Genomic DNA, 57,671 nt, shown 5'->3' with positions numbered 1-57,671 from the left:
TAATTTTTCAGCATATTCTTCTATTAATCCTGGATCAATTTGTTGCAGTTCTTTAGCCAGTTCACCAAACGTTCGATTACAGCTTCTCGCAAAACTATCCATAAAGTTTAACATGCCGTAATCATACTTTAGTTCTGGCTGCCCATTAATCTTTTTACTGCAGTCAAAAAGCCGGGTTGGATTGTCGAGGTTTTGATCAATGGCCGCTGCCGCTACGACTGTTTTAAAAACAGAACCCATTATTTCCTGTTTCAACATCCTATTTGTGATTCCACTGCCGCTATACGGATCAGATTTATTCATTTTAGGACGAGAAACCATCGCTAATACACTATTATCCTCGATATCAATCAGAACAAGTCCACCCTTTTGGATATTATGCTTGTCCACTAGTTCTTCAGCCATTTGCTGGAGTGTTCGATCTAAAGTAGTTCTAACATTCACTGGATAAAAAGGATTTGCAGGATCCACATACTTCACGTTAATACCAAATAAAGGGGCACCACCGCCGTCAACATGATAAACAAGTTTCGATTTACCCTCTGGCAGCAAAAATTCGTCAAAGCTCTGCTCTAAACCAGACACACCAATTAATGTCTTTTCGGAAAGTTCCTTATCAGGATAACGTTTTTTTAACACTTCTCTATTCTCTCCGGTTAATCCAATTAATTGCTCTGCTGGATAGGTGGATCGCTCATATTTTTTCTCAATAGCAAAGACACCCGGTATCTCTAATTGATTAATTCGCTCCATCTGGGACGCTGATAGCTCAATTGGCTGCGGATCACCATAAGCAAAGGGCTTTTTGGCCTGACTGAGTGCATTCACAAGCTTACCCTTTTGAATGCCAGATATAGCTGAGACGGCATCTATATCCCATTCTGTATTTTTTAAGAAAGGGAACAAAACAAGAACCGAGACCTTTTTATGAGTAAGTAAATTTCCCTCTCGATCTAGGAAGTTCCCTCTGCCATTATCGATTACTAATTCTTGCGTTCTCTGTTTGACACTATCCTCTAACAAATTAATATTATGCTTTGAGAAACTCTCTGTATCAATGAGCTGTAATACCGCCAAACGGGCTAATAATAACAATAAGCCAATCAAGCAAATGATTTGTAATCCCTTCGTTCGCTTACGCCACATAAAAAACACCTCGTCAAAAGTTTTGACGAGGTTGCACTATTTCAAACATTTAAGCGATTATTTAATTGTAACTATACGTACACTCATTTCGCCGCCAGGAGTTTGAACAGAAACTTCCTCGCCGACTTTTTTACCAAGTAAGCTTTTTGCAATAGGTGAATCATTTGAAATTTTACCTTCAAAAGGATCAGCCTCAGCACTGCCAACGATTGTATAAGTTTCTTCTTCACCATTAGGAAGCTCGACAAATGTTACTGATCTGCCTAATGCAACAGAATCGCTCTTAGTTTCGCCTTCTTCAATAATCTTTGCATTACGAATCATATTTTCAAGAGTCGTGATTCGACCCTCAACAAATGCTTGTTCTTCCTTTGCAGAATCATACTCAGAGTTCTCCGATAAGTCTCCGAAGCTTCGGGCAATTTTAATTCTTTCAACCACTTCTTTCCGTTTAACGGACTTTAAGTGATCAAGTTCTTGTTCAAGTTTTTCTTTGCCCGCTTGAGTCATTGGAAATATTTTTTCTACCGCCAAAATTCTCACTCCTTCTAGTCTCACAATCCCCCATAGATTGTGTATTTCAATTATGTAGGTGTATGTGTGCAGCACACACATAATGCATAGGTGCGCGTCCTTCTTTAAGGGCGCGCAGCTAAGATATTTATCCCGCATTAACGGGTTGTAACACCCCTCCACTTAAAGATATGAGTGAAAACGAGAGGGGATAACTGCCCGTAAAAGCCCGACAAGTTCAACTAACCATCAGTAGGGGATGAAGAAAACCCCCACTGATGGAAGCCTCACTTTATCCAATATGGATATATTTTAACTTTTCTCTGCTATTGTTTCATAAAAATGATTTTTGTTCAAGAATTGTTTGAATTTTTGTGACCATTAAATCAATCGCGACATGATTTTGACCACCCTCTGGGATGATTACATCAGCATAGCGCTTTGTTGGTTCAATAAATTGGTTATGCATGGGGCGAACAACATTAACATATTGATCAATGACAGAATCCAATGTACGTCCGCGTTCTTTAATATCACGAGATAATCTTCTGATAATCCTTAAATCAGCATCTGTGTCTACATAAAGCTTGATGTCCATTAAGTTCCGCAAACGCTCATCCTCAAGTACAAGTATGCCTTCTAGGATGATGACATTTTTAGGATCGACCGAAATAATTTCTTTAGAGCGTGTATGCAGTGAATAATCATAAACTGGTTTTTCAATCGGTTCATAACGCAATAGCTTTTCGAGATGGTCAATTAAAAGGTCATTGTCAAAAGCTAGCGGGTGGTCATAATTCGTTTTTAATCGTTCCTCAAATGGTACATCACTTTGGTCCTTATAGTAGTAATCCTGTTCAAGCATTAAGATAGAATGTCCCTTAAAGCTATCATAAATGGCTTTTGTAACACTGGTTTTTCCGGAGCCGGAGCCGCCGGTTACACCAATAACAACCGGTTTGCGCATCTTTCTAGTTCCCCTTTCGCATCATGTTGTTAGAGTAAACCGGTTTGTCCAATTTAAATTGTACAATTTGAAGCGGATGTCTGGCTGCATCCAGTTCGTTACCTTTTTCATCCCAAATTTTATCAATCACATGAGTAAAGTTTTGAATTTCCGGGCCAAAAAACTCAACTTCTTCACCCGGTTTAAAGTGGTTTCGCTGCTGAAGTGTAACCATTTGTGTTTCTTCGTTATAATCCAACACAAGACCGACAAATTCAAACTTTGTCTTCTTGCTATGATTACCAAACATTTGCTCTTTATACCCAGGAACTCCTTCAAAAAACGCTGGAGCCGTTTCCCGGTTCGCACATTTATCAAGTTCCTCCAACCACTCACGCCTAATCACAAAGTTTTCAGGGTCTGCACAGTAAGCATCAATCACTTTGCGGTAAACACTGACGACGGTTGCAACGTAGTGAATAGACTTCATCCGTCCCTCAATTTTCAGACTGTCAATGCCCAGCTCAATCATTTGAGGAATCGCCTGAATTAAGTTCAGATCCTTTGGGCTCATTGCAAAAGACGCATCCTCTTCTGTAAAGAGCGGTACCTCTGATCCGCTGCCCTCTAATTGGTATAAATCATAATCCCAGCGGCATGATTGACAGCATCCCCCTCGGTTTGAATCTCTTGCTGTCATGTGATTACTTAATGTACAGCGTCCAGAGTATGCAATACACATGGCACCATGGATAAAGGTTTCGATCTCAATATCAACCTTTTCCTTCATTTCCCTAATCTCTTCAGCACTTGTTTCGCGGGCTAAAACTACGCGCTCTAACCCTTCCTCTTTCCAAAATTGAACTGCCTTCCAGTTGGAAAGAGATTGTTGTGTACTTAAATGTACTTCAATTTCTGGCGCAACACGGCGGCAGGTATCAATAATCAACGGATCAGCGACGATAATTCCCGCCACACCAGCTTCTTTTAAACCTAGTAAATAGTCTTCAAGGCCATCGATATTTTCATTGTGAGCATAAATGTTTGTGGTTACGTAGATTTTTGCTCCGAATTTTTTGGCAAAATCTACGCCTTCCTTCATTTCTTCAAATGTGAAATTATCAGCGTTAGAACGCAGTCCATATTCTTGACCGCCGATAAATACCGCATCTGCACCGTATTGAACCGCAATTTTTAATTTTTCAAGGTTTCCTGCTGGTGCAAGAAGTTCTGGTTTTTTTACAATCACTCGCTTGCCATCAATCATCTCTGAAATCTTATCTATCACTGTATTCACGTCGTCTACCTCCTTTTGTTAAGATTATGCTATTAATAAACGGTTTCCTTAAAGAAGAATCCTGTATCCAATTTGCGGTTAGGAGGTTGAATCTCTTCGACAGCTTCTAGGAGCTTAGCTTTTTTATCATCGTAAAGGTCTGGATCTTCGTAATATAAATCGATTGCCTCACGATAAAGTTTTGTCACAGCAATGATATATTCAGACGTTTTTAGAATCCCCTCGATTTTAAAAGAATCTACACCTGCTTCAAGCATCTCTTGTAATTCATCAATAATACAAATATCATTCGGACTCATAATGTGAGTACCATTTTCATCTTCAAAAATCGGGTATTTATTTTCACGTTCCTTGTCGTGCAGGAACATGTTTTTCTGTTGTTTGCGGTTCTCTATTTCTAAGGCCTTACCTTGATACTCGTAATAGTTTCCTAATAACGAGCGTTTTGATTGGAACATGCAGCTCATACCGTGGACCTGTACTTCAATCTCAACATCTGCATTTTCTCTTGTTTCGACAATTGCATCCATGTTGATTTCACGAGCGAGAACAGCTCTTTTCGAGCCTTTCCTCCCCCAATAGTTACACGTATACCAATTGGTACCTGTTGTTTCCGTACTCCAGTGCAGTTTCATACTCGGTGCAGCTTCGCGAGCCGCCATAAGGACAGCTGGGTCACCAAATATAACGGCATCTGCCTTGGCATTACTTAGAAATGCTATATAGTCAGTAAGCTCGTCCACTTTTTCATTATGAAAAACCGCATTCATCGCAACATATACTTTTTTCCCTTGGGAATGGGCTAGTTCAATAGCCTCAGCTACCTGTTCGCGGTTAAATTCACCCGCTAACCGTAATCCGTATCGCTGTTCTCCAACAATAAATGCGTCTGCTCCAGCAGCTGCGAGCGGCAGGATATCCGTAAGGGATAAAGGGGTTACCAATAATTCTGTTTTTCTCACCTTATTCACCTCTTTTTCTTTTACTAATTGCTACTCCGTCTCCTACTGGAATTATAACGGTGTGATAATCTGGATGACTCATCAACCAGTGATTAAATTCATCTATTTTCTTAACCAGATTACGGATTCTCTTTGATTCAATTTCTGATTCCGCAACAAGTCCTTTAAACAGGACATTGTCGGTAATAATAATTCCATCCTTGTTCAGATATTTTGAATAAAGCTCAAAAAACCTTTTATATTGACCCTTTGCCGCATCGACAAAAATGGCATCAAAAGGAGCTTGTTCCCCTACCTGCTCTTCCACTTCAAGAGCATCCCCCTTGACCAAGAAGATTTGTTCTTGATGGTTAGAACGCTGGATGAACTCCGTAGCTAATTGAATACGCTCCACGTCTCTCTCAATGGTTACAATAGCTGCCTTTGGAAGAGCTTCTGCCATTCTTAAAGCAGAATAACCAATCGCTGTTCCTACTTCAAGAATTTTTTTTGAATCATGAATCCTTAGAATTTGGAGCATCGTTTCTATACCAGCCAATTCCATTATCGGAACTTGATTTTCAACAGCAAACTTCTCCATCTCCATAAACAAAGGGTTACGCTCTGGAAAAAGACCATCTATATATGAATGCAATTTATCGTTTAACAAGCAGAATCCACCTCAATCTCTATACCACTAAAATACCCTTTAGGCATGAAAAAATAGCGTTCACAGAAAATGACACATCCCCCGAAGTTAAATTAACAGGATGGGCTTGAGAACGGGAACTGTCTCAGGAGTCGTTACTGTGAGTTACGCTATACAGGGCTTATTAGTTCAACTAACCATCAGTGGGTTTTTTTTCATCCCCCCTGATGGTTAGTTGAACTTATCGGGCTTTTACGGGGAGTTATCCCCACCTAGGATTTCTGGTTTTCACTAATAACCCTAAGGTGGGGGTCTTACTGCCCGTTAATGCAGGATAAAACACTTGAACTATTTTAGCATAAAAAAAAGGGAAAGAAAACATTTCCCCTTCATCAACCATTAATTTTTATTGGTAATATGTTCAGCCTTTTTCCTGTTATGTTCATCAAGCGTCAGACTAAAAAGAACATCTCCCTCTCCAGTTGCAAGGAAGTATAGAAAATTAGTCTCGTCTGGCTGTAAGGCTGCTTCAATTGATTCTTTACCTGCATTGGCAATTGGCCCCGGTGGCAGGTCTTTATATTTATAGGTATTGTATGGGGAATCCACTTCCAAATCCTCGTACAATACCCTTTCTTTATGCTTTCCTTGAGCATATAAAACGGTAGGGTCGGTTTGCAATGGCATGCCTTGTTCGATCCGATTATAAAATACACTCGAAATTTTCTTACGATCAGCCAATTTTGTTGCCTCTTCTTCAATTAGCGAGGACATGGTTAATAGCTGGTGGATGGATAGCTGCTTCTCCTGGCTTTCTACTGAATAGGCTGCTACCACCTTCTGTGTTTGCTTAAGCATCGTCACAACCATTTCTTCCACTGTTGGGTCAAGCTTATAAAACGGATACGTTGCTGGGTAGAGGTAGCCCTCTAACGGATACATGATATGAGGATTTAAAATATCATTCGTAAGCAGGTCAGGAAACTTCGCCATCATATTTTGAATAAAGGTTTTATCGTTCAACTGATTAAACACTTCTTCTTCAGATTTATTAATGGCTTTTGCCATGATGGCTGAGATTTCGCTTAATTGTTTCCCCTCAGGAATGGTTAGATTAAAGGCTGCTTCTTGAAGCACTTTACCTGTTTTTAATCGGTTGATGATTTCTGGGATGTCCATCGAAGGACTTAATTCATATTCACCAGCCATAAATCCTGACTCATTTTTCAACTTAACGTAATATTTAAAAACCTTAGCATTTTTTATAATTCCATTTGCCTGTAATCTCTCTGAAATTCCCGTAACCGATGAACCAATTGGAATTTCGACTTTTTTCTTTACCTTACTATTTTCATCAATAGGTTCAATCGCCGATTTAATATAAAGATATCCGCCGCCGCCGATAAACACGAGTAAAAAAACAGTTAAAATCGAAATGATTAGTACGATTCTGCGGACAATTCTCGCTTCGCTCTGCTGTTCAAGCATTTTCTGACGGATGGTCTCTTTTTTCGAGTTTTTCTCATCTGTTGCCATTCTTCTGCCCCTTCCTAAAGCTAAGAAACAATATCTTTTAAACTTTTCTTTTATACATCTAAAAAAAGCATATCGATATTATTTCAGCATATGTTGCGAAAAATGTCAATTTAATGCGAAAAATGGAGGTTTTTGGACTGAAAATAAACAAATATACAAAAAAACGACCCTTATAGGGCCGTTTTTTTAAGGTCGAAATTATTCTTCGTCTTCTTCTTCTTCGTAGAAAGTGTTAAGCATTTCTTCAATCATATCCCATTCTTCTTCAGTTTCAATTGGGATTAGCTCACCATCTCCACCTTCTTCGGTCGGGTTAAAGGCATAGGCATGAATTTCAGGACCTTCCTCATCATCTTCAAATTCTCCGACAGGCTGGAATAATACATAAGATTTTCCAAAATCCTCTGATTCAAATGTAAACAGCACCTCACATAATTGCTCATTGCCTTTTTCGTCTATGATTGTAATTTGGTTTTCTCCGTGTTCCATTTCTTCACCTCATTAATTTTTGCTATCAAGATAGCCCTGTAAGATCATCATAGCTGCCATTTTATCGATGACTTTCTTGCGCTTTTTCCGGCTGACATCAGCTTCTAGCAGGACACGCTCAGCCGCCATTGTTGTGAGACGCTCGTCCCACAAAACGGTTGGAACTGCAAATTGACTTTCAATCTCCTCGGCAAATTGCTTACTAGCTTCACCGCGGGGGCCAATTGTTCCATTCATATTTTTTGGCAGACCGATGACAACTTTACTTATACCATACTCTTTTATTATTTGACCAATTTCCTCAAATCCAAACTTATTTTTTTCTTCGTCGATTTTGAGGGTTTTGAGGCCCTGTGCAGTCCAGCCAAGCTCATCGCTTATGGCAATCCCTACTGTCTTAGAGCCTACATCTAATCCCATAATCCGCATTCTTTAACCCTCACGTTGTTGTTTTAAGTAGGATTTTACTAATTCTTCAATAATTTCGTCCCGTTCAAGCTTCCGAATAATGTTTCGAGCATCTCGATGACGTGGTATATAGGCAGGGTCTCCCGATAATAGATAACCAACAATTTGATTAATAGGATTATATCCCTTATCCTGTAGTGCCTCGTATACCTGGAATAGTACATCGTTCACATCATGCTCGATAGGATCTTCAGGAAAGTTGAATCTCATTGTTTTGTCAAATGAGCTCATTTCAAACACCTCGCATTTTTAGTAGAGGAGATAATTGTAATTACTAGTATTTACCTTCTACTTATTTTACACTAGTTTGTCTCATTATCAAATTGATTTTATCCATTCGTCAACGAATTGCAGGGCTGAATCAAGTTTTTCCGGGTCTTTACCCCCAGCCTGGGCCATATCTGGTCGACCGCCGCCGCCCCCGCCACATCGGGTGGCAACTTCTTTAATTAACTTACCAGCATGGTAGCCCTTATCAATTAAATCTTTTGTAACAGCAGAAATCAAGTTTACTTTCCCGTCATTTGCGCTGCCGAGCAAGATAACAGCTGATCCAAGCTTTTGCTTCAGGTCATCTGCCATATTTCGTAGATTATTCATATCGGCTGCCTGTACTCTAGCGGCTAAGACGGTTACCCCGTCAATTTCCTTTGCTTTTGAGACAAGATTTCCGGCTTCGATATTTCCTAGCTTGCTAGCAAGAGATTCGTTTTCACGTTGAAGCTGTCTCATTTCAGTCATCAATACTTCAATACGGTTAACAATCTCTTTCGGATTCGTTTTAAGCTTGTCAGCAGCTTCCTTTAATAAGCCCACCTGGTCGTTTAACAGCTGATAAGCAGATTCACCGGTAACCGCCTCAATCCTTCTTGTTCCAGCGCCAATTCCACTCTCTGAAACAATTTTGAACAATCCAATCACAGAGGTATTCGGAACATGGCAGCCACCGCAAAGCTCAAGACTATAATCTCCAACTTTAACAACGCGGACAATATCACCGTATTTTTCTCCGAAAAGAGCCATTGCCCCCATTTCCTTTGCTTCAGCAATAGGCTTTAAGCTAATATCTACTTCGATATTTCTCCAGATTTTTTCGTTAACGATTTTTTCAATTTCCTCTAATTCTTCCGGTTTCACTTGACCAAAATGCGAGAAGTCAAAACGAAGTCTGTCAGGTTCAACAAGTGATCCAGCTTGATTGACATGCGGACCTAAAATATCCTTTAAGGCTTGATGCAATAAATGGGTAGCTGTGTGATTTTTAATGATTTGCACACGATTTTCCTGGTTTACCTTCGCCTTCACCTTTGCATTTGTTGTTAACGTACCTGTTTGGACAACTGCCTTATGAAGGTTCTGTCCGTTTGGAGCTTTTTGAACATCCTTAATGAGGACGGTTACTCCGTCAGCCTCTAATAAACCCCGGTCAGCAATTTGACCGCCGCTCTCCGCATAGAAAGGTGTTTCATCAAGAATTAATTGAACCTCTTCCCCAGCAGCAGCGTCGTCAATTAATTCACCATGTTTAACGATACTAACAACTGTTGACTCTGACTGAAGCTGATTATATCCGACAAATTCACTTGAAACTTTAAGGTCACCAAGTACTCCACCTTGAACCTGCATCGAATCAACATCCTGGCGAGCAGCACGTGCACGTTCACGCTGCAAGTCCATTTCTGCTTCGAAGCCATCATGGTCAACCGTCATGCCTTCTTCTTCCGCATACTCTTCGGTCAATTCAACCGGAAATCCATAAGTGTCGTAAAGACGGAACACATCTGCTCCTGAAATAACTGAGCTGTTCTTTTCCTTTTCCTTTTTAATCACACTTCCAAGAATAGCAAGACCTTCATGAAGAGTTTCATGGAAGCGTTCTTCCTCATTCTTCATTACTTTTTGAATAAAAGCGGTTTTATCCTTTACCTCTGGATAGAAGTCAGCCATAATCTCACCGACAACGGGTACAAGCTCAAACATAAATGGACGATGTATGTTAATTTGTTTTGCATAGCGGACAGCGCGGCGCAAAAGACGGCGAAGAACATATCCACGCCCTTCATTAGAAGGTAATGCACCATCACCGACAGCAAACGCAACGGTACGAATATGGTCAGCGATGACTTTAAAAGCAACATCCTTCTCTTTATTGGCCCCGTAAGTTACCCCTGAAATTTCTTCCGTGGCACGAATGATCGGCATGAAAAGGTCAGTATCAAAATTGGTTGGTACGTTTTGAACAACAGAGGCCATTCTTTCTAGGCCCATCCCAGTATCAATGTTTTTCTTTGGAAGCGGAGAATAGGTTCCGTCTGGGTTATGGTTGAATTGTGAGAATACTAAGTTCCATACTTCGAGATAACGGTCATTTTCACCGCCAGGATATAGTTCAGGATCTGTCGGGTCATCCCCGTACTCTGGTCCGCGATCATAGAAAATCTCCGTATTAGGACCGCTTGGACCTTCTCCAATATCCCAGAAGTTGCCTTCCAGCCGAATAATACGCTCCTCTGGAATTCCAATTTTTTTATGCCAAAGATCAAACGCTTCATGATCTTCCGGGTGGATCGTAACAGAGAGAAGTTCAGGATCCCAGCCAATCCACTTTTTATCTGTTAAAAACTCCCAAGCCCATTCAATCGCTTCCTCCTTGAAATATTCGCCGATAGAGAAATTGCCGAGCATTTCAAAGAAGGTATGATGGCGGGCCGTTTTTCCTACATTTTCAATATCATTCGTTCGAATTGATTTTTGAGCATTTGTTATTCTTGGATTGGCAGGGATTACACGTCCATCAAAATATTTCTTTAATGTTGCTACCCCGCTGTTAATCCAAAGTAAGGTCGGGTCCTCATGCGGAACAAGTGATGCACTCGGTTCAATGGCATGTCCTTTTTCTTGGAAAAAGTCTAAAAACAGCTTACGTATTTGTGAACCAGTTAAGTTTTTCATAGCTATACGCCTCCTATTAATTATTTAGTCGTTTTTAAAAAAGAATACAAAAAAGCCCTCATCCCCTAACAGGGACGAGAGCTTGTCTCGCGGTACCACCCTGATTATGAACACAAAAAGCTTATGTATCCACCTCTCAAAAATGCCTTAACGCGGCAACAACGGCAGTGATTAGCTGCACTCTGGATTAGCTTTCTGTTATCCTTCACCCTAGAACCTCTTGCAGCCGTGGAGGTCCCTCTCTTTTAAGATGGACTATAACATACTTATTCCTTCAACATTTTAGTACAATATTCTATATGTGGATTATAGCTACACGAAAAACGTTTGTCAATCATTGAAAGCGGTATAAATCTAAGAAGGTGAAAAGTGATTTTTGGCATGAATAACCGCTACTTTTAAAACTACAAGAACCGGAACACCTAGGATCATTCCGATTATTCCTCCCATTTCCCCACCTGCTGTTAGTGCGAGCATAATCATTAACGGGTGCATATGCAGGCTCCTGCCTACGATATATGGCGATAATATATTCCCTTCAAGGAATTGCAGACTAAAGACTATGATTAGAGTAATAATCACTAATTTCACTGACGAAGTAGCTGCGATAATGACTGCTGGAACAGCACCAATGATTGGTCCGAAATAGGGAATAACATTCGTTGCCGCAATAATCAATCCTAGCAGCAGTGGATATTTTAAATGAAAAATCCAAAACAATAAAGCAGATAAACTGCCGATAATCGCGCATACCAGCAGCTGCCCCCGAATGTAACTTCCTAAAGACACGTCTAGTTCTCTAAGAAAACGTGCACCTGAGTGCCTCCATTTCTTAGGTGTCATATACCACACCGCACGTTTAATTAATGGGAAATCCTTTAACATGTAAAAGGCAATAAACGGAATGATCACAATAATGAGTGCAGAATTCAAAAAGTTCAGCAGCGTGTCTATTATAATGGTGAGCAGGGAGTCTAATTTATTCTCAAATGCATTAACACCGTCATTCAATTTTTCCTGCAGACCATCTGGCCACCTGCGTGTATGTGTTTGCAGCGCGTTAATATATTCCCGGTAATGCTCTGCTAGTAAGGGTGCACTTTCTGCAAGATCCCTTAATTGTGCAATGAATATAGGAATCCCTTTATAGAGTGAAAAACCAACTCCACCAAAAAATAAAATGTAAATAAAAAAGATTGCTAATCCGCGGTGAAGCCCCTTATCATGCAGTTTTTCAACGATTGGATGTAAAAGATAGGTAATAAATCCTCCAATTAAAAAAGGAAAGAGGACAATGAATACGATTTGTAGAACGGGAAGCCATACAAACCGAATTTTAAAGAAAATATAAATGGCAAATAGTAAAAGAAGCAAAAAGCCAATTCGATAAAACCATTTCATCCGGATATCCAACGTACTGCCTCCTTTATTATTTTTAGTCTTGGAGACATTTGCTGGAATTATTCACAGATGCTAAAATCCCCCCTCTTTAGAGGGGGGATCGGTATTAGAATAAAGCTCGTTTTACTTTTCTTGTCATTCTTTTCATTTGTCGGCCCGACATCATATTATTCCTTTGGGCAATATTATAAGCAGCCACACCCACACCAAACGCAATAGCAGAAGTCATCATTTTGTTCATTACGTCTCACCTCTTTAGTTAGTTTGACAAAGCTGTTCTAACTGTCTAGCTCACGACATTCAGCCGGGTTCGCCTTCTTATAGGGTGTAACGACGTTCTTCTTCTTCAAACAAGTCATCTAATGAACTGAGTGAACCGTCTTCTTCAACCTGGTGAGTATTGATTATACCTTTACCAAGTGACAATTCGATAAAACAATTCCAGCAATAATATTGGTTTATACCGATCTTACCAATATCTTTACTTTGACAATTAGGACACTTTAACATGGAAAGACACCTCACGTAAGATTCGCTAGTTAGAACGCCTCGTTCTAACTTGATCAACTACGCCTCAGGACCATCTTGGAGGTCGCTATATGGCAAGTTTTCAGATACGTCTACGATGATGGCATCTTTTCCAATCGCAGGGGGCTTCCGGGATTGAATCACTTGTTTCCCTTCTGTAAGATCCGAAAAGAAACCATCCGTTGTTTCGTACCCTACGATTGTGCCCAATTCTTCCTGAAAATATACATCCTCTAACAACCCTAGAGATTCACCGCTTTTGGATAGAATCATTTTTCCATTTAAGGAATGCTGGTGTGTCAGGGTATATTCAGCTGTTGTTTTACACTTTGCTAAATGGTCATGGTCTTCAATCATAACTCCATCCCAGCCAAAAGATGATACATCGTGAATGTCCAAAAAATAGGTTTGTTTGAAGAATACGCCTTTTTTAACTAAAAGGCCTTTTACCATGCCGTCTTTTGTAATACAAAGGTCAGTTACTTCGCCAATTTTCGTGCCGCTGACCGTTTCATATACAGGCTGCCCTTTTAATAAAGAAAATGTTCGCAGAGTGTCCCACCTCCTGTGAACATTTATAGTGTCAGTCAATTGTTAGGAAATCATAAGGTGTAAGGTTTTCCATCCCAATCATTGGGTCAACCTGCATTAATAATTCTTCTGCAGGTAAGTCCTTTCCAGACCCATTTAAAGGTTGATTATCATGTTGCTGGACAATGGTTTCCTGCAGTTTTTGGCATAAAGTGGTTAGCCGGCTTTGCTCATCTGCCCTTTCGATCCCCATTCGGAGGGCATCCTCTTCACCGCAAATAATTAATGATTGTTTACTTCTTGTAATAGCGGTGTAAATAAGGTTTCTTCTCAACATCCGGTAATAGCTTCTTGTTATCGGCAAAATAACAATCGGAAACTCACTGCCTTGGGACTTATGTACGGAGCAGCAATAGGCAAGCGTAATTTGATTCAAGTCTTGCTTTGTATACGTTACTTCATTGCCCTCAAAGGAAATTAAAATCATATCCTGTTTTTCTGTATTTTCCTTTGCATAAAAAATGGAAACAATTTCTCCAATATCACCATTAAACACATTCTTTTCAGGCTGGTTAACAAGTTGAAGAACCTTATCGCCGATTCGGTATTTCACTTCACCATAAGCAATCTCTTTCCGAGAGCCATCTGAATTCGGATTGAAAATTTCTTGAAGCAATCCATTTAAGCGATCAATGCCAGCCGGACCTTTATACATCGGTGCCAGAACCTGGATATCCCTAGCTGTATAACCTTTGCTTTTTGCATTATCTGCTACTTTTTCAACAACCTGAGCAACTTGAGCAGTTGAGCATCTAATAAAAGAACGATCCCTCTGCTTCATTGTGATATCAGGCGGTAAAAATCCTTTTTTAATCTCATGAGCCAGTTCGATAATCGATGAACCTTCAGCTTGTCGATAGATATCCGTTAGTCTTACCGTTGGGACTCGTTCAGATTGAAGCAAATCCTTTAATACTTGCCCAGGCCCCACAGAAGGAAGCTGGTCCTCGTCACCGACTAAAATCACTTGAATATTTTCAGGCAATGCCTTGAACAACTGATTAGCAAGCCAAATGTCAAGCATGGAGGTTTCATCTACGATGATAATTTTCCCCTCTAAAGGGGTTGTTTCATCATGACCAAAACCTTCTGTCCCATTAAACCCAAGCAAGCGATGAATCGTTACTGCGGGCAGTCCAGTCGATTCACTCATTCTTTTAGCTGCTCTTCCCGTTGGCGCGGCAAGCAGAAATGGAAATGGCTCATTTTTCTTCTGGTAGTCTTTAGGATTTAAGGAACAGCCATGCAGTTCGGCATATAGTTCAACAATCCCCTTAATAACAGTAGTCTTACCCGTACCTGGACCGCCTGTTAAAATCAGCATAGGTGACATTAATGCTGTTTGAATCGCTTCCCTTTGGGTTGGTGCATATTGAACCTTTATTCTTTCCTCAAGATCCCCAAGAGCAAGTAGGAATTCAGACTCTGGAAATTGATCTTGATATTCTGTTTGTTCAAGGATTCGATTGATACTCGAAACGAGCCCTTTTTCAGCAAAGTAAAGGGACGGTAAATACACACGCTTGTCTTCACCTATTACTTTTCCCTCTTCCTCGAGCTTAATCAGCTCATTACTGATATCAATAAACTCAATTTGATCACGCTTATTCTCTTCGAGCAGTCTTTGCACCTGAACAAGTAAATCCTCGACATGGATATAGACATGTCCCGTCTGCATACTTTCACTTTCAAGAGTATACAGACAAGCTGCCTTAATCCGGTCTGGATGGTTCCCAGAAATCCCTAGTTGATAGCCAAGCTCATCTGCCCTGCCAAACCCTATACCTTCGATGCTTTCGACTAACTGATAGGGGTTTTTTTGAATGATTTGCAAGGTATCATCCTTATATACCTGATAAATCCGCATAGAGATTTGTGGACCAAAACCATACTGATTTAATGCCACCATGACCTGCTCGAGACCTTGATGCTCCATCAGCGTGTCATAAAGCAGTTTCGCCTTATCTGGAGGGAGTTTTGGAATCGAATCAAGCAGGGACGGCTGATTTAGTATTTTTGAGATGGCATTTTCACCTATAGTGGTTACGATGTTCTCGGCTGTCTTTTTCCCAATCCCCTTAAACATTTCACTTGATAAATAAGAGATAACACCCTGCTTAGTCTGAGGAATATCCTTGCGAAAATGGTTCGTTTGAAATTGAAGGCCGAATTTTGGATGATCCTTAAATTCACCAAAGAAGATATAGGTCTCCTGCTCATGAATTTTCGGAAAATATCCTGTGATGACTGCTTCTTTGTCATCATAATCATCATTCGTTTCCTCAACCCGAATCCTTAGAACTGAATATAGGTTTTGCTCATTATGAAAAATCGTTACAAGATGTTTTCCTTTTACATACTTCCCCTGTTCAGTAAACAAATCAAGCGATTCCTGCTTGTCCATGTGACTCCCTCCTTTCATTGCAGTCTTATATTATTGATTTTTTTCGATTAGTTTCTTCGCATGACCTGCCAACAGGTGATCTGGCTGGATCTCAAGTGCCAGATTGAACATCTCCAATGCCTTCGCTCCGTTTTCCTTGAAAGCATAACAAACACCTATATTATAAAAAGCATCCGAATGCTCTGAATCCAATTCAACACATTTTTCTAATTGGACAATCGCTTCATCGATCAGCTCAAGCTGTGCAAGACAGAGCCCATATTGAAAGCGTGCTTCAGCATCGTCTTCACTCAGTTCAACACTTCTTTGTAAATAAGGAAGAGCAAATTTCCCTTGCTCCATCTGAACAAGCGTTAACCCTAGCATAAAGTAATTATCACTTGTTTCTAGTCCTTTTTTCATCGCAGTCTCAAACATCTTTTTAGCTTGGTCTAATTGTTCGTTGCTAAAATAGATGTTTCCCGCACTATAATAGGCTACTGCCGCTGAATCGTCTAATTGAATGGCACGCTCATAGAATTTCAAGGCTTTATCATCGTCGCCTACGGCAGATAATACGTTTCCAAAATTGATATAGGCAATTGGATCTACCGGATTCTCTTCAATTAATTCATTGAAGATTTTCGCCGCCTCTTCCCACTTACCTTCTTGCATGTATTGTACACCTAATTGGTTTTTATCCATTTCTTCTTCACTCCGTTCTAATTGAGAGTATAACATATTTAACTGGGTTTCTAATGGTCAATTTAGGTTTCTATATGGGATAAAGATATCGTTAAAAATCCCTGACTCCGGTTTGGAATCAGGGAAAGTTTACCCTACATATGTTAGCCTTTCGGCACCTTTATAAACTTCGTCAATCGTACCTCCTCCAAGACATTCGTCACCATTGTAAAAAACAACAGCTTGTCCAGGAGTGATTGCCCGAGTCGATTCAGCAAAAAGCACTTCGACCTTTTTGTTCTCTAAAAGCCTTACCGTTACTTTGTGGTCTTCCTGACGGTAACGGAATTTTGCCGTACATTGGAATTCTGCTGGTATCTCCTGATTGGAGACCCAGTTAACATCCACAGCAATAAGAGAGTCGGAATAAAGCTTTTCATTATGAAAACCTTGACCCACATATAAAATATTCCGTTTTAAATCCTTGCCTATCGCAAACCACGGTTCACCTGAACCACCGATTCCCAGCCCATGGCGTTGACCGATTGTATGGTACATTAAACCTTCGTGCTTACCCATCACAACACCGTCAAGTGTCTCCATATTTCCAGGCTGCGCTGGAAGATATTGACCTAGGAATTCTTTAAAATTCCGCTCTCCGATAAAACAAATCCCCGTACTATCCTTTTTCGTTGCTGTTGCAAGGTTAGCTTCCTTAGCAATTTCACGGACTCGAGGCTTTTCAAGATTACCAATTGGGAACATGACCTTGCTAAGCTGGTCCTGTGACAGCTGATTTAGAAAATACGTTTGGTCTTTATTTTCATCTAAACCGCGAAGCATTTTGTATTCACCATCACGGAACTCAACCTGCGCATAGTGACCTGTTGCCAAATAATCTGCACCCAAATTTATCGCATGCTCAAGAAAGGCTTTAAATTTGATTTCCTTGTTACACATTACATCTGGATTCGGAGTTCTTCCCGCTTTATATTCATCTAAGAAATAAGTAAATACCTTATCCCAATATTGTTTTTCAAAATTGACAGCGTAATACGGTATACCAATTTGATTGCAAACACGAATGACATCATTATAATCCTCGGTTGCAGTACAAACACCGTTTTCATCTGTATCATCCCAGTTTTTCATAAAGATCCCGATCACATCATAGCCCTGCTGTTTTAAAAGCAGCGCAGCAACGGAGGAGTCAACTCCACCTGACATGCCGACAACAACCCTTGTGTTTTTTGGATCTATTCTTTCCATGAAGTATTTCACCTCTCTTAATCTAAACCTTCTTGCATTTATTTTTTTAGACGAGAAACTATTTTTGCCGTTTCTTCGGCCGCTTTAATGATTTGTTCTTTTGTTGTAGAAAAACCGAAGCTAAAACGGATCGAATTCAATAATCGTTCTGAGTCTTTTCCAAACATAGCAACCAAGACATGGGAAGCCTCAACAGAACCAGCCGTACAAGCAGACCCACTTGAAACAGCAATACCTGCTAAATCAAGATTTACAAGCATGGCTTCCACATTTGTTCCTGGAAAGCTTAAGTTTAATACATGCGGCAAAGATTTTTCAAGCATTCCGTTTATCTCGAACTCTACCCCTTGCTCGGTCAAATGCTGAACAAGTAATTGTTTGTAGCTGAGAAACTGTTCCCGCTTTGACATCCGCTCTTTTTCTGCTATTTTCACGGCCTCTTGGAAGCCGACAATTGATGCAACATTTTCAGTACCGGCACGTCTTTTCCGCTCCTGGTCACCGCCAAATGTTCGCGGCTGCAGCTTCACTGTATCTCTTGCATATAGAAAACCAATTCCCTTTGGACCATTAATTTTATGAGCTGAGACAGAAAGTAAATCAATCGCTAACTCATTCACATCGATTTGCTCCAAGCCATACGCTTGAACAGCATCCGTATGAAATTTTGCTTGATGGTCTTTTAAAAGCAGTCCAATTTCCTTAATTGGCTGGATGGTTCCTACTTCGTTGTTGCCGAACATAATGGAAACTAGAATCGTGTCCTCCCGCAGCGAAGCACGCAATTCATCAAACCTAATAACCCCAGTTTCGTCAACCGATAAATAGGTTACCTCAAAGCCCAGTTTCTCAAGCCTATGACAAGCATGGAGAACAGCATGATGCTCACTTTCTGTGGTGATAATATGCTTTCCATTATGCTGATAGCTTTCAGCAACTCCAAATAAGGCCATATTATCAGCTTCGGTGCCACCGCTTGTGAAAACAATTTCGTTTTCCTTAGCTCCGATACTGCGTGCCAAGATTTCCCGTGCTTGGTCAATATTGTGCCGTGCTTCCCTGCCAAATGAATGGATACTGGAGGGATTTCCAAAGGTGTTGTTCATGACAAGCATCATTTTTTCAATTACCTCAGGACGCATCGGACTTGTAGCCGCATGGTCGAGATAGATCCGTTCCATATTTCCACCTTCAATCTAAATAATCCTTATTATGCATAACCATTAAATATAAAACATATAACCGTCGACTTCTCCGTCTTCGCTGTGGCTAGAAAGGTCTTCAAGCGTTGTATTGTCGAGAACCCCTTTGATGGCATCACGGATGCGGATCCAAAGTTCGCGCTGTGCCGGCTCCTCATCTTCAATTCCTTCGACAAGTGTGATCGGTCCTTCAAGGACACGAATGACATCACCAGCGGTAATGCTAGTCGGTGCATCTGCCAGAATATAACCCCCGTATGCCCCGCGGATACTTTTCACTAAACCAGCGTTTCGTAAGGGTGCAATTAATTGCTCAAGGTAATGCTCTGATAATTGGTTAGCCTGGGCAATAGCTTTTAGTGATGTTGGACCTTCACCATGATTTTTTGCCAGTTCGATCATAATCGTAAGACCGTACCTTCCCTTTGTAGAAATTCTCATTTTACAGCACCTCTTTATATTTTTAAAAATTTTTTGTTTGATGTTAAATACACAGTAACTTGATAGGCATTAGCTATTATAGCATATTGTACTTTAATATGCTTTTTGAAGAGAACATGATAGAGTAGAATCAAATCATTTATATATGTGGAGAGATTTGTTATGCAACAAAAACCACTCGCATTTCGAATGCGGCCAAGAACAATTGAAGAAGTAGTCGGACAACAGCATTTAGTAGCTGATGATAAAATTATTGCCCGAATGGTAAAGGCGAAACAACTAACATCCATGATTCTTTATGGTCCCCCTGGAATCGGCAAGACCTCCATAGCCAGCGCGATTGCCGGCAGTACGAAATACGCTTTTCGAACGCTTAATGCGGTCACGAATAATAAGAAGGACTTGGAAGTTGTGGCAGCTGAGGCGAAAATGTCTGGGAAGGTCATCTTATTGTTAGATGAAGTGCATCGCCTGGATAAGGGAAAACAGGATTTCCTCCTTCCCTACTTGGAGAATGGCATGATTACCCTAATTGGAGCGACAACGAGCAATCCCTATCACGCCATCAATCCCGCAATCCGCAGCCGCTGCCAAATCTTCGAGCTAAAGCCGCTTACAGCAGATGAAATTAAACAAGCACTTCTCCGGGCAATGGCAGATGAGGAGCGGGGCTTTGGTAGAGATAAGATCGAAATTTCAGAAGAAGCTTTGCAGCATTTTGCTAATGCCTCAAACGGTGATGTTAGAAGTTCTTTGAATGCCCTTGAGCTTGCAGTTCTTTCTACTGATCGTGACGAAGACACTATTACTCATATTAGTCTGCATACTGCTGAAGAGTGTATGCAAAAGAAGAGCCTCGGGTCCGATAAAGATGGTGATGGTCATTACGACGTGCTATCCGCATTCCAAAAATCGATTCGCGGAAGTGATGTGAATGCAGCATTACATTATCTTGGGAGATTAATAGAAGCAGGCGACCTGATTAGTATTAGTCGCAGGTTGCTGGTTATTGCCTACGAAGATGTGGGCCTGGCTAATCCTCAAGCTGGAGCTAGAACCCTAGCCGCAATTGAAACCTGTGAAAGAATCGGTTTTCCAGAGGGGAGAATCCCTCTTGCCAATGCTGTAATTGAATTATGCCTATCACCGAAATCAAATTCAGCCATCTCCGCCATTGATGCTGCCCTGGCTGATATTCAAAAAGGTATCCTTGGGGAAGTTCCAGACCACCTGCGAGATGCCCATTATAAAGGGGCGAGGGAACTCGGCAGAGGGATTGATTACTTATTTCCACATGATTATGAATCAGGCTGGGTCCCACAGCAATACCTGCCAGACCGGTTGAAGCACAAGAAATACTATGTACCAAAGAAAACCGGTAAATTTGAACAAGCACTAGCCATGGTCTATGAAAAGCTGATGAGAAAAACTTAGCATTCGCCAGGTCCTTAAGGCGAGTGCCATAGTTTTTATTATACCTTCCTAATAGGCCGAAAAAAAAAAGTAACCTCAAGCACAATTACTGGAGGTTACTTTTTTTCGTCAACTAAGCAGCTACATCCCGCTTTTTAAACACAAGGAATGCCAATAGCTGAAAAATCGAAAAATAAATGAACAGCATGATGAGGGAGAACGACATTGTCATCCCCTCGACAAGTGGAGCACCTTCTACATATTGCATTAGATTGGTATTTGCAAATAAGCTGTATTTGGCCCAATCATACCTTAAGGAAATAATTGCAGTAAAGGTGGAACCGGTAAACATTAAGAATAATGACAGTCCAATTGCGATCGAGCCGCTCCTAAAAACAGATGAAATCATGAACGCCATTGTGGCTAGCATGATCATTTCAACTGAGCTCAGCCCATAGTGAATGAATAAATGAACAACGATGTTTTGCTCTACTACTTTTCCATCTACATAATTTAAATAAGGAAGCGGGCTTGCCGGCGCACCGAAGAGGATGGCTCCGACGAGAGCGGAAAACCCAAACAAAACGACCAACATAAATATGGCAAACAATAATACCATAATATATTTTGATAATAAGATCTTCGTTCGATTAATCGGCCGAATTAATAGTAACTTGATTGTCCCCCAGTTAAACTCACTTGCAACGATCCCTGAGGAAATAATAATTGTAAAGACTCCCGCTAGTAAAATTAACTCAGAGCTTTCTTTTACAAACGTCCAGACATTATATTTTTCCCGAAAAGGAATGTCATGCTCTAGCCGGTATTCATTTATCGCAATTTGCTGTTTATAATAATCCTGCTCCATCTTCACTCGACTTGATTCCAGCTGTCTTTGTAAAGCTTGATTCTCTTGCTGAAGCACCTGTTTCCAATTTCCCTCTTCCTGATTTGGAATCGCACTTACGTCTTGGTATTTAATAAAACCACTGCTGACTGCTATGATCAGCAAGACAATTCCGATCATGACATACGTTCCGGTTCTTCTGAAAACTTTCATCCATTCATTTCGTATTAAATTAACCATTGTTTTCTACCCCCTTGTCTCCCGTAACTTCAAGGAAGCGGTCTTCCAATGTTTTTGAAACTTCCTTTATACCAAAAATCTCAATATCCTCTGAAACAAACAAGTTAACAAGCTTTGGCACTTCTGACTTCGTTATTTCAACAATTATTCCGTTTCGAGAACGATTAGCTGCAATAGAAGGATAGCTGGTTTGCAGGACTAGCAACGCCTTGTCAATAGGGAGTACCTCAAATTCAAAACGTGCGTCCTTATCTTGTACAAAATCTTCGACCAACTGGACATCGACCAGTTTTCCATTTTGGATAATGCCAATCCGGTCACACATCATTTCCATTTCTGAAAGCATGTGGCTGGAAACAATAACGGCCATCCCTTTTTCTCTTGCAAGAAAACGGATATGATCACGAATTTCTCTTATACCCGCTGGGTCTAGACCATTGGTTGGTTCATCTAATATTAGCACCTTCGGATCATGTAATAGGCATTGAGCTAAGCCTAATCTCTGCCTCATCCCTAAAGAGTAGGTTTTAACCTTATCATGAATCCGGTCTGTTAAGCCAACGAGCTCCACGACTTCACTGATTTTTTCCTTCGTGATTCCTTTTGTCATCCGCGCATAATGAACAAGATTTTGCTGCCCGCTTAAAAATTTGTACATTTCTGGGTTTTCAACGATTGCCCCTATCGGTCTCACCGCATCTTCAAACTTGGTTTGGATACTTGAACCATCAATGATGATATCGCCGGAGGTAACGCCCATAAGCCCGACTATCATGCGAATCGTTGTTGTTTTACCAGCACCATTAGGGCCGAGGAAGCCAAAAACCTCTCCTTTATAAACCTCAAAACTAATTTCATCTATAATAGTTCTGCCTTTGATTACTTTTGTGACATCTTTTAGTGTAATAATGGATTCCAACGTATTGCTCCCCTCTCATGCCATTTTTCTCCTGTAAAAAGTGTACCTTATAATAGGTGAATTTTCCTTAAAAATATGGCTCTGTTCCTATACGGGTTTTAAGTGACCTCTTTGGCTGGAGTTTTTCTTAATCAGGTCACTTATTCGAATAGCCCCTTCTAGTACCCCAAAAAACAAAAAAATCCCGAACATTTATGTCCAGGATTCTCGAATTATTTTTTCTCATCAGATACTCGGTTTATTTTGATGTCAGAGAGTATTTCTTTAACAACATAGCTTGCCATAATGAGTCCACAAGCAGATGGTACAAAAGCATTTGATGAAGGTGGCATTTGGGCCTTACGAATTGGGGCATTTTCATTCCCTACTTCTTTCCGAACATCCTCGCGAATCACAATTGGGCTTTCATCAGAAAAGACAACTGGAATTCCCTTAAGGATTCGATCTTTACGCAGTTTAGTCCGAATAACCTTTGCAAGTGGGTCTGTGTGAGTTTTTGATATATCAGCAATGCGGAAGCGTGTTGGATCCATTTTATTAGCAGCACCCATACTTGAAATGATTGGGATCTTCCTCTTTAGGCATTCTTTCATTAAGTGAATTTTATAGATAATGGTATCAGAAGCATCAACCACAAAGTCTAAACCGTAACTAAAAAATTCTTCAAATGTCTCTTCTGTATAAAACATTTTCAAAGCGATGACTTCACAATCAGGATTAATATCCTTGATTCGCTCTTTCATAAGGTCCGCTTTTGGTTTTCCCACAGTGGAAAGTAGTGCAATAAGCTGGCGGTTTACATTGGTTATATCAACATTATCCTTGTCCACCAACACTAAACGTCCTACACCTGAACGGGCCAGTGCTTCGGCAGCAAAGGACCCGACGCCCCCAATTCCTAAAACAGCAACCGTGCTGTTTTTCATTTTATCTAGTCCTTCTTTTCCAATGGCAAGTTCATTACGAGAAAATTGATGCAGCATAGGATCCTCCATATTTCAGTTCGAATTCATTTTATTATCTATCATTATCATTTACCCTAAAAAAATATAACATACCTATCTATAAAAACAAGTATCCTAATAGGAATTGTATAAATAATCCACAAAAAATAAAAATAGCCCCCTGCTATGCAGGAGACTATTTTTATAAGGGTCCCAATGATGCCGTCGCTCTTAGTTCCTTCTTTTGATCCCGCATCTGAGCAGGTGGGTGTCCTGTTCTTGGTATTTGTAAGTCCCTTTTACCGTATAGGTTGGGGCATTTACGCAACCAGGAAACTAAAGACTCCCGAAGAAATAATGTTGGTCAAAAGTTAGGTAATACAACGCACATTTCAGGACACTTATTGATTGGTTTTATAATAACATAAAATCGAAAGCCCATCAAGTATTTATGAAAGCGTTTCATTACCCTTTATTTGGTAGATTTAGTGACAAATTGAGTTCTTTTAATTGTGCCTCTGATACTTCTCCTGGCGCATTTGTCAACAAACAGCTTGCACTAGCCGTCTTCGGAAACGCGATGGTGTCCCTTAAGTTTGTGCTGCCAGCAAGGAGCATAACGAGACGGTCTAAGCCTAGCGCAATCCCGCCATGTGGCGGTGTACCATATTCAAATGCATTTAATAGGAATCCGAATTGTTCCTTTGCTTCCTCTGGAGTGAAGCCAAGAATACTAAACATTTTTTCCTGAACCGCGCGTTCAAAAATTCTTAGTGAACCGCCACCAAGTTCATAACCGTTCAGAACAAGGTCATAGGCTTGGGCACGCACTTTTGAAGGGTCAGAATCCAAAAATTCTAGGTCTTCTCTAACAGGCATCGTAAATGGATGATGCGCCGCATAATAACGGCCTTCCTCCTCATCATACTCTAAAAGCGGCCAATCCGTTATCCATAAGAATTGGAACAGGCTTTGATCAATTAATTCTAATTCTTTACCTAGCCTCATTCTCAGGGCACCAAGGGCGTCGGCCACAACATTCTTCTTGTCAGCGACAAATAACAATAAATCACCGTCTGTCGCTTCTAAAGTAGAAACGAGGGCATTCGCTTCTTCGCCAGCAAAGAATTTAGCAATTGGTCCTTTTAGTCCTTCTGCATCTACCTTAAGCCAAGCTAAGCCTTTGGCACCATACACCGCAACAAACTCTGTTAAAGCATCAATATCCTTACGTGAATACTTATCAGCAGCACCTTTAACATTGATTGCTTTCACTTGCCCGCCATTTGCAACTGCAGCGGAAAATACTTTAAAGCCAGAATCTTGTACAATCTCTGAAAGGTCCACAAGTTCAAGGCCAAAACGGGTATCCGGCTTGTCAGAACCAAATCGGCTCATTGCTTCATCGTAGGACAATCTTGGGAAAGCTGCTGGAATATCAACACCTTTTACTTCCTTCATTAATCCAGTCATCATACTTTCCATCATGCTCATAATATCTTCTTGACTTAAGAAGCTTGTTTCAATATCAATTTGTGTAAATTCAGGCTGACGGTCTGCACGCAAGTCTTCGTCCCGGAAACAGCGGGCAATTTGGTAGTAACGCTCAATGCCGCCTACCATAAGTAGCTGCTTAAATAATTGCGGTGATTGCGGCAATGCATAAAACTCACCAGGATGAACTCGGCTTGGAACTAAGTAGTCACGAGCGCCTTCTGGTGTACTTTTTGTTAAAATAGGTGTTTCGATATCTAAGAAGCCTTCAGAATCTAAGAAGTCTCTGATTTTCTTTGTTACTTGGTGGCGCATTTTTAATGTTTCAAAAATAGCCGGACGTCTGAAATCTAAATAGCGATATTTTAGACGGACATCTTCTGAAGCATCTGTTTTATTAGAAATCATAAACGGGGGTGTTTTTGCCTCGTTGATGATGGTTACCTTTTCAACATACACTTCAATTGTTCCCGTTTTTAAGTTTGGGTTCACTGTAGAAGTATCACGTGCCACCACTTTCCCTTGAATATCAAGAACATATTCATTCCGAATACTTTCAGCTATTTCCAGAGCATCCTTTGATGTATCTGGATTAAAAACAACCTGAACAATTCCTGTACGGTCACGAAGGTCGATGAAAATGAGACCTCCTAGATCCCGGCGTTTTTGAACCCAGCCTTTTAATGTTACTTCTTCCCCAATTGCGGTCTCGGGAACCTCACCGCAGAAAAATGATCTACCGTACATAAATAAATTCGCTCCTTACTCTCTCAATTCTTTGAATTGCTGTACAAAATCTGCTAAGTCCACTTCTACTTGTTCACCTGTAGCCATATTTTTAAGATTAATTTTATTATTCTTCAGTTCCGTGTCGCCAAGAACAGCAACAAACTTTGCTTTAAGGCGATCGGCTGATTTAAACTGTGCTTTAATTTTTCGATCCAGATAATCTCTCTCAGCTGAAAAGCCAGCCAGACGCAGCTGCTGCAATAGACCCACTGTGTAGTCCTTGGCTTCTTCTCCTAGTGCTGCTAGGTAGCAATCGATTTCTTCATTAATTTCAAGCTCGACCCCTTCAGCTTTCAGTGCAGCAATAAACCGTTCAATACTAAGCGCAAAGCCAATTCCCGGAGTTTCCGGTCCGCCGATTTCCTCTGCTAAGCCGTTATATCTGCCGCCCCCGCACAAGGTTGTAATCGCTCCAAAGCCTTCCGCATCGCTCATGATTTCAAATGCCGTGTGGTTATAGTAATCTAAACCACGCACCAAGTTCGGATCAACAACAAACGGAACGTCTAATTGAGTTAAATACGCCTGTAATTTTTCAAAATAGTTTTTTGAAAAATCATTCAAGTAATCAATAATGGACGGTGATGATTTCATTAACTCGTGATCATGGTCTTGCTTGCAGTCCAATATTCTCAACGGATTTTTTTCAAGACGATTTTGACAGTCGTTGCAAAACTCATCAATCCGCGGTTTAAAGTGATCAACTAATGCATTACGGTGAGCGGTCCGGCTGTCTTTATCTCCGAGGCTGTTCACCACCAGCTTTAGTTTCTTAAGGCCCATTTCCCTGTAAAGGTTCATGGCAAGGGAGATAACCTCTGCATCAATTGCTGGGTCATTACTGCCAAGCGCCTCGATACCGAACTGTACAAACTGACGGAAGCGGCCTGCCTGCGGACGTTCGTAACGGAACATCGGTCCCATATAATAAAGCTTTACTGGCTGGTTTGGATAACCAAACATCTTCTTCTCAACGAAAGACCTTACAACCGCTGCCGTCCCCTCCGGTCGAAGCGTAATACTCCTGCCCCCTCGGTCCTCGAAGGTATACATTTCCTTCTGAACAATGTCAGTCGTATCTCCTACACCTCGTAAAAAAAGATCGGTATGCTCAAAAATAGGTGTCCTAATTTCTTGATATTGATATTTTTCACAAAGCTCTCGCGCTTTGGCTTCAATCAGCTGCCATTTTTCTACCTCGCCAGGCAGAATGTCTTGAGTACCTCTCGGAATGCTAATCGACATGGCTAATTCCTCCCTTTGTTTTTTATGTAAATGAGTATTTTTATAAAATAAAAAAACTCCCGTCCCTTGTATTAAATACAAGGGACGAGAGTTTAGATCCCGCGGTGCCACCCTAGTTGAAGCGCTAAAAAAGCACTTCCTCTTTTACAGTTAACGCCTGCTCACGTTCTTCTCCTACTAAGCCCGAGCTGTTTCAGAGAGAAGCCTTCGGAGTGTTCATTCATTAAGTATCATGTAGAAATGCTTTCAGCCAGGACATTTCTTCTCTTTTCATGTTTTAGCTTAACTACTATGCTCCATCATTGGTTATAACTATTCATTATCCTGCATTAACGGGTAGTAAGATAAAGCCAAAATGCCCGTAAAAGCCCGATTAGTTCAACTAACAATCAGTGGGATAGACCGCAAACTGATTGAAGTTTCACTTTATTTATATTATATTACGGAGCATTGTTGCTGTTGTCAAGCAGGTTTTAGCCTCTTTCTAAATGTTTTTTTAACTTTCTAACATCACCAATTGTCAATCCAAATTCAGACGCTAATTCATATGAGGTATTATTCTGTTCCTTTTGAATAAAATCATGAAAATCAACGCCAAATAGTCTGCTGTCCATTGATTGAATATTCATTCCCTTTTCACTAGCTCTCATCACACTCACCTCGTTCTCATCTTCTATCACTATTATTTCCAGTAGATTAAAAAACTTTCATGTGATTTGAGATTTTCATTTTAGCCGTTTTTTGACAATAAAGGAATGATTTTCAGCCATATTTACGGTAGAATAATAGGAAAGTGGTAAGGGGGGAGTAGATGACCAAGAAGATTAGCCTTCTTTTATTATGTTTATCCTTGATCCTCGGAGGTTTTTTACCTGTGGAAAAAACGTTGGCGGCAAATGCTACTATAACAATTGCAGCTGAGACGGTGAATATCCGAAGTGGACCTGGATTGAGCTATAAGCTTGTGAAGCAGGTAAAGAAGGGTGAAAAATTCATATTCAAAAAAGAACAGGGCGATTGGATTGAAATTGAGCTTTCAATTGGAAAAACCGGCTGGGTTGCTAACTGGGTTGTTACAAAAACAGGAGGCGAAAGTACACCCCCTTCTGGAACATCCATGAAAGCTACGGCTAAAGCCAATACGGATCAATTGCGAGTCCGCTCCGGTCCTGGAACAAACTTCCGCATTATTGGTAATTTAACTAAAGGACAAGCTATCACCGTACTTGCTGAAAATGAAAACTGGTTAAAAATTGAAGCTTCTTTTGGGGAAGGCTGGGTTTCAAGGCAGTATGTTGATATGAAGAGTACAACGAAGACAACCACTACTAAGACAGATCCCAACAGTATTGCGAATACAAAAGGGATGGTTACTGCTTTGTTAAATGTCCGTGATAAGCCTTCGTCTTCAAGTACTGTTGTTGGCAAGGTGGCAAGCGGCACGTCTATTAAGATTTTTTCCAAACAGAGCAATTGGCTGGAAATAGAGTTTAATGGGCAAAAAGCTTGGGTTAGTGCTGATTATGTTCAAACTGGCGAAAAAACTTCACAGGTCTCGGGTGGCAGTGGACCGATTGGAACGGTAACAGCAAGCAATCTAAGTGTACGAACTGATCCTTCGCTGGATTCTAGTGTCATCGGCTCTATTCAACAGGGGCAAACCTTTACGATAGTAGACGAAAAGAATAACTGGGTAAAAATCGAATACAAGCCGGGGACCTTCGGCTGGGCTGCAGGCTGGTACTTCAGCAAAGGTCAAAGTAAATCAACTGCCGCACCGAATGATAGTAAAATCACCATCTTACATAATGGGACAAATATAAGAAGCTCTGCCGATGGACAAGCCTCTGTACTCCTGAGAGCAAATGAGGGAGAGAGCTTTGCGATTAAAAGTGTAAAGAATGATTGGTATGAAATCACACTTGCAAATGGAGTCAGCGGATATGTAGCCGGATGGATTGTTACAACAAATACCTCTAGCTCTAGAATTGAAAAACAAGGTGCAGGAAGCTACTTAAAATATAAGACCATTGTCATTGATCCTGGGCATGGCGGTATTGATAACGGGGCTACAGGTGTTAATGGCACGCTTGAAAAAGAATTAACATTAAGAACAGCAAAGCTTCTCTCGGATAAGCTAAAGGCCGCTGGTGCGACTGTTTTTCTAACAAGAAGCAACGATTCGTTCCTTCCTCTTCCATCAAGGGTAAGAATTGCCAGCATCCACCAGGCAGATGCGTTTATTAGTTTGCATTATGATAGCAATTTAAACAGAAGTGTCAGAGGCATGACAGGCTATTATTATCATTCTTATCAAAAGCAACTTGCCGAGTATGTATACAATGCTGCCAATGCACAAACAAAGCTGAAAAGCCGAGGTGTCCGCCAAGGCAATTACCATGTCATTCGAGAAAATCGACAGCCAAGTGTCTTAATGGAACTGGGCTATCTTAGTAATTTAGATGAAGAAATGATGATGAGAACCGGACAGTTTCAAGAAAATGCAGCAACTGGTCTATTTAATGGACTAGCACGTTACTTTAAAGAGATGTAGGGGCAGGGCTAGCCGTTCGTTTTAGTGCGGCTAGTTTTTTGTTTCTTCTATCCGATAGTATTTCTTGCCATCCGATAGTATTTCCACGCTATCCGATAGTAATTCTCGCTATCCGATAGTATTTCCAGCTATCCGATAGTATTTCTCGCCATCCGATAGTATTTCCACGCCATCCGATAGTATTTCCAGCCATCCGATAGTATTTCCAGCCATCCGATAGTATTTCCACGCCATCCGATAGTATTTCCACGCCATCCGATAGTATTTCTCGCCATCCGATAGTATTTCTCGCCATCCGATAGTATTTCCAGCTATCCGATAGTATTTCTCGCCATCCGATAGTATTTCCAGCTATCCGATAGTATTTCTCGCCATCCGATAGTATTTCCAGCTATCCGATAGTATTTCTCGCCATCCGATAGTATTTCTAAATATCGACAACTAATTCCGGCCATCCGCAACTAAAACACGCCACACCCGCAACTAAACCCCCGCCCCCACCACCAAATACAAAAAAGCTCGGCACCCATGATTGTGCCAAGCTCTCTTATGATTTACTTTCTAAAATTAAGGTAACAGGTCCGTCGTTGATCAACTGAACATCCATCATTTTGCCGAAACGGCCGGTTTCTACTTTAACCCCTTTTTCACCTAAAAGACTGTTAAACGTTTCGTAGAGCTCCCGCGCCTGGTCTGGTCGAGCGGCCTCCATGAAATTAGGCCTTCTCCCTTTCCGGCAATCGCCATATAAAGTGAATTGAGATATAGAAAGAATTTCACCGCCGCCGACATCTAATAAAGAATGATTCATTTTTTCAGCCTCATCTTCAAAAATGCGGAGGTTAACTACTTTATCGGCTAAATAAGTAGCATCCGCTTCTGTATCCTGATGTGTCACACCGACAAGCAGAACTAGACCCTTTGTGATTTCACCGGTCACTTCACCTGCTACCGTGACTTTGGCATTCTTACTGCGCTGTACGACAACTCGCATACTAGAACTCCTTAATTCATAATTCGGCGAACCGAATAAATATCTGGAATTTGTTTAATTCTTTCAACCACTTTTTGCAGGTGGCTTACATTGTGAATGGCGATGGACATGCTGATCGTCGCCATTTTATTACGATCAGATTTGCCGGATACAGCGGAAATATTAGTTTTCGTCTCATTGACAGCCTGTAAGACCTCGTTTAATAGTCCGCGGCGATCATACCCGCTAATTTCAATATCAACATTGTATTCCTTGCGGTCATTCAAAGAAGATTCCCATTCAACTGGAATTAAACGTGATTGCGCATCATTGGAGTCAATGTTTGTACAATCTCCCCGGTGCACAGATACACCGCGGCCTTTCGTAATAAAACCAACGATTTCATCTCCCGGAACCGGATTACAGCAACGTGATAACCGGATTAAAAGATTATCGATTCCTGAGACTCTAACACCTGACTCTCGCTTTTTTGTCTGAGGAAATGCTTTTAAATCAGTAATCGCATTCGTTATGGTAGCAGATTGCTCCTTATCTCGCTTTTTACGCCACTTTTCCGTTAATCGGTTTGCGACTTGAAGGGCTGTTACTCCGTTGTAACCAACGGCTGCATACATATCATCTTCACTAGAGAAGTTAAACTTATCAGCCACCTTCTTCAAATTCTCAGTGGTTAAAATTTCCTTCAGATCAAATTCCATGACACGAATTTCTTTTTCAACAAGCTCCCTACCCTTATCAACATTTTCATCACGGCGCTGCTTCTTAAAGAATGCCCTGATTTTATTTTTGGCCTGAGAGGTTTGAGCAAGCTTTAGCCAATCCTGACTCGGACCGTAAGAATGTTTGGAGGTGAGGATTTCAACAATGTCACCTGTCTTCAGTTGGTAATCAAGGGTTACCATTTTTCCATTAACCTTTGCCCCAATTGTCTTATTCCCAATTTCAGAGTGAATCCGGTAGGCAAAATCTATTGGAACAGAACCAGCCGGCATTTCAATCACATCACCTTTTGGCGTAAACACAAAAACCATGTCAGAGAACAAATCAATCTTTAATGATTCCATGAACTCCTCGGCATTGGCTGTATCGTTCTGGAAATCAAGTATCTCTCTGAACCAAGTCAGCTTTTGTTCAAAGGTCGAGCTATCGCTAATCGCTTTTCCTTCTTTATAGGCCCAATGGGCGGCAATCCCGAATTCAGCTATGTGGTGCATTTCGGAAGTACGAATCTGGACCTCAAGCGGGTCACCCTTTGGCCCAATAACCGTTGTATGGAGCGATTGATACATATTTGGTTTCGGCATCGCAATATAATCTTTAAACCTGCCAGGCATCGGCTTCCAGCACGTATGAATAATACCTAGAACCGCATAACAGTCCTTGATACTGTTCACAACAATTCTTACCGCCAGCAAATCATAAATTTCACTAAATTGCTTATTTTGCAGGGCCATTTTTCGATAGATACTGTAAATATGTTTCGGACGCCCTGAAAGTTCTGCCTTAATGGAGACTTCACCCATGCGATTCTTGACTTCCTCGATTACATCGACTAGATACTGCTCCCGTTCCGCACGTTTCTTTTTCATTAAGTTTACAATCCGGTAATATTGCTGTGGATTCAAATACCTTAATGCAGTATCCTCTAACTCCCATTTAATCTTAGAAATTCCAAGACGATGTGCCAAAGGGGCAAAGATTTCAAGTGTCTCATTTGAGATACGACGCTGCTTTTCAACCGGAAGATGCTTGAGTGTCCTCATATTATGCAAACGGTCTGCAAGCTTTATCAAAATAACCCGGATATCCTGGGCCATGGCCACAAACATTTTCCGGTGATTCTCTGCCTGTTGTTCCTCGTGCGATTTGTATTTAATTTTCCCTAGTTTCGTTACCCCGTCGACAAGCATCGACACTTCGTCATTAAATGCAGTTTCGATGTCTTTTAACGTAACATCTGTATCTTCAACGACGTCATGTAGAAAACCAGCAGCAACTGTTGCAGGATCCATCTCCAAATCGGCTAATATTCCAGCAACCTGTATGGGATGAATAATGTAGGGTTCCCCTGATTTTCTATATTGTTCACGATGAGAATGCTTAGCAAATTCATATGCCTTTTTTACTAACTCGACATGCTCGTCGTTTAAGTAAGCTCTCGTCTTGTCGATGACTTGCTCGGCAGATAACACTTGATCATTCGCCATTAAAATCACCTTTTATTTTCGTCTCTTTTTAAATAAAATAATTGTTACTATCGATACTAGTTATATTTTTGTAATTGTTACTATTATCGAAAAAAAAAGCCAAGATGTAAAGGGATAGCTATCTAAATTTCGTATTTTCCAAAAATATTGTCGAATTTGATAGGATTTCCACCAAAAAATGCTGTTTATCTATAGCAAGAGAGCACTCATTTAAAGAGTGCTCTCAAATCTTATTGTCCCCACGATGTACAGTGTTTTCTAATATTTCATCAACGTTAAAATGTCATAATTGTCTAGCTTGTTTCGGCCATCTAGGTATGACAATTCAATAAGGAAGGCAATTCCAGCAACCACGCCGCCAAGTTCTTCAACCAGCTTGATTGTTGCTTCAATTGTACCGCCAGTCGCTAATAAATCATCGGTAATTAATACTCTCTGACCTGGTTTAATCGCATCTTTATGGATGGTAAGGACATCCTTGCCATATTCCAAGCCATAGCTCATTTTAACCGTTTCGCGAGGAAGCTTACCTTCTTTACGTACCGGCGCAAAGCCTACACCAAGTGAATAAGCAACTGGGCAGCCGATAATAAAACCACGAGCTTCAGGTCCAACGACAAGGTCAATTTGTTTTTCCTTTGCATATGATACGATTTGATCTGTAGCATATTTGTATGCTTCACCGTTATCCATTAGCGTGGTGATATCTTTAAACTTAATACCCGGCTTTGGCCAATCCTCCACAATTGTTATAAATTGTTTTAAGTCCATTCTTTTATTGCCTCCTCAATTTCAACTGATTCTTCCAAAACAGAATCGAACCAGCTCTTTAATTGCTGAAAGGATGAGAACAACAAATCCCTTTCAAGTGCATATTGAGCCTGCTTCGTTTGATAGGTAATGGAATCAGTTAGGTCACGCTTATGCGTTGGTTTATTCAATGAAATAAGTCCATTGTTTATTGTAACAAAATCTAGTTCAGAAAACACCTTTGACATGAAAGTAATCGTTTCCTGTGACCAGCCGCGATTCATGGCAATTTCCTGACCATAGCGGGCTAAGTCAATCGGACCTTTTTTCAATAAAAAGGCATAATACCACTTAAAATGATCACGAGTCGGCACGGTACTGAAGAAGTCACTATTTTCTTTATAAAAATAAGTATAGATCCGTGCTGGACGTTTTCCTTTCAGCAACCGGTACAACATTTCTTTAGATGGCGGCAGATCGACTAAAGCAATATTGGCATGATCCGCTTCGAAAGCTTCCGCCTCTTCAAGAGTCTCTATCAAACTTACCTCATTTTGAATATTAACTTCGACTTTTCCAAGCTGCTCCTTGTTAAAAACAACATATTTACGGTTTTCATTTGGGATGTGGCTGACCATGTTGCTCAGTCGTTTTACTCCACGGTGATCGAATAATTGCCAAGACTCAACCGCAATGTCCTGGATAAAAATTTGTGGTTTACGGATATTATTCCATTCATTGACCGCTAATTCACCTATTAAAGAAATTTTTGCTGCTAGTGAAATTTGGTCAGCGAGTGTTCCTAAACCAAACCCAATTCCATCTAGGCTTGAACCATTTTCATTCACCAAAACCTTTAAATGGTTTTGCTCACTGCCTATTTTTCTCATAGAAGTAATTTGCACACCATTTATCAGCACTTTGGGTTTAGGGTTGTCCATTCCAAAAGGAGAAAGAAGATTTAGTTCCTCCAGAACTGATAAATTAACTGCTTCCAAATTAATTTCATGGTCAAGCGCTGTGACAGGGACAAAATCTTCCTCTGTTAACTGCTCGTTAGCCAATTCATTTAGGCGGGAACGAAGCTCTGCGACATCCTCTAGATTTAAGGTCATACCAGCAGCCATAGGATGTCCGCCGAAATGTGGTAAAATATCGCGACAAGTAGATAGGTTTTTAAATAAATCGAAGCCTGGAATACTGCGTGCTGACCCTTTTGCCAACCCTTTTTCCTTGTCAAAGCTCAATACAATCGTTGGACGGTAGAATTTTTCCACTAGCCTTGAGGCTACAATTCCAATTACACCGGCATTCCAGCCTTCCTTACCAATTACTAGGACAGAATTCGAAGTGGTTGGAAAATACTTTTCCACCTCTTCGATCGCTTCAGTTGTAATTTCATTAACGATTGACTGTCTAGCCCTGTTTAGGGCATCCATTTCCGATGCCAAAGCCTCTGCCTCGATTGGGTCATCTGTAAGCAAAAGCTGGACTGCCATATCAGCGTTTTCTAAACGTCCAACCGCATTAATTCTAGGTGCAAGTGTAAATCCAACGGTTTCTTCATTAATAGACTGCGGCTGAACACCAGCTAACTTGAATATCGCTTTAAGACCGATGTTTCTAGTAACTTTAAGTTTTTCTAATCCTTTTTTTGCAATCAGTCGATTTTCGTCCTTTAAAGACACTAAGTCTGCAATTGTTCCAATTACAGCAATTTCAAACAAGTGCTCTGGAAGCTTTCCATATAAGGCATGCGCTAACTTAAAGGCAACACCTACTCCAGCAAGCTCGCGAAACGGATAAGTACTGTCCGGCAGCTTAGGATGAATAATCGCTAGCGCTTCGGGTAAAACCGGTCCTGGCTCATGGTGATCGGTAATGATTAGATCAATGCCCAGGTCTTTTGCAACATTTGCTTCATGTATAGCAGATATACCTGTATCTACAGTAATAATCAATTTTATTCCAATATCCGCAGCATAACGAAATGCTGATTCGTTTGGGCCGTAGCCTTCCGTAAAACGATTCGGAATATAAAACTGAACATTTGCACCTAATTCCTTCAACGTTATCATTAACACAGTGGTGCTGCTAACACCATCAGCATCGTAATCTCCAAATATTAGAATAGGCTCTTGTTTCTCTATTGCCTCTTGTATTTTGCTGACTGCTATATCCATTCCCTTTAATAAGTACGGGTCATGAAATTGCTCCTGACCAAATAAAAAATACCGTGCAGAATCTGGCGTTTCTAATCCGCGGTTGATAAGCATAGACGCAACAAGTGGCGTTATTTTTAATTCTTTTTCAAGTAGTTCTACTTTTTGCTGATCAGATTTACGAACAATCCATCTCGTTTTCGACTTTAACATGCGTTCACCCCTCAGACTTTACTATTATACAGGAGCGAGTAGAGTTGTTCAATCATTGGTATTTTAAATAGTTGATGAACTCCTGTTGATTGTAACGAAAGATGCTTCGCGCACCTTAAGGAGGCCCGGGGAGCCTCCTCGGCGCTAGCGCCTGCAGGGTCTCCTCTGCCCCTTGTTCCTGTTGAAGTCTCGCACCTTCCGTTCCAATCATGAAAAATAAGAACAACACAACAAAACCGCAGGCTAGCTGCGGTTTAGGAATTTTAAACTTGTGGTTCGTCGGAGTAGTTTCGCTTTTCTTTAACGGTTTTAATGGTACCCTTCTTCTTTAATTCTTTTGCTTTCAGGACCACCCAAAGGTTGGTAGCAATAAAGATAGAAGAATAAACACCAGAGAATAAACCAACAAACAAGGCGATCGAGAAATTACGGATAGATTCACTGCCAAAGAAGATTAACGCGATAACAGTTAAGAATACTGTTAACACAGTGTTAAAGGAGCGTGTCAGCGTTTGACGTACACTCACATTCACGACATCCGCAATATCTTCAAACGTTTTGAGACGTTTTTTCTTCTGCAGATTCTCACGCATGCGGTCAAAGGTAACAATCGTGTCATTAATAGAATAACCGATAATCGTAAGGACGGCTGCAATGAACGTCAAATCGACTTCAAGCCTTGTGATACTAAAGAAGGCTATCATGAAAAATGCATCATGCAGCAAGGAAACAATTGCAGCAACAGCCATCGCCCACTCGAAGCGAATCGTGACATAAATGATAATTCCAATGCTGGCAATGATTAAGGCGATAATAGCATTTTTCGCTAATTCTTTACCGATTGTTGGCGACACGGTACTTACGTTTGGCTCAGCACCAAATTCGTCATCTAAGGCAGCTTTTAATTCAGCAATATCATCCTTTGACAATACCCCTTTAAGTCGGGCAGAGGCCATTTCTTTGTTGTCTCCCGATATAACAATATCATCTGTGTTTATGTCCAACTTGGCAAGGGATTCCTTAACCTTTTCAGTTGTTAATGGTGTGTCAGACAGTACCTCTATTCTAGTGCCGCTTGAAAAGTCAATCGATACATTCAAACGGAATATGAGTAATAAAATAATACCTACGGCTAGAAGGGCACCTGAAATCATGAAAAACAGCTTCCTCACTTTGACAAAATCATATTTGTCCCATCTAGTAGGAAGGTCTAATGTATCCCAATTTTCAGCGATATTTTTAATATCTGCCTGCTTGACACCAAACCAGCCTGGCTTTTTATTTAAGAATCCGCTGTTTACCCAAAGTCCAAGAAAAATACGAGAACCGAAAACAGCTGTAACAAAACTTAAAATAATACTGACTAGTAACATCGTCGCAAAGCCTTTAACTGAGCTTGTCCCATAGAAGAATAGAACAGAAGCAGTTAAAATTGTAGTCAGGTTGGCGTCAACAATGGTTGAAAAAGAGTTCTTGCTTCCAGCTTGGAAAGCAGACTTAGCCGTTCGGCCGACCTTTAGTTCTTCACGAATCCGTTCATAGGTAATGATGTTTGCATCAACGGCCATTCCAACCCCGAGAATTAGGGCAGCAATACCTGGCAGGGTTAAAACACCATTCATCCAATCAAAAACTAATAAAATGAGCCAAATATAAATGGATAGGGTAACCGTCGCAATAAAACCTGGGAATCGGTAGTACACAAGCATAAATAAGAAAACAAGTGCAACCCCAATAATCCCGGCAAAAATTGTTTTATTTAACGCTTGTTCACCAAACTTGGCACCTACAGAAGTTGAATATACTTCAGTCAATTTAACAGGAAGAGCACCTGCATTTAGTAAGGACGCCAGCTGCTGTGCTTCTTCTGCTGTGAAACTTCCCACTATTGAAACTGTGTTTTGATTAAAAATCTCTCTTACAGTTGGCGCAGATAAGAATTTAGGATTCGGCTTGCCAATTTCCTCTTTAAAGGAATCTTTGCCTTCCTCAAAATCAAGCCAAATAACGAGGACGTTATTTGGTGTCATATTAACAATTTCCTCTGTTACTTTTCGGAATGTATCAGCACTCTTTAATTTCAATGAAACACTTGGTGCCCCGTTCTCGTCAAAGGTCTGCTTCGCTCCACCTTCAACCAAGTCAGAACCATCCATCATCAGACGGTCGTTCGCATCACGGAAGGTAAGGTTTGCTTGTGTAGATAAGATTTCACGTGCTTCATTCTGGTCAGTAACACCAGCTAACTGAACACGGATCCGATTTTCACCCTCTATTTGGATACTCGGTTCACTTACACCAATAACATTAATCCGACGGTCAAGTGCTTCTGCGGTACTAACCATCATTTCTCTGTCAACTTTATCTTGACCATCTTTAGCTGGTTCGACCTCATACAAAACTTCAAATCCACCTTGAAGATCCAAACCTAGCTTAATGTCGTTCAAAATGCCTTTTGTTGTGAACCCCATTGTGCTTCCTATTAGGACAACCACTAGCAGGAAAGCAATGATTCTACTGCGCTTAACCATTATGTATAGTTCCTCCTTAATGCTTTTAGAAAAACTTGGCATTCACCAAGTCCTTTAGGCGAATGCCTTCGTTTTTCTTATGCGTTAGGAAAGTATAAATTTGGAAAAACCACACTTTCCTATTAGCAAAAAAAGCAAGGCCCTAGAGCCTTATATAAATATAATAAATAAAGTCATTGCTACCATTATGAAATAAGTTGGAAATACTGTCAATTTAATCTTGGAACCCATTTGTGACGATAGAAAAGATTTATTTCAACAATTCCTTCCAATCATTTTCATTATCAAATGAAAAATCATTATGTTTGTAAGTTTCGATCGTGGTGTAACTTAGGTAATCGCTTACTTTTACTGAGAGGATCTCACCAATAATTTCGTAAAGCTTAATTTCTTGTCTCACCTTTTTCCATTTCTTCTTTGTTAAGTAATTCCAGAGCTCCTTTTTTGAAACGGCGTTATAGCCAAGTAGCTTAAATTCCTCAAGTTTACTGACAATTGCTGGTTCTACCTGTGTTCGAAAATGATCATACGCGTGGCCAATTTCCATTCTAATTTCCTCCCTAGGCTAGTAACATACTCAATGACTTTTTATAAAAAGCAAACTAGCTTGTCATGCTTTGTCCACCCACTTGCATATAGATAATTGTATATGAAATCGCCTATTTTGAGAAGGTGGGAAAGCTATGTCTAAGTTTTTAAAGGGGACTTTAATCCTATTAATAGCAGGATTTATTACAAGAATATTAGGTTTTATTAACCGAATTGTCATCGCCAGAAGTATTGGCGAAGAAGGTGTAGGCCTGTATATGATGGCTTATCCCACTTTTATCCTTGTCGTGACGCTCGTTCAAATGGGACTTCCTGTTGCCATTTCTAAAAATATCGCCGAGGCAAAAGCAAAAGGAAATCATTCTGAAGTAAAGAAGATATTGGTCGTTTCCTTGGCCATTACCATTACACTATCACTTATCTTTACTCCAGCTCTAATTCTTTTGGCACCATGGTTGTCCACCACATTGTTTACCGACCCAAGGACCTATTATCCTTTGATTGCCATTGCGCCTGTAGTGCCGATTATCGCAGTATCTTCTGTGTTGCGCGGTTATTTTCAGGGCAGGCAAAATATGCGTCCGTCTGCTGTTTCACAAATATTAGAGCAGCTTATCAGAATTACCCTTATCGCTGTATTGACCCAAACCTTTTTACCGTACGGTGTTGAATACGCTGCCGCTGCCGCAATGGTCGCAGCCGTAATGGGAGAAATAGTTTCATTAATTTATTTGATGACAACCTTCAAATTAAAAAAGCGCTTCAGACTGAGAAAGAACTTTTTTCAAATTGTCCATTCTGGCAAAAAGACCTTCAAAGAATTGATGGAAATTTCTCTTCCTACACTAGGAAGCCGGATGATTGGATCAATTTCTTGGTTTTTCGAGCCAATTGTTGTTTCCCATAGCTTAGCCCTTGCGGGAGTTGCAGCGGTTGCCGCTACCAAACAATATGGTGCATTAACTGGCTTCGCGATGCCCCTGCTGCTTCTGCCATCCTTTGTCACCTATTCGCTTGCAACCTCACTTGTTCCAGCGATTAGTGAAGCCAATTCGCAAAATAATAAACAGCTCATTGAACACCGCCTGCAGCAGGCCTTACGGTTCGCTTTTTTAACAGGGGGACTGTCGGTAATCATCCTATATGTGTTAGCCGACCCGCTAATGGAATTAATGTATGGCTCAACTAAAGGAGCATACTTTATCCGGATTATGGCACCATTTTTCTTATTTTACTATTATCAAGGTCCCTTGCAGGCCGTTTTACAGGCATTAAATCTTGCCAGGGCTGCGATGATTAATAGCTTAATCGGGGCGATTGTGAAAACGGCTGTGATTTTCCTACTCGCCTCTCAACCAGCTTTCGGGATTACTGGAGTCGCACTAGGAATCATGGTTGGCTTTGTCCTAGTGACCATCCTACACTTCGCCACGGTATTAAAGAAGATTTCGTTCACGTTCTATCTTCGCGATTACTTAAAAGGCAGCGTGATTATGGCGATCATTACATGGATGGGCTTTTGGGTCTACGAGAACATCTTTATCGGTGAGCATCTTGCAATCCGGACCCTTACCTCCATTACAGCAATGTCGGTTTCCTATATTCTTTTGCTAATCCTTATCGGGTTAATAAAAAGGGATGAACTAAAACGCATCCCAATTATCCGTAAGTTCTTTGCATAATAAAAGACACGCTTTGGCGTGTCTTTATTCATTCTTCATCCATTATGTCTACAAAGAATTTTCCGTTTTCGTAACTGCAAAATGAAATCTTCTTAATGTCACGATATCCCTTTTTTTTCAATTCCTGCCGCAGCCACAGATTGGTTTTGTTTATTCGCTTAATATTCTCATCATCAATTGCCCCATCAACAACTAATGGGATGGTGATATCACCGTCTTTATTGGGGTTGCTCTTATCTTTTTCAATAACTGATAAACTTCCAGAGGACTCTAAGATTGCAAATTCAACATCCGCGATACTACGGATATTTTTATCCCTCAATTGTGTAAGTAAATCATCGAAATTATAGCGCTGCTTTCGCATTGCCTGTTCATCAATTTTACCTCTGTTGATGATAATGGTAGGCTGGCCATCAACCAAATCGCGGAATCGTTTACTTTTCAAGGAGAAAACCGCCAAGACGATCTGGATGAGCATGAGTAAAAGCATGGGAACAATATTTTGAAGCATATTTTTTTCTGGATCTTCAATGGCCACAACCGCTAATTCTGCAATCATTATAAATACGACTAAATCTAAAATACTTAACTCACCAATTTCCCTTTTACCCATAAAACGGAAAATCAATAAGATGAGGGCATAAAATAATAACGTTCGCAACACGATTGTTATGTAAATTTCCACACGAATTCTCCCCCTATTTGCAGTCACAATTAGTGTTTGCAAACTAGAGCGGAAAATGAACGGGATATTTTCCCAAGTTACAGCCTAAAAACACGAAAATTTTATTCTACTTTGAAACCACCGAGAATATGCTTGTACTAGGTAAAAAACCAATATTATTGGAATGAGCACTAAAGATGAGCACTAAAGGGGGAGAGTATAATCGAATCTAAAAGCTTTGGGTTATCTATGTTGTACGGGCTAATCTTTATCTTCTTATTTGCCATTGTCACCAGCTTAGTTTTTTCACTAATCCTAAATTTCACCTCCGTTCGGGAATCTTCGCTGCAATATATTATCACGGCATTATCCTTCATCGGATTGTTCGGAGGCGGATTTTTATCGGGTGGAAAAAGAAAGCAAAAAGGCTGGATAATTGGTGGTTTAACAGGGTTAGCATACAGTCTGATTATTTTTTTGTTCCAGTACTTAGGCTATGACAAGCTATTTGATGCTGAGCAAGTCATCTACCATACATGCTATACCTTAATCGCGATGATGGGCGGCATCCTTGGGGTTAATATGGCAAGCAATCATTCAAGAACAGTCTAAAGCTATGACTAAAATAAAAAGGAAGCCGTTCACAGAACGGCTTCCTTTTCCCTTAACCCGCATTAACGGGCAGTAAGACCCCCACTGATGGAAGTTTTCCCTTTATTTATCAAGGCTAACTTCTTTAGAGTCAGTTACTTCACGAATTGCATTACGGTCAAAAGTTAGATTGCTGCCATTTCCCGCTTTGATTACGACTTTGTTTTCATCGATCGATTCGATAAAACCGTGTAAACCGCCAATCGTGATAACTTTATCACCTTTCTTTAATTCGTTCTGCATTCTTGTAACGGCTTTTTGACGTTTCTGCTGTGGACGAATTAAAAGGAAATAAAATAATACAAACATTAATATTAAAGGAATTAATGAACCAAGTCCTTCCATGCTGTTTCCCCTCCTTTCAAGGCTTCTATTAGAAATTTTTCGCGTTTGGCTTATTAAAGCCATAACGTTCAAAAAATTCTTCTCTGAAATCACCAAGCCGGTCTTCCCTAATGGCTTGTCTGACATTCTCCATTAATCTTAACAGAAAATAAAGATTATGGTAAGATGTTAGGCGAATTCCGAATGTTTCGTCACACTTAACTAAGTGACGAATGTAGGCTCTGCTATAATTTCGGCATGTATAGCAATCACAGTTTTCATCTAGCGGGCCAAAATCATTTGCAAATTTTGCATTTTTCACCACAAGACGGCCGGTGCTTGTCATCAAGGTACCGTTTCTTGCAATCCGTGTTGGCAACACGCAGTCAAACATGTCTATCCCGCGAATCGCACCATCAATTAAAGAATCCGGTGAACCCACACCCATCAGATATCGCGGCTTGTTTGTTGGAAGAAGGGGCGTCGTAAACTCAAGTACTCGATTCATAACGTCCTTTGGCTCTCCAACAGAAAGTCCACCGACTGCATATCCTGGGAAATCAAGTGATACTAAATCTTTCGCACTTAACTTCCTGAGGTCCTCGAATTCTCCACCTTGAACAATACCGAATAGACCTTGGTCCTGAGGGCGTTCGTGTGCATTTAAGCATCGCTCTGCCCAGCGGGAAGTCCTCTCCACTGATTTTAACATATATTCATGTGTAGCGGGGAATGGCGGGCACTCATCGAACGCCATCATAATATCAGAACCGAGTGCATTTTGAATTTCCATTGCTTTTTCCGGTGATAAAAATAACTTTTCACCGCTCATATGATTACGGAAGTGAACGCCTTCCTCCTCAATTTTTCTAAATTCACTCAAACTGAACACCTGAAACCCACCAGAATCTGTTAAGATCGCACGGTCCCAGTTCATGAATTTATGCAGACCACCTGCTGCCCGAATGATTTCGTGGCCAGGACGAAGCCAGAGATGATAGGTGTTACTTAGGATAATCCCGGCACCCATTTCCTTCAGGTCCTCAGGTGACATCGTTTTAACTGTGCCCAATGTTCCTACTGGCATGAAGGCAGGCGTATCAAAGCTGCCATGCGGTGTATGTACTCTCCCTAAACGGGCACCAGTTTGTTTACATGTTTTGATAAATTCATAACGAATCGCAGTCATTGCTCTTTCTCCTTCCATATGCAAAGCCTAGATGATTAGCATCGCATCGCCAAAGCTGAAGAAACGATATCGCTCACTTACAGCTGTATTGTAAGCATGTAAGACATTTTCTCTTCCAGCTAATGCACTAACAAGCATGATCAAGGTTGATTTAGGCAAATGGAAATTGGTAATCATTCCCTCGATCGCCTTAAAGGTATAACCAGGATAAATAAAAATACTCGTCCAACCGCTGCTTTCTGTGAATTGTCCATCATTTTCAGAGGCAATTGTTTCTAATGTTCTTGTTGATGTCGTGCCAACGGTAATAATTCTGCCGCCATTTGCTTTCACTTCATTTAAAAGACGGGCCGTCCCCTCTGTTACCATGTAGAATTCTGCATGCATATCGTGCTCTAATACATTATCTACACTGACTGGCCTGAAGGTGCCAAGTCCGACATGCAGGGTGATAAATGCGACATGAACCCCTTTTTCTCTTACCTTATCCAGTAATTCTTCGGTAAAATGAAGACCAGCCGTTGGTGCGGCAGCAGATCCTGGTTCACGGGCAAACACTGTTTGGTACCGTTCCTTGTCATCCAGCTGTTCCTTTATATAAGGAGGCAATGGCATTTCACCCAATTGATCAAGGACTTCATAGAAGATCCCGTCATATTTAAACTCTAACACTCTGCCGCCATGGTCAGATGAACCGGTACAGACAGCGGTCAGTAAACCGTCACCGAAATCAATCACTGTTCCTTCTTTTACCCGCTTAGCAGGTTTGATCAATGTTTCCCACTGATCACCTTCGAGCTGTTTTAGAAGCAGCACCTCGATTTTGGCACCTGTATCTTTTTTTACGCCAAACAGGCGTGCAGGAAGTACCCTTGTATCATTTAATACAAGGCAATCCCCCTCACGCAGGTATTCTGTAATATTTTTAAAAATTTCATGCTTTAATTCGCCTGTAGCTTTATCAAGTACCATCAATCGGCTGTCTGTCCGGTTATGAAGCGGTACTTGTGCAATCAATTCTTCAGGCAAATGAAAATCAAATAAATCTACCTTCATACATTAACATCCTGTTCTTTTAGAAATCTAACTATGAAATACAAAATTACGAAAGGACAAGGCAATCACGGTGCAGGCATATCCATGCCAAAGTGGCGGTATACACTTTCTGTTACCATTCTCCCCCTAGGAGTCCGTTGTAAAAAACCAATTTGCAATAAATATGGCTCATACACGTCCTCAATTGTTTCAGATTCCTCGCCAATTGAAGCCGCAATCGTATCTAAGCCGACTGGGCCGCCTCGAAATCGTTCAATGATTCCCTTTAGCAGTTTGTGATCAATATGATCAAGACCAAGTTTATCCACCTGTAACATTTCTAATGATTCCCTGGCGACGGATATGCCAATTTCTCCATTTCCCTTTACCTGTGCAAAGTCTCTAACTCTTCGGAGCAATCGATTGGCAATCCTCGGGGTCCCTCGGGCCCGTCTCGCGATTTCTACTGCTGAGGGTTCATCAATTTTTGTGTCAAACAATTCTGCCGTTCGAAGCACAATATTTTTCAAATGGTCTTCTTTATAATACTCGAGACGACTTAAAACTCCAAATCGATCCCTTAACGGTGCAGAAAGAGAGCCAGCCCTTGTTGTCGCACCAACTAAGGTGAAGGGTGGGAGATCAAGCCGCACCGAGCGGGCACTCGGTCCTTTGCCAATGACAATGTCTAGGCAGAAATCCTCCATTGCTGGATAAAGGACCTCTTCTATTTGTCTTGGGAGTCGGTGAATTTCGTCAATAAATAAAACATCCCCTGGCTCAAGTGCAGTAAGAATGGCCGCTAAATCCCCAGGCCTTTCTATGGCTGGACCTGAAGTGGTTCTGATATTAACGCCCATCTCATTAGCAATTATAACGGCAAGTGTCGTCTTCCCTAACCCTGGCGGCCCATATAGTAGGACATGATCCAAGGTTTCTTTCCTAAGCCTAGCCGCTTCAATAAAGATTTCAAGACTCTTTTTCACCTGGTCCTGACCAATATATTGCTTTAAGGTCTGTGGCCGTAGGCTTTGCTCAAAGGAGACTTCACTATCGTTTACTTCACTAGAAATAATTCGCTCGTCCATGAATGATCACCTTATTTTAAAAGCCGCTGCAGGGCCTTTTTAATGTATTGGTCAGTAGAAAGCTGTTCTTTCTTTAACTCTGGCGTAATTTTCTTCACCTCTTTGTCAGAATAGCCAAGTGCCTTAAGGGCAAGAATCGCTTCTTCAAAAGCGGAATTGCTGGCGATATCCTGAGCCGTGAACTGATTTGCGTTAAACAAATTCGGGAAATAATCGGGGACAATGTCCTGCAGTTTCCCTTTTAAGTCTAGAATCATTTGTCTAGCCGTCTTTTTCCCTACACCTGGGAACTTCACAAGGAAGCTTTCATCTTCATTTTCAATCGCAGCTACGACCTGCTGAACTTCACCAGAAGCCAGTATTGCCAATGCTCCTTTTGGTCCGATGCCCGAAACATTTAACAGTTTAGTAAACAGTCTCTTTTCCTCGCGAGTCTCAAAACCATATAAAGCCATTACGTCCTCGCGAACATAATGATAGGTATAAACAATAACATTATTTTCAATCTTACTTGAAAAAATAAACGGGTTTGGTGTTGATATTTGATAGCCAATCCCATTATTTTCAATAACGATATACTCGGGACCGACAAACTCTAGCGACCCTTTAATAAATTCGTACAATAGTGTTCTCTCCCCCAGTGTTTCATGTATTTCATTCTACCATAACCTTTTAAGGGAGATGAACAATATAACTACAGAGATAAACATTAATAATATTCTGTTAAATCCCTTTGGGTGCTATGAGATCAAAAAGGGAATCTTGGCTAGATTCCCTCTTAAGACCTATATCTTATTATTCTACGAGTTGATTTTTTACAGCAAAAAGGGCAGCTTGGGTGCGGTCTGCTAGTTCCAGTTTAGACAACAGGTTGGACACGTGGGTCTTTACGGTTTTTTCAGTTATAACAAGGGTCGCTGCAATTTCTTTGTTGCTTTTTCCTTTGGCAATTTCCTTTAGTACGTCCAGTTCTCTGTTGGTTAACACATCAATCGTTTTTCTCGCTTTACTAGACAAATTGGCCAGCAAATGTGAAGTCGCCTTCGGATGCAGCTGGCTTTCGCCGGCGATGATTTTTTTAATACAAGAAATTAATTCATCTGGTTGAATATCTTTTAATTGATATCCTGAAGCACCTGCTTCAAGCGCCGGAATCACATGATCTTGATCCGAAAAGCTGGTGAGCATCAAAATTTTTATCGCTGGAAATTCTCTTTTGATACATCTAGTCGCTTGAATACCATCCATCTCCGGCATAACAAGATCCATGAGAATAAGATCAGGTTTAAGTGATCTCGCAAGTTCCAGCGCTTCTTTGCCATTTCCTGCTTCCCCTACGATTTCAATTTCCTGCTGTGTACCTAGAAAAAAGGCGAGCCCTCTTCTTACAACATGATGATCATCTGCAATTAATATTCGAATCATCACCAAATCCCCCCTAGATTGGAATATGAATGTTTATCTTTGTTCCATATCCCGGTGCGCTTGCTAACGAAAATGTACCATTTAAAGCTTCCGTTCGCGCTTTCATACTTTTCAAACCTAATGATGGTAATTCAAGCTCTTTATCATAAAAAAAGCCGCAGCCTTCATCTTGAATCGTCAATTTAACATTCTCACTGCTTCTATTTAAAAATAAGGATACCCTTGTGGATTCTGAGTGTTTCTTACAATTTGCCAGCGCTTCCTGCCCGATTCTCCATAATACTTCCTCCACTTTACTCGGAAAACTAGAAATTCCTGTTACCTCGGTCACTAGCGTTAATCCAAGCATTTCTGCATAACCACTTAAAGCACTAACAAGGCCATTTTCAAGACCATTCGGTTTCAACTGCCAGATCAGTGCCCGCATTTCTCCTAACGCATCCTGTGCAAGCTCTTGAATATACGAAAAGGTTTGTTTTACATTTTCAGCTTCCGTCATTTCCATACCCGCTCGTGCTGTCAGACTAAGTGAAAATAACAATTGATTAACCGAATCGTGCAAATCCCTTGCCAGCCGGTTTCTTTCTGAAACAAGAGCAGTTTCTTGTTCTGTTTGGGTTAACTTAATCCTTTTAAGAGCCGTTCCAATTTGGTATGCAATTGCTTCAAGCAGTGCCAGCTCATCTTTTTGAAAATGTGTTTTATGCGGGGAGCCAACATTCAATAACCCAATTCGCTCATCACCCGCCCGAAGTGGTACGGTGGCATGATGGGTGAGCCCAGCGGTATCGCCTGCTTTTTCTAAAATGGCATTTTCAATTCGCAGGCATTCTATTATATTCGTCGCCTTGTTTAACTTACCACTATTGTACCGGCTAACGCACCAGCAATCACCTACACACATTCTTTTATTCTGTTCATCTGTTAATGCCTGTGGCAGTGCCTCTTTAGCAGCAAGCTGATGTTTTCCTTTTTCATCTATTAAAAAAATCCAACCCATTTGGAGTCCAGTAAGATGAAGCAGTTTTTTTAAAACACCTGCCAAAACAGTGTGATAATCAGTCCCTTCATTCAACAACTCACCAATTTCCTTCAGAATCTCAATTTCTTTATACCTAGTTTCGTTTGACAAGTTTTCCCCTCCTCCAATCCCTGGTCCTTGATGATTAAATCATAGAATTAACCGTTAGATTAAGGCAAGCAAAAAGCTGACATTGTAAAGTCAGCTTTTTTCCTTCACCTGTATAAATTCAAAGCGTTTGGCAGAAGTTCTCCTTTAAAGTATGAGATTCATATCTCCGAATTCGTGCCAAAGATATTTATTTTTTATAGCAGAATCATATGCTTTGCATAACATTTCTTGAGGTACGAAGGCAGTCAACATATCCAAATGACTCGCTTTTGGTTCATGAAATCCAGTCATAATACCATCTACCATTTTTAACGGAAAGCTGTTGTTAATATAAAGGTTGGTCACACCTGATAATTCACCGGAAATGCCCGCACTCTCCAATGCCCTGACAACGGTTGTACCCACTGCGATCACCCTGCCACCTGCCATTTTAGTTTCAGAAATTTTTTTAAGCGTACTCTCAGAAAGCTGATATTCCTCTACATTGTCCGCTGGTGATGTTTCTAAATCGTCATCTAGTAAATAACTAAGTCCAGTATGAAGCTGGATAAAATCAAGCTGGATCCCCTTCCGTTGCAGGTTAAATAATAACTCCCAGCTGAACGCTCTACCCGCAGAAGGCATCTCAACAGATCCAGGCTGGCTCGCAAACACAGTTTGATAATAATCCAGATTCCATTCCTGATTAATGTATTCATACCGAATCGGTTCTCCTAGAGCATAAATGGAATTAAAAAGGTCGGTTCCTTTTTTTGAAAATAGTATCGTTTTTAACGGATAATTGCTTTTTTCAATTACAACAGCGGATAAGTCTTTGGAGAATTGCAAGGTATCCCCGACTCTAACATCCTTTGCAGCAAATAATGCGTCCCAAATGTCTTCATCCCTTCTTCGAGCAAGTCGTATTTCAATATTTCTTTCTACTAACGCCTCTTCCCTGAACCAAATTGCCTTTAAAATGGCAGGGACCGTCCGACTGTTGTTTAGGACAATCAAATCACCCGGATTTAAATAATCTAACAGGTTGAAAAATTGATCATGTCTTACACTTCCAGTCTTTCTATCTAAAACCATTAACTTCACATGATCTCTTCTAACACCCCTTCTTTCAGGAGGATGTGAGGCATTTAAGTTATCCGGCAGGTAAAAGTCAAATGCTATTGCTGGCATTCTGCTCCACCTCCGTAAATTCTTGTGCCTCCAATCGCTGTCCGTTTACCCCCGCTGACCTTTCTGATGCCAAATACATGAACACTTCCACTACGTCCTCCGGCTTAGCTATTGGGTAATCACAGTCAGGAACCGCTAGTCGATGCATCTGGGTATCCATTTCTCCTGGATCGACCATGTTTACTCTTACATTCGTTTCTTGTAATTCATCTGCCCAAGTTTGCGTCAGACCTTCTACCGCAAATTTTGAAATTCCGTAGGCTCCCCAGCCTGCATACCCAATATGGCCTGCTTCCGAGGTTACATTAATGATGGACCCTTGATTACGTTGCAGCATACCTGGAATAACTCTCCTTGTCACAAGAAAAGGTGAAATCGAATTAACCCGCAACACTTCAGCAAAATCGTCCTCCGGGTAATCGAGCAGCAGCGGCAATGGACTAGGACCTAGTATCGATGCATTATTAATAAGGACATCAATTCGGCCAAACGCTTGCTCCACAACCGATACAAACCTTTCCACATCCCGTACATTTGATATATCCGTTGTTACCGCGATAACCTTAGCCCCTAGTGCCTCTGCTTCGCTTTTCACTTCAAGCAGCTCCTTTGATGACCGGGCACAAATAGCTAACCTTGTACCTTCCTTCGCAAAAGCAAGTGTTAATGCTCTGCCCAACCCTTTAGATGCACCTGTAATCATAACGACTTTTTTGTTTCTCATTTCCACTCTCTCCTTTAAGCGTTTCTTCTTGATAGCTTAAGCTTAAAGGAATTGGTCATTTATTCCCTCAGATAAAAGCTTGAACTTTATCTACAACTTTTGGATGAGGGATTTTTTTAACTGGTCATATGAGGGTAAAAAAAAATCAGGCTGAGTTTTGCATCAGGCTGATTTTTTGTGCGTTATTCTTTTATTGAATACTGTTTAAAGGATTCTAGTACTTCTACGTACCGGTCCTTTGTTTTGACGGGGATTCCTTGGATTAGTTCTTCTTGCGTTTTACTTTCAAGCTTCTTAACATCTATTTGAAAAAAAGATTGAATGATTCTTGATTGGCCAGGTTTTCCGTTAAAGATCGTTAACACACCATCTTCTGTAATGCCAAAATAGCCATTTGCTTTAAGCAGCGGCGAAATGTCATCGATTTGTTTGCGGAACACCATTGATTCGTGATCCATCTCAACTAATTGCCAGTGGTCATATTTTGCCCAGAAGCTCTCAGGTGACCAAATATTCTCCTGAACTACCTCTTCGCTAATGTCACCATTAAGATAGACCCTTTCTAGAATGACTGTCATTTGCTGAGGGTTCTTCCCCTGCTGATTAGGTTGGTTATCCATTTCATCCGCAAAACCAGTCAGAATCATCCCCGGTGCCCTTCCGATAAACATGAAGAGAACAACAGTGAAAACGGCCAATCCAAACCGAAACCTCGCTACCCCATTGAACCTCATGCATCATCACCTCTTATTGTTTAAGAATCTAGCATACTTTACTCTCATAGTTTAGCCTTATTTTCCCTTTTTATCCCCAAAGGAATAATCAAAAGGGACATAGCCTAAGCTAGTCCCTTAAAAATTATCTATCACCGTTGTGTTCTAAGTGCTGTTCACCGTTACGATGGTTACGGTTCCGACCTAATGCTCCCTCATCAATCATAACTTGAACATTTTTCCCATTCACATACGGTTTGACAGCTTCTTCAACATTTCTCTTTATTTGATCTGTTTGTCCATTACTGTCAATTTCAACAGAAACGATCACATCGTTTGCATATACTACTGAGCGTACATGTTGGACATGATTAACCTGTGCTGCTCTCCGTCTTATTTGCTCTGTCATTCGATCCTGAGCCTCAGGAGTGGTTGTGTTAGTCCCTTGCACATTCAATCGGCTTTGATTCACATGACCATGGTAATTAGCATCACTTGTGCTGTACCGATTGTCACGCCTGAAAAAACGATCTTCATTTGCCAGCGGTGTAGTCGGGTTTGGCGGATATCCATTTTCATTTCTAGCTTGAAGCTGTTCTCTTGAGGAACTATTTGCATTCGTTCGTTCTAGTCCTAATGAATGATCCATTAACTCCGGTACCGGCCCATCATTATCTGCCGGCCAGCCGCTTCTGTTACCCTTATGGTTTTCATTGGAATAGTAACCGATTGGTCGAGCTGGATTATGGTTTTTGTCCCCTTCAGCTTGGTCATTATTTGCACATCCTGACAGCCCAATGGTCAGGAGGGCTGAAAGAGGAATCATCCACTGTTTTTTTATCAAGCGAAAAACCCCCTCTGACAAAAGTGAGCACTATAGGCTCTTTTTTAGGTTGTCAGTTTAAGGGGGATATCATTCTGCCAGAATAGACCAAGACTATTTCACTCGTTTTTTTAATTCAAGAAAGAATTTTTTCCGGTGATGAAATTGGCCGATCGTTAACTCCATGACCTGTTTGTATTTTTCATGGTTGGTATAAGATTTTTCCCGAACCAATCGATTCCATTCACGAAAAATATCAGCAGGATATGCCAATGCCGCTAAGAAGACATCATCTTTCATGAACTCTTCATATTTAGAAAAGTGTGCCAGCCGATCAAAGGACCAATCCAAATGTGGAAGAATTCTGTTCGCATATTGCAAATAATCAAATGACTCAGGTCCAATACTAATTAAATCAAAATCAATTAAGTATAAACTGCCATTAGAAGTACGAAGGAAATTGTGATGGGCAACATCTCCGTGAAGAACTACCACCCTTTCACCAGAGCTCAATTGTTGATCCGTCATCTTGTGCAAGGACCAATTAGCCCAGTTAAGTATCTCCGTTATATAAGGCTCACTAACAAAATAGCGGATAAAAGGAAGATTACTGACAAAAAGATTTGCCCTCTGCCTCCATTTTTCTAGGATATTTCCTCTCGGGATCAAGGTCCGGTAACGCGCCTCCACTTTTGATGTCACTTGATGAAAATGACTAAGAAGCTCTATACCTTCTTGACGGTTTTTATCTGTTTGAAAGGAAAAGTGCGTTTTATGAGGCGTAATATACTCCAAACAGCCAAAGAACAGCTGCTCGAACTGTAATGGTTCATTTTTTTCAGGATGGAGGTACTCATATGTTTGCTGAAAACCCTCTTTTTTTAATGTTGCCGTAAATGCCTCCTGTAACTTAAGGCGATTATAGGACTTATAGCCTTTTATTATATATTTTTTTTTTACAGTTTTTATAAAAAAAACATTGTTACGAATGGGCACCATTTCAAGGATTTCCTTTTTGAATTGGGAATGAAAATAAGAGAGGAGACGGATGAAATAATCATCGTCTCCTGTTTTGTTAATAGTCATTACTTTCATCGTCGTAACGCGGCATACCTGTATCCATTGGAACCATTCCATATGGATTCATAAACGGAGGCTGCACTGGCCCTGCAAATGGTGCACTATAGATAGGCGGTGTAGGTGGTACAAAGTTTTGCGGAAGTCCTACTGGTTCTGGTGCACCACAGCCGCAATCCCCTCCTGCCCCTGTTCCTACAGGCAGATGCTCCCCGGCAGGAACTTGCTGTCGCATAAATGCAGGCATTTGACCGCCAGGTGCTGGCATATTCATATCATGGCCAAATGGTGCTCCCATCGGCTGGCCTGGATAACCCATTCCCATTGGTGCTCCCATTGGCTGGCCTGGATAGCCCATTCCCATTGGTGCTCCCATTGGCTGGCCTGGATAGCCCATTCCCATTGGTCCTCCCATTGGCTGGCTTGGATAGCCCATTCCCATTGGTGCTCCCATCGGTTGGCCTGGATAACCCATTCCCATTGGTGCTCCCATCGGCTGGCCTGGATAGCCCATTCCCATTGGTGCTCCCATTGGCTGGCCTGGATAGCCCATTCCCATTGGTGCTCCCATCGGCTGGCCTTGGTAGCCCATATCCATTGGTGCTCCCATCGGCTGACCTTGGTAGCCCATATCCATTGGTGCTCCCATCGGCTGACCTGGACCCATTCCCATTGGCGCTCCCATCGGCTGACCTGGACCCATTCCCATTGGCGCTCCCATTGGCTGGCCTGGACCCATTCCCATTGGCGCTCCCATCGGTTGGCCTGGACCCATTCCCATTGGCGCTCCCATCGGTTGGCCTTGGTAGCCCATATCTATTGGTGCTCCCATCGGCTGACCTGGACCCATTCCCATTGGCGCTCCCATTGGTTGGCCTTGGTAGCCCATATCCATTGGTGCTCCCATCGGCTGACCTGGACCCATTCCCATTGGCGCTGGGGCAAAATCCATTCCTGGTAATCCTGCTGGCTGATCATCAAAATAACCTTGTGATGTTGCTGCCGGAGAACCTGCAGGGACACCTGCTAGGTCATCATCAAAATTGAATGGCATCTGGCCGCCCATCGGCATCTGGCCACCCATTGGCATCTGGCCACCCATTGGCATTTGACTGCCCATTGGCATTTGACCCGCCATTGGCATTTGACCCGGTAACATTTGATCGCTTGCTGGCAACATAGGCATAAATGAAGACGATTCGTCATCATCAAAACCATATGGCATAACTGACATTCCCGCAACACCCGGTGCCATACCAGCTTGAGGCGGGTACATATTTGTTGGAACCTGTGGCATCATCATACCTTGCACCTGAGGAAATGGCATTCCTGGCGGACAAGGCGGAGGCGGGCACCACGTTGGCGGCGGACAATATCCTGGTCCCGGCAATATCGGTGAAACAGGGACACAGTAGTCTTGTTGAGCCACCGGTTGTTCCATCATTGGTTGTGCCATCATTGGCTGCTCCATTACTGGAGTTTTTACAGGTGTTTTTACAGGCGTTTTCACAGGCGTTTTCACCGGTGCCTCCTGAACTGGTGCAAGTTTTGCTGGCATTTCTTTTGGAACTTCTTTAACTTCTGGAAGAATATTAGTAGGCTTTGGCGGTAGTTGTGGCTGTTCGATATCTATATGAGCCATGTTCATTGTGTAGTAGTTATTAATATCGATCTCTGGGGCAATTTTTATTGGCATTTTTGGAGCAAAAGGCTTTTTCGGTTTTTCTTTTACAATTGGTGCTTCTTTCACAATTGGTGCTTCTTTAATTGGAACCTCCTTCACAGGAGCTTCAAAAATCGGCATTTCTTTTGGCTTCTCTTTGGCAAACGGTTGCTCTGCAATCGGCATTTCTTTCTTACCGCCTATATTGATTGTGGCCCCCGGCGCTGTTCCCGTAGGTGCTTCTTTTTTTATTGTTCCACCTGTTGTCGGGACTTTTATTTTCATACCGGGCATAATCATATCAGGGTTGCTGAGCTGTGAATTCATCTTTTTCAGCTCTTCAAAATTCACGCCGTACTTCTTGGCGATCTTCCAAAGAGTATCCCCTTTTTGTACGATATGGATCTTCACTCTGATTTCCCTCCTATGCATAAGTCCATATAGTGTATGTGATGATGGGCAAAGTGCTAACATTCTTCGTAAAAACTTATGCTTTTTTTCGAAAAATTATGATTTGCCACTAATCACATATATATGTGGGGAGAGGGTTTGGTACTCTATAAAATTTTTTCAGGTATCATTTTCACCGCTTTGCTATCCGATAGTATTTCTGGGCATCCGATAGTATTTCTCGCCATCCGATAGTATTCCTCGCTATCCGATAGTATTTCTTGCCATCCGATAGTATTTCTCGCTATCCGATAGTATTTCTGGCCATCCGATAGTATTTCTCGCTATCCGATAGTATTTCTGGCCATCCGATAGTATTTCTGGCTATCCGATAGTATTTCTCGCCATCCGCCACTATTTCCACGCCATCCGCCACTATTTCCACGCCATCCGCCACTATTTCCACGCCATCCGCCACTACCTCCTCCCCATCCGCAACTAAACCACCTCCGGCAACGCACAAAAGGATGCAATCCGTTTGGACTGCATCCTCCCAACTTATGAATTAGCCAACATTCTTTCTAATGCTAATTTTGCATGATCAGCAATTTCTTTATCAACCTTTATCACGTTGGCGCTTTCTTCCAGTGTTTCTAGGCTCCACACTAAATGCGGCAAATCAATTCTGTTCATGGTTAAGCACGGACACATATGCGGATTCAACGAGATGATTTTTTTATCAGGATGGCTAGCGATAATCCGTTTGACTAGGTTCATTTCTGTACCAATTGCCCATGAAGTGCCCGCAGGAGCTTTTTCAATCATATTAATAATATAGCTCGTTGACCCCGCTAAATCGGAAAGTTCGACAACCTCACGGCGGCATTCTGGGTGAACGATGATGGTCATATCAGGATACTCCCCACGAGTATCCAACACATTTTGAACCGTAAAGTTTTCATGGACAGAGCAATGACCCTTCCACAGGATGACCTTTATTTTTTCAACATCATCATCGTATTCTAATGTGTCATTGATTGGGTTCCAAATCGCCATTTCATCAAGTCCCACACCTAAATCAACGGCAGTATTCCGACCCAAATGCTGATCAGGCAGGAATAGGATACGTTCCTTTTGTTCAAAGGCCCACTTCACCATCGTGTCTGCATTCGAACTAGTCACGGTCGCCCCACCATTTGCACCAACAAACGATTTAATCGCTGCAGTAGAATTTACATAGGTTAATGGCAGAATCGTGTCACCGAAAATTGCCTGCAGCTTTTCCCAGGCTCTTTCCGTCTGTTGAATGTCAGCCATATCAGCCATTGAACAGCCTGCACGCATATCGGGTAAAATAACCTTTTGGTTTTCAGTCGTTAAAATATCAGCCGTTTCCGCCATAAAGTGAACGCCGCAAAATACGATGTATTCTGCTTCCTTATTTTCGGCAGATAGCTGTGCCAGCTTTAATGAGTCCCCAGTCGCATCTGCAAACTGAATCACTTCATCTTTTTGATAGTGATGACCGGGAATAAATAGCCGGGACCCGAGATTCTTCTTAATCTCCAATACCCGCGCTTCTAACTCTTCTGTTGGCATCTTCTTGTATTTTTCAGGAATCATATTTTTTTCAAAGGCAGCTAAAATGTTCATTTATTCCTCTCCTTTGTTCCACAAAACTTTGACACTGATATCTAATGCTTTGTAAGAGTGAGTTAAGAACCCAAGTGAAATGTAATCAACACCGGTATCACCGTAATCTGCTAAGTTGCTTATTTGAATACCGCCAGAAGCTTCCGTAATGATTCCAGGCGGAACCAGCTTAATAAATTCCTTAATCTCCGCCGGGGTACGATTGTCGAACATGATGATGTCTGCCCCGCTGTTTACCGCTTCTATTACTTGTTCCTCGGTCTCCACTTCCACTTCGACTTTGACCATATGGCCCGCTTTTGTTTTAACTGTGTCGACTGCTTTTGAAATCGACCCTGCAAAGGAAATATGGTTATCCTTAATCATAACTCCATCGTACAAACCGAAACGGTGATTGTAACCACCACCACAGCGGACTGCATATTTCTCAAGCATTCTCAAACCTGGAGTTGTTTTCCGGGTATCACAGATCTTTGTATGGCTGCTGTTTAACGTTTGGACTGCTTTGTTTGTTAGCGTGGCAATCCCGCTCATACGTTGAACAAGATTCAGCACGACTCGTTCACCTTTTAACAAGTCAAAAATCCCCCCTGAAACCGTCGCCAGGTGCTGCCCCACTTCAATGCTCTCGCCATCCTTAACCAGCACCTGTGTTTCAATCTCAGGATTCAGCAGCTTGAAGCCGTTTCTGATAATTTCTTCGCCGCAAAAAATTCCATTGTCTTTTGCTAAAAATACAATCTCTCCATTGGTATGATTGGAAAAAATTAAATCTGTGGTAATGTCTTGTTCCCCGATATCTTCAATAAAAAATTGCTCAAGTAGCGATCGCAGTTTTACTATGTTCATGATTCTTCTCCCTTAATTTGTGAGTGATGGATTTTCTCAGCCAGTGTGTGTCATCTTCAAGCGGATAATCACTTCTAAAGTGGCCTCCGCGGCTTTCTGTCCGGCGTAACGCAGCGTCTGTAATTAACTTTG

Annotated in this window: 55 protein-coding genes, 1 other RNA gene and 2 other annotated features (2 of these 58 running past the window's edge); of the genes, 4 read left to right on the top strand and 52 right to left on the bottom strand. The window is 41.2% G+C overall.

The features are described 5' to 3' along the window. From BTR25_RS03370 to cymR, 20 genes are all read right to left on the bottom strand, one after another. Window positions 1–1,146 carry the 5' portion of a peptidoglycan D,D-transpeptidase FtsI family protein gene (locus BTR25_RS03370; RefSeq protein ID WP_075686142.1) on the bottom strand. It extends 615 nt beyond the left edge of the window, so the window shows 1,146 of its 1,761 coding nt (coding positions 1–1,146); its start codon is at window positions 1,144–1,146; its stop codon lies off the left edge, out of view. 57 nt (window positions 1,147–1,203) lie between these two features. Further along, entirely contained in the window at window positions 1,204–1,680 is a 477-nt protein-coding gene (gene greA / locus BTR25_RS03365) for a transcription elongation factor GreA (RefSeq protein ID WP_075686140.1), read from the bottom strand. Between the two features lie 313 nt (window positions 1,681–1,993). Continuing rightward, a complete protein-coding gene (gene udk / locus BTR25_RS03360) occupies window positions 1,994–2,626 on the bottom strand; it encodes a uridine kinase (protein WP_075686138.1) in 633 nt (210 codons plus the stop codon). Window positions 2,627–2,630: 4 nt separating this feature from the next. Beyond that, a complete protein-coding gene (locus BTR25_RS03355) occupies window positions 2,631–3,902 on the bottom strand; it encodes a peptidase U32 family protein (RefSeq protein ID WP_139311161.1) in 1,272 nt (423 codons plus the stop codon). A 32-nt stretch (window positions 3,903–3,934) separates the two neighbouring features. Further along, a complete protein-coding gene (locus BTR25_RS03350; protein ID WP_075686136.1) occupies window positions 3,935–4,864 on the bottom strand; it encodes a peptidase U32 family protein in 930 nt (309 codons plus the stop codon). A gap of 1 nt (window position 4,865) precedes the next feature. Then, window positions 4,866–5,513, bottom strand: coding sequence for an O-methyltransferase (locus BTR25_RS03345; protein ID WP_075686134.1), 648 nt, complete (start codon window positions 5,511–5,513; stop codon window positions 4,866–4,868). A gap of 378 nt (window positions 5,514–5,891) precedes the next feature. After that, on the bottom strand, window positions 5,892–7,028 hold the full coding sequence (gene mltG, locus BTR25_RS03340; RefSeq protein WP_075686132.1) for an endolytic transglycosylase MltG: 1,137 nt from the start codon (window positions 7,026–7,028) through the stop codon (window positions 5,892–5,894). A 198-nt stretch (window positions 7,029–7,226) separates the two neighbouring features. Then, window positions 7,227–7,517 (bottom strand): DUF1292 domain-containing protein, encoded by a 291-nt coding sequence (locus BTR25_RS03335; protein ID WP_075686130.1) that lies wholly within the window; start codon window positions 7,515–7,517, stop codon window positions 7,227–7,229. Between the two features lie 12 nt (window positions 7,518–7,529). Continuing rightward, window positions 7,530–7,946, bottom strand: coding sequence for a Holliday junction resolvase RuvX (gene ruvX / locus BTR25_RS03330; RefSeq protein WP_075686128.1), 417 nt, complete (start codon window positions 7,944–7,946; stop codon window positions 7,530–7,532). A gap of 3 nt (window positions 7,947–7,949) precedes the next feature. After that, window positions 7,950–8,216: an IreB family regulatory phosphoprotein gene (locus tag BTR25_RS03325; protein ID WP_075686127.1), complete on the bottom strand. Its 267-nt coding sequence runs from the start codon at window positions 8,214–8,216 to the stop codon at window positions 7,950–7,952. Window positions 8,217–8,303: 87 nt separating this feature from the next. Then, entirely contained in the window at window positions 8,304–10,937 is a 2,634-nt protein-coding gene (alaS, locus tag BTR25_RS03320; protein WP_075686125.1) for an alanine--tRNA ligase, read from the bottom strand. 67 nt (window positions 10,938–11,004) lie between these two features. After that, window positions 11,005–11,224, bottom strand: a binding site (T-box leader). Window positions 11,225–11,291: 67 nt separating this feature from the next. Beyond that, entirely contained in the window at window positions 11,292–12,350 is a 1,059-nt protein-coding gene (locus tag BTR25_RS03315; RefSeq protein WP_075686123.1) for an AI-2E family transporter, read from the bottom strand. A gap of 94 nt (window positions 12,351–12,444) precedes the next feature. After that, window positions 12,445–12,579 (bottom strand): YrzQ family protein, encoded by a 135-nt coding sequence (locus BTR25_RS03310; RefSeq protein WP_075686121.1) that lies wholly within the window; start codon window positions 12,577–12,579, stop codon window positions 12,445–12,447. Between the two features lie 77 nt (window positions 12,580–12,656). Further along, the gene (locus BTR25_RS03305) at window positions 12,657–12,848 is read right to left on the bottom strand and encodes a hypothetical protein (RefSeq protein WP_075686119.1); all 192 of its coding nucleotides are present in this window, start codon (window positions 12,846–12,848) and stop codon (window positions 12,657–12,659) included. A gap of 57 nt (window positions 12,849–12,905) precedes the next feature. Beyond that, on the bottom strand, window positions 12,906–13,457 hold the full coding sequence (locus BTR25_RS03300) for a PRC-barrel domain-containing protein (RefSeq protein ID WP_368482961.1): 552 nt from the start codon (window positions 13,455–13,457) through the stop codon (window positions 12,906–12,908). After that, window positions 13,450–15,861, bottom strand: coding sequence for an SF1B family DNA helicase RecD2 (gene recD2 / locus BTR25_RS03295; protein ID WP_075686117.1), 2,412 nt, complete (start codon window positions 15,859–15,861; stop codon window positions 13,450–13,452). Before recD2 ends, BTR25_RS03300 begins: the two co-directional genes overlap by 8 nt. 30 nt (window positions 15,862–15,891) lie before the next feature. Further along, a complete protein-coding gene (locus BTR25_RS03290) occupies window positions 15,892–16,545 on the bottom strand; it encodes a tetratricopeptide repeat protein (protein ID WP_075686115.1) in 654 nt (217 codons plus the stop codon). Between the two features lie 129 nt (window positions 16,546–16,674). After that, window positions 16,675–17,793: a tRNA 2-thiouridine(34) synthase MnmA gene (gene mnmA / locus BTR25_RS03285; RefSeq protein ID WP_075686113.1), complete on the bottom strand. Its 1,119-nt coding sequence runs from the start codon at window positions 17,791–17,793 to the stop codon at window positions 16,675–16,677. Between the two features lie 38 nt (window positions 17,794–17,831). Next, window positions 17,832–18,974: a cysteine desulfurase family protein gene (locus BTR25_RS03280; RefSeq protein WP_075686111.1), complete on the bottom strand. Its 1,143-nt coding sequence runs from the start codon at window positions 18,972–18,974 to the stop codon at window positions 17,832–17,834. 42 nt (window positions 18,975–19,016) lie between these two features. Continuing rightward, a complete protein-coding gene (cymR, locus tag BTR25_RS03275; RefSeq protein WP_075686109.1) occupies window positions 19,017–19,436 on the bottom strand; it encodes a cysteine metabolism transcriptional regulator CymR in 420 nt (139 codons plus the stop codon). A 162-nt stretch (window positions 19,437–19,598) separates the two neighbouring features. On the opposite strand from cymR, the gene BTR25_RS03270 reads away from it, so the two are divergent. Beyond that, window positions 19,599–20,870, top strand: a complete 1,272-nt coding sequence (locus tag BTR25_RS03270; RefSeq protein ID WP_075686107.1) for a replication-associated recombination protein A — start codon at window positions 19,599–19,601, stop codon at window positions 20,868–20,870. Window positions 20,871–20,982: 112 nt separating this feature from the next. On the opposite strand, the gene BTR25_RS03265 is transcribed toward BTR25_RS03270, so the two are convergent. The 7 genes from BTR25_RS03265 to BTR25_RS27405 form a co-directional block, all read right to left on the bottom strand. Next, window positions 20,983–21,936 (bottom strand): ABC transporter permease, encoded by a 954-nt coding sequence (locus tag BTR25_RS03265; protein WP_075686105.1) that lies wholly within the window; start codon window positions 21,934–21,936, stop codon window positions 20,983–20,985. Beyond that, window positions 21,929–22,855 (bottom strand): ABC transporter ATP-binding protein, encoded by a 927-nt coding sequence (locus tag BTR25_RS03260; RefSeq protein ID WP_075686103.1) that lies wholly within the window; start codon window positions 22,853–22,855, stop codon window positions 21,929–21,931. The genes BTR25_RS03265 and BTR25_RS03260 overlap by 8 nt, the downstream gene beginning before the upstream one ends. 212 nt (window positions 22,856–23,067) lie before the next feature. Next, a complete protein-coding gene (locus BTR25_RS03255; RefSeq protein ID WP_075686101.1) occupies window positions 23,068–23,838 on the bottom strand; it encodes a tRNA threonylcarbamoyladenosine dehydratase in 771 nt (256 codons plus the stop codon). 167 nt (window positions 23,839–24,005) lie between these two features. After that, window positions 24,006–24,201: non-coding RNA, 6S RNA (gene ssrS, locus BTR25_RS03250), on the bottom strand. A 63-nt stretch (window positions 24,202–24,264) separates the two neighbouring features. Beyond that, complete coding sequence (gene aspS / locus BTR25_RS03245; RefSeq protein ID WP_075686099.1) at window positions 24,265–26,040, bottom strand: aspartate--tRNA ligase; 1,776 nt, start codon at window positions 26,038–26,040, stop codon at window positions 24,265–24,267. A 15-nt stretch (window positions 26,041–26,055) separates the two neighbouring features. Then, the gene (hisS, locus tag BTR25_RS03240; RefSeq protein ID WP_075686098.1) at window positions 26,056–27,327 is read right to left on the bottom strand and encodes a histidine--tRNA ligase; all 1,272 of its coding nucleotides are present in this window, start codon (window positions 27,325–27,327) and stop codon (window positions 26,056–26,058) included. Window positions 27,328–27,404: 77 nt separating this feature from the next. Further along, window positions 27,405–27,639, bottom strand: a binding site (T-box leader). Window positions 27,640–27,800: 161 nt separating this feature from the next. Beyond that, complete coding sequence (locus BTR25_RS27405; protein WP_175596689.1) at window positions 27,801–27,977, bottom strand: hypothetical protein; 177 nt, start codon at window positions 27,975–27,977, stop codon at window positions 27,801–27,803. A 161-nt stretch (window positions 27,978–28,138) separates the two neighbouring features. Here BTR25_RS27405 and BTR25_RS03235 point away from each other — a divergent pair, with 161 nt between their 5' ends. Further along, window positions 28,139–29,881, top strand: a complete 1,743-nt coding sequence (locus BTR25_RS03235; RefSeq protein ID WP_075686096.1) for an N-acetylmuramoyl-L-alanine amidase family protein — start codon at window positions 28,139–28,141, stop codon at window positions 29,879–29,881. Window positions 29,882–29,969: 88 nt separating this feature from the next. Here the strand turns inward: BTR25_RS03235 and BTR25_RS03230 are convergent, their stop codons facing one another. The 7 genes from BTR25_RS03230 to BTR25_RS03200 all read right to left on the bottom strand — a co-directional run bounded on the left by BTR25_RS03230 (window position 29,970) and on the right by BTR25_RS03200 (window position 39,285). Next, the gene (locus tag BTR25_RS03230; protein WP_075686094.1) at window positions 29,970–30,176 is read right to left on the bottom strand and encodes a hypothetical protein; all 207 of its coding nucleotides are present in this window, start codon (window positions 30,174–30,176) and stop codon (window positions 29,970–29,972) included. A 252-nt stretch (window positions 30,177–30,428) separates the two neighbouring features. Continuing rightward, window positions 30,429–30,875: a D-aminoacyl-tRNA deacylase gene (gene dtd, locus BTR25_RS03225; protein ID WP_075686092.1), complete on the bottom strand. Its 447-nt coding sequence runs from the start codon at window positions 30,873–30,875 to the stop codon at window positions 30,429–30,431. A gap of 11 nt (window positions 30,876–30,886) precedes the next feature. After that, entirely contained in the window at window positions 30,887–33,082 is a 2,196-nt protein-coding gene (locus BTR25_RS03220; protein WP_075686090.1) for a RelA/SpoT family protein, read from the bottom strand. A 258-nt stretch (window positions 33,083–33,340) separates the two neighbouring features. After that, a complete protein-coding gene (locus tag BTR25_RS03215; protein WP_075686088.1) occupies window positions 33,341–33,853 on the bottom strand; it encodes an adenine phosphoribosyltransferase in 513 nt (170 codons plus the stop codon). Further along, window positions 33,844–36,207, bottom strand: a complete 2,364-nt coding sequence (gene recJ / locus BTR25_RS03210) for a single-stranded-DNA-specific exonuclease RecJ (protein WP_075686087.1) — start codon at window positions 36,205–36,207, stop codon at window positions 33,844–33,846. Before recJ ends, BTR25_RS03215 begins: the two co-directional genes overlap by 10 nt. A 263-nt stretch (window positions 36,208–36,470) precedes the next feature. Next, a complete protein-coding gene (gene secDF, locus BTR25_RS03205) occupies window positions 36,471–38,738 on the bottom strand; it encodes a protein translocase subunit SecDF (protein ID WP_075686085.1) in 2,268 nt (755 codons plus the stop codon). Window positions 38,739–38,988: 250 nt separating this feature from the next. Next, the gene (locus BTR25_RS03200; protein WP_075686083.1) at window positions 38,989–39,285 is read right to left on the bottom strand and encodes a post-transcriptional regulator; all 297 of its coding nucleotides are present in this window, start codon (window positions 39,283–39,285) and stop codon (window positions 38,989–38,991) included. Between the two features lie 136 nt (window positions 39,286–39,421). Here BTR25_RS03200 and spoVB point away from each other — a divergent pair, with 136 nt between their 5' ends. Continuing rightward, window positions 39,422–40,969 (top strand): stage V sporulation protein B, encoded by a 1,548-nt coding sequence (gene spoVB / locus BTR25_RS03195; RefSeq protein WP_075686081.1) that lies wholly within the window; start codon window positions 39,422–39,424, stop codon window positions 40,967–40,969. A 28-nt stretch (window positions 40,970–40,997) separates the two neighbouring features. Here the strand turns inward: spoVB and BTR25_RS03190 are convergent, their stop codons facing one another. Further along, a complete protein-coding gene (locus BTR25_RS03190) occupies window positions 40,998–41,654 on the bottom strand; it encodes a DUF421 domain-containing protein (protein ID WP_075686079.1) in 657 nt (218 codons plus the stop codon). Between the two features lie 228 nt (window positions 41,655–41,882). Between BTR25_RS03190 and BTR25_RS03185 the strand changes: the two genes are divergently transcribed. Further along, window positions 41,883–42,245, top strand: a complete 363-nt coding sequence (locus tag BTR25_RS03185; protein ID WP_083652229.1) for a TIGR04086 family membrane protein — start codon at window positions 41,883–41,885, stop codon at window positions 42,243–42,245. Window positions 42,246–42,347: 102 nt separating this feature from the next. On the opposite strand, the gene yajC is transcribed toward BTR25_RS03185, so the two are convergent. From yajC to nadB, 17 genes are all read right to left on the bottom strand, one after another. Continuing rightward, a complete protein-coding gene (gene yajC / locus BTR25_RS03180; RefSeq protein WP_075686075.1) occupies window positions 42,348–42,629 on the bottom strand; it encodes a preprotein translocase subunit YajC in 282 nt (93 codons plus the stop codon). A 28-nt stretch (window positions 42,630–42,657) separates the two neighbouring features. Further along, a complete protein-coding gene (gene tgt, locus BTR25_RS03175) occupies window positions 42,658–43,797 on the bottom strand; it encodes a tRNA guanosine(34) transglycosylase Tgt (protein WP_075686073.1) in 1,140 nt (379 codons plus the stop codon). A 27-nt stretch (window positions 43,798–43,824) separates the two neighbouring features. Beyond that, entirely contained in the window at window positions 43,825–44,853 is a 1,029-nt protein-coding gene (queA, locus tag BTR25_RS03170) for a tRNA preQ1(34) S-adenosylmethionine ribosyltransferase-isomerase QueA (RefSeq protein WP_075686071.1), read from the bottom strand. A 65-nt stretch (window positions 44,854–44,918) separates the two neighbouring features. Continuing rightward, complete coding sequence (gene ruvB / locus BTR25_RS03165; protein ID WP_075686069.1) at window positions 44,919–45,920, bottom strand: Holliday junction branch migration DNA helicase RuvB; 1,002 nt, start codon at window positions 45,918–45,920, stop codon at window positions 44,919–44,921. A gap of 11 nt (window positions 45,921–45,931) precedes the next feature. Beyond that, complete coding sequence (ruvA, locus tag BTR25_RS03160) at window positions 45,932–46,543, bottom strand: Holliday junction branch migration protein RuvA (protein WP_075686067.1); 612 nt, start codon at window positions 46,541–46,543, stop codon at window positions 45,932–45,934. A gap of 172 nt (window positions 46,544–46,715) precedes the next feature. Then, window positions 46,716–47,345, bottom strand: a complete 630-nt coding sequence (locus BTR25_RS03155; protein ID WP_175596688.1) for a response regulator transcription factor — start codon at window positions 47,343–47,345, stop codon at window positions 46,716–46,718. Window positions 47,346–47,358: 13 nt separating this feature from the next. Then, the gene (locus BTR25_RS03150) at window positions 47,359–48,477 is read right to left on the bottom strand and encodes a GAF domain-containing sensor histidine kinase (protein ID WP_075686063.1); all 1,119 of its coding nucleotides are present in this window, start codon (window positions 48,475–48,477) and stop codon (window positions 47,359–47,361) included. A gap of 144 nt (window positions 48,478–48,621) precedes the next feature. Then, a complete protein-coding gene (locus BTR25_RS03145; RefSeq protein WP_075686061.1) occupies window positions 48,622–49,647 on the bottom strand; it encodes an S-adenosylmethionine:tRNA ribosyltransferase-isomerase in 1,026 nt (341 codons plus the stop codon). Further along, window positions 49,628–50,371, bottom strand: a complete 744-nt coding sequence (locus BTR25_RS03140) for an SDR family NAD(P)-dependent oxidoreductase (protein ID WP_075686059.1) — start codon at window positions 50,369–50,371, stop codon at window positions 49,628–49,630. The genes BTR25_RS03145 and BTR25_RS03140 overlap by 20 nt, the downstream gene beginning before the upstream one ends. Before the next feature lie 182 nt (window positions 50,372–50,553). Then, window positions 50,554–51,105 carry an intercompartmental signaling factor BofC gene (locus tag BTR25_RS03135; protein WP_075686058.1) on the bottom strand — a complete coding sequence of 184 codons (552 nt, stop codon included), beginning with the start codon at window positions 51,103–51,105 and terminating at the stop codon, window positions 50,554–50,556. A 124-nt stretch (window positions 51,106–51,229) separates the two neighbouring features. Continuing rightward, window positions 51,230–51,928, bottom strand: a complete 699-nt coding sequence (locus BTR25_RS03130; RefSeq protein WP_075686057.1) for a YhcN/YlaJ family sporulation lipoprotein — start codon at window positions 51,926–51,928, stop codon at window positions 51,230–51,232. 93 nt (window positions 51,929–52,021) lie between these two features. After that, the gene (locus tag BTR25_RS03125; protein WP_254842617.1) at window positions 52,022–52,993 is read right to left on the bottom strand and encodes a phosphotransferase; all 972 of its coding nucleotides are present in this window, start codon (window positions 52,991–52,993) and stop codon (window positions 52,022–52,024) included. Then, the gene (gene safA / locus BTR25_RS28385; protein WP_075686055.1) at window positions 52,983–55,058 is read right to left on the bottom strand and encodes a SafA/ExsA family spore coat assembly protein; all 2,076 of its coding nucleotides are present in this window, start codon (window positions 55,056–55,058) and stop codon (window positions 52,983–52,985) included. The genes BTR25_RS03125 and safA overlap by 11 nt, the downstream gene beginning before the upstream one ends. Before the next feature lie 283 nt (window positions 55,059–55,341). Beyond that, window positions 55,342–55,515, bottom strand: a complete 174-nt coding sequence (locus BTR25_RS27400; RefSeq protein ID WP_175596687.1) for a hypothetical protein — start codon at window positions 55,513–55,515, stop codon at window positions 55,342–55,344. Window positions 55,516–55,595: 80 nt separating this feature from the next. Beyond that, the gene (nadA, locus tag BTR25_RS03110; protein ID WP_075686053.1) at window positions 55,596–56,690 is read right to left on the bottom strand and encodes a quinolinate synthase NadA; all 1,095 of its coding nucleotides are present in this window, start codon (window positions 56,688–56,690) and stop codon (window positions 55,596–55,598) included. Further along, window positions 56,691–57,539, bottom strand: a complete 849-nt coding sequence (nadC, locus tag BTR25_RS03105; RefSeq protein ID WP_075686052.1) for a carboxylating nicotinate-nucleotide diphosphorylase — start codon at window positions 57,537–57,539, stop codon at window positions 56,691–56,693. Next, window positions 57,508–57,671, bottom strand: partial view of an L-aspartate oxidase gene (gene nadB, locus BTR25_RS03100; protein ID WP_075686051.1) — the final stretch only. The gene runs 1,399 nt beyond the window's last position; only the last 164 of its 1,563 coding nucleotides appear in the window; the start codon falls outside the window, past its right edge — the gene reads right to left on this strand; the stop codon is at window positions 57,508–57,510. The genes nadC and nadB overlap by 32 nt, the downstream gene beginning before the upstream one ends.

It is taken from the genome of Bacillus sp. MRMR6 (assembly GCF_001940785.1).
Lineage (GTDB): Bacteria > Bacillota > Bacilli > Bacillales > Cytobacillaceae > Neobacillus.
Note: the sequence above shows the minus strand (reverse complement) of the source record. Positions and strands in the feature narration are given on the sequence as shown.

Coding starts and splice junctions, on each gene's coding strand:
- udk (WP_075686138.1), bottom strand. CDS start 2,626: ATGCGCAAACCGGTTGTTATTGGTGTAACCGGCGGCTCCGGCTCCGGA.
- mltG (WP_075686132.1), bottom strand. CDS start 7,028: ATGGCAACAGATGAGAAAAACTCGAAAAAAGAGACCATCCGTCAGAAA.
- BTR25_RS03335 (WP_075686130.1), bottom strand. CDS start 7,517: ATGGAACACGGAGAAAACCAAATTACAATCATAGACGAAAAAGGCAAT.
- ruvX (WP_075686128.1), bottom strand. CDS start 7,946: ATGCGGATTATGGGATTAGATGTAGGCTCTAAGACAGTAGGGATTGCC.
- BTR25_RS03325 (WP_075686127.1), bottom strand. CDS start 8,216: ATGAGCTCATTTGACAAAACAATGAGATTCAACTTTCCTGAAGATCCT.
- alaS (WP_075686125.1), bottom strand. CDS start 10,937: ATGAAAAACTTAACTGGTTCACAAATACGTAAGCTGTTTTTAGACTTT.
- BTR25_RS03310 (WP_075686121.1), bottom strand. CDS start 12,579: ATGAACAAAATGATGACTTCTGCTATTGCGTTTGGTGTGGGTGTGGCT.
- BTR25_RS03305 (WP_075686119.1), bottom strand. CDS start 12,848: ATGTTAAAGTGTCCTAATTGTCAAAGTAAAGATATTGGTAAGATCGGT.
- recD2 (WP_075686117.1), bottom strand. CDS start 15,861: ATGGACAAGCAGGAATCGCTTGATTTGTTTACTGAACAGGGGAAGTAT.
- BTR25_RS03290 (WP_075686115.1), bottom strand. CDS start 16,545: ATGGATAAAAACCAATTAGGTGTACAATACATGCAAGAAGGTAAGTGG.
- mnmA (WP_075686113.1), bottom strand. CDS start 17,793: ATGGAAAGAATAGATCCAAAAAACACAAGGGTTGTTGTCGGCATGTCA.
- BTR25_RS03280 (WP_075686111.1), bottom strand. CDS start 18,974: ATGGAACGGATCTATCTCGACCATGCGGCTACAAGTCCGATGCGTCCT.
- cymR (WP_075686109.1), bottom strand. CDS start 19,436: ATGAGAATTTCTACAAAGGGAAGGTACGGTCTTACGATTATGATCGAA.
- BTR25_RS03270 (WP_075686107.1), top strand. CDS start 19,599: ATGCAACAAAAACCACTCGCATTTCGAATGCGGCCAAGAACAATTGAA.
- BTR25_RS03265 (WP_075686105.1), bottom strand. CDS start 21,936: ATGGTTAATTTAATACGAAATGAATGGATGAAAGTTTTCAGAAGAACC.
- BTR25_RS03255 (WP_075686101.1), bottom strand. CDS start 23,838: ATGCTGCATCAATTTTCTCGTAATGAACTTGCCATTGGAAAAGAAGGA.
- aspS (WP_075686099.1), bottom strand. CDS start 26,040: ATGTACGGTAGATCATTTTTCTGCGGTGAGGTTCCCGAGACCGCAATT.
- hisS (WP_075686098.1), bottom strand. CDS start 27,327: ATGTCGATTAGCATTCCGAGAGGTACTCAAGACATTCTGCCTGGCGAG.
- BTR25_RS27405 (WP_175596689.1), bottom strand. CDS start 27,977: ATGAGAGCTAGTGAAAAGGGAATGAATATTCAATCAATGGACAGCAGA.
- BTR25_RS03235 (WP_075686096.1), top strand. CDS start 28,139: ATGACCAAGAAGATTAGCCTTCTTTTATTATGTTTATCCTTGATCCTC.
- BTR25_RS03230 (WP_075686094.1), bottom strand. CDS start 30,176: ATGGCGAGAAATACTATCGGATGGCGAGAAATACTATCGGATGGCGTG.
- dtd (WP_075686092.1), bottom strand. CDS start 30,875: ATGCGAGTTGTCGTACAGCGCAGTAAGAATGCCAAAGTCACGGTAGCA.
- BTR25_RS03220 (WP_075686090.1), bottom strand. CDS start 33,082: ATGGCGAATGATCAAGTGTTATCTGCCGAGCAAGTCATCGACAAGACG.
- BTR25_RS03215 (WP_075686088.1), bottom strand. CDS start 33,853: ATGGACTTAAAACAATTTATAACAATTGTGGAGGATTGGCCAAAGCCG.
- recJ (WP_075686087.1), bottom strand. CDS start 36,207: ATGTTAAAGTCGAAAACGAGATGGATTGTTCGTAAATCTGATCAGCAA.
- secDF (WP_075686085.1), bottom strand. CDS start 38,738: ATGGTTAAGCGCAGTAGAATCATTGCTTTCCTGCTAGTGGTTGTCCTA.
- BTR25_RS03200 (WP_075686083.1), bottom strand. CDS start 39,285: ATGGAAATTGGCCACGCGTATGATCATTTTCGAACACAGGTAGAACCA.
- spoVB (WP_075686081.1), top strand. CDS start 39,422: ATGTCTAAGTTTTTAAAGGGGACTTTAATCCTATTAATAGCAGGATTT.
- BTR25_RS03185 (WP_083652229.1), top strand. CDS start 41,883: ATGTTGTACGGGCTAATCTTTATCTTCTTATTTGCCATTGTCACCAGC.
- yajC (WP_075686075.1), bottom strand. CDS start 42,629: ATGGAAGGACTTGGTTCATTAATTCCTTTAATATTAATGTTTGTATTA.
- tgt (WP_075686073.1), bottom strand. CDS start 43,797: ATGACTGCGATTCGTTATGAATTTATCAAAACATGTAAACAAACTGGT.
- queA (WP_075686071.1), bottom strand. CDS start 44,853: ATGAAGGTAGATTTATTTGATTTTCATTTGCCTGAAGAATTGATTGCA.
- ruvB (WP_075686069.1), bottom strand. CDS start 45,920: ATGGACGAGCGAATTATTTCTAGTGAAGTAAACGATAGTGAAGTCTCC.
- BTR25_RS03155 (WP_175596688.1), bottom strand. CDS start 47,345: ATGATTCGAATATTAATTGCAGATGATCATCATGTTGTAAGAAGAGGG.
- BTR25_RS03145 (WP_075686061.1), bottom strand. CDS start 49,647: ATGCCAGCAATAGCATTTGACTTTTACCTGCCGGATAACTTAAATGCC.
- BTR25_RS03140 (WP_075686059.1), bottom strand. CDS start 50,371: ATGAGAAACAAAAAAGTCGTTATGATTACAGGTGCATCTAAAGGGTTG.
- BTR25_RS03135 (WP_075686058.1), bottom strand. CDS start 51,105: ATGAGGTTCAATGGGGTAGCGAGGTTTCGGTTTGGATTGGCCGTTTTC.
- BTR25_RS03125 (WP_254842617.1), bottom strand. CDS start 52,993: ATGACTATTAACAAAACAGGAGACGATGATTATTTCATCCGTCTCCTC.
- nadA (WP_075686053.1), bottom strand. CDS start 56,690: ATGAACATTTTAGCTGCCTTTGAAAAAAATATGATTCCTGAAAAATAC.
- nadC (WP_075686052.1), bottom strand. CDS start 57,539: ATGAACATAGTAAAACTGCGATCGCTACTTGAGCAATTTTTTATTGAA.